General features: G+C 65.1%; 46 protein-coding genes, 1 tRNA gene and 1 pseudogene (2 of these 48 only partly in view). 25 read left to right on the top strand and 23 right to left on the bottom strand.

The window, feature by feature from the left end; genetic code table 11:
- Together WIMU1_RS01085 and phoU are read left to right on the top strand one after the other, a co-directional pair.
- On the top strand, positions 1–516 hold the 3' portion of the coding sequence (locus WIMU1_RS01085; RefSeq protein WP_062794777.1) for a hemerythrin domain-containing protein. The gene continues 195 nt to the left of window position 1, outside the view; the window shows 516 of its 711 coding nt (coding positions 196–711); its start codon lies off the left edge, out of view; the stop codon is at positions 514–516.
- A 30-nt stretch (positions 517–546) separates the two neighbouring features.
- Positions 547–1,206, top strand: coding sequence for a phosphate signaling complex protein PhoU (phoU, locus tag WIMU1_RS01080; protein ID WP_062794776.1), 660 nt, complete (start codon positions 547–549; stop codon positions 1,204–1,206).
- Positions 1,207–1,220: 14 nt separating this feature from the next.
- Here phoU and WIMU1_RS01075 read toward each other — a convergent pair whose 3' ends face one another.
- The 3 genes from WIMU1_RS01075 to WIMU1_RS01065 all read right to left on the bottom strand — a co-directional run bounded on the left by WIMU1_RS01075 (position 1,221) and on the right by WIMU1_RS01065 (position 3,159).
- Positions 1,221–1,943 (bottom strand): GAF and ANTAR domain-containing protein, encoded by a 723-nt coding sequence (locus WIMU1_RS01075; RefSeq protein WP_245969175.1) that lies wholly within the window; start codon positions 1,941–1,943, stop codon positions 1,221–1,223.
- Positions 1,944–2,007: 64 nt separating this feature from the next.
- The gene (locus WIMU1_RS01070; RefSeq protein WP_023954772.1) at positions 2,008–2,442 is read right to left on the bottom strand and encodes an STAS domain-containing protein; all 435 of its coding nucleotides are present in this window, start codon (positions 2,440–2,442) and stop codon (positions 2,008–2,010) included.
- 258 nt (positions 2,443–2,700) lie between these two features.
- Positions 2,701–3,159 (bottom strand): DUF4383 domain-containing protein, encoded by a 459-nt coding sequence (locus WIMU1_RS01065; RefSeq protein ID WP_062794774.1) that lies wholly within the window; start codon positions 3,157–3,159, stop codon positions 2,701–2,703.
- Positions 3,160–3,711: 552 nt separating this feature from the next.
- On the opposite strand from WIMU1_RS01065, the gene WIMU1_RS01060 reads away from it, so the two are divergent.
- Entirely contained in the window at positions 3,712–4,860 is a 1,149-nt protein-coding gene (locus WIMU1_RS01060) for a zinc-dependent alcohol dehydrogenase (protein ID WP_062794773.1), read from the top strand.
- Positions 4,861–4,868: 8 nt separating this feature from the next.
- A complete protein-coding gene (locus tag WIMU1_RS01055; RefSeq protein WP_062794772.1) occupies positions 4,869–5,474 on the top strand; it encodes a hypothetical protein in 606 nt (201 codons plus the stop codon).
- A 19-nt stretch (positions 5,475–5,493) separates the two neighbouring features.
- On the opposite strand, the gene WIMU1_RS01050 is transcribed toward WIMU1_RS01055, so the two are convergent.
- The gene (locus tag WIMU1_RS01050; RefSeq protein WP_245969178.1) at positions 5,494–6,186 is read right to left on the bottom strand and encodes a GAF and ANTAR domain-containing protein; all 693 of its coding nucleotides are present in this window, start codon (positions 6,184–6,186) and stop codon (positions 5,494–5,496) included.
- Between the two features lie 210 nt (positions 6,187–6,396).
- On the opposite strand from WIMU1_RS01050, the gene WIMU1_RS01045 reads away from it, so the two are divergent.
- The 3 genes from WIMU1_RS01045 to WIMU1_RS01035 all read left to right on the top strand — a co-directional run bounded on the left by WIMU1_RS01045 (position 6,397) and on the right by WIMU1_RS01035 (position 8,298).
- Positions 6,397–6,846 (top strand): VOC family protein, encoded by a 450-nt coding sequence (locus tag WIMU1_RS01045; RefSeq protein ID WP_062794771.1) that lies wholly within the window; start codon positions 6,397–6,399, stop codon positions 6,844–6,846.
- Between the two features lie 110 nt (positions 6,847–6,956).
- Positions 6,957–7,391 carry a nitroreductase family deazaflavin-dependent oxidoreductase gene (locus WIMU1_RS01040; protein ID WP_245969179.1) on the top strand — a complete coding sequence of 145 codons (435 nt, stop codon included), beginning with the start codon at positions 6,957–6,959 and terminating at the stop codon, positions 7,389–7,391.
- A 52-nt stretch (positions 7,392–7,443) separates the two neighbouring features.
- Positions 7,444–8,298 carry an RCC1 domain-containing protein gene (locus WIMU1_RS01035; RefSeq protein ID WP_062795652.1) on the top strand — a complete coding sequence of 285 codons (855 nt, stop codon included), beginning with the start codon at positions 7,444–7,446 and terminating at the stop codon, positions 8,296–8,298.
- Positions 8,299–8,356: 58 nt separating this feature from the next.
- Here the strand turns inward: WIMU1_RS01035 and WIMU1_RS01030 are convergent, their stop codons facing one another.
- Positions 8,357–9,313, bottom strand: a complete 957-nt coding sequence (locus tag WIMU1_RS01030; RefSeq protein WP_062794770.1) for a hypothetical protein — start codon at positions 9,311–9,313, stop codon at positions 8,357–8,359.
- A gap of 10 nt (positions 9,314–9,323) precedes the next feature.
- Positions 9,324–10,727 carry a guanine deaminase gene (locus tag WIMU1_RS01025; protein ID WP_023954786.1) on the bottom strand — a complete coding sequence of 468 codons (1,404 nt, stop codon included), beginning with the start codon at positions 10,725–10,727 and terminating at the stop codon, positions 9,324–9,326.
- A gap of 47 nt (positions 10,728–10,774) precedes the next feature.
- Between WIMU1_RS01025 and WIMU1_RS25700 the strand changes: the two are divergent.
- Positions 10,775–11,140: pseudogene (locus WIMU1_RS25700) on the top strand (3-oxoacyl-ACP synthase); the annotation flags it as partial.
- A 7-nt stretch (positions 11,141–11,147) separates the two neighbouring features.
- On the opposite strand, the gene WIMU1_RS01015 reads toward WIMU1_RS25700, so the two are convergent.
- Positions 11,148–11,522, bottom strand: coding sequence for a DUF5997 family protein (locus WIMU1_RS01015; RefSeq protein WP_062795650.1), 375 nt, complete (start codon positions 11,520–11,522; stop codon positions 11,148–11,150).
- Positions 11,523–11,563: 41 nt separating this feature from the next.
- Here WIMU1_RS01015 and WIMU1_RS01010 point away from each other — a divergent pair, with 41 nt between their 5' ends.
- Complete coding sequence (locus tag WIMU1_RS01010; protein ID WP_062794768.1) at positions 11,564–12,301, top strand: LysR substrate-binding domain-containing protein; 738 nt, start codon at positions 11,564–11,566, stop codon at positions 12,299–12,301.
- A 178-nt stretch (positions 12,302–12,479) separates the two neighbouring features.
- Here WIMU1_RS01010 and WIMU1_RS01005 read toward each other — a convergent pair.
- Both WIMU1_RS01005 and WIMU1_RS01000 read right to left on the bottom strand, forming a co-directional pair.
- Positions 12,480–12,564 (bottom strand) — tRNA-Ser (locus WIMU1_RS01005).
- 14 nt (positions 12,565–12,578) lie between these two features.
- Positions 12,579–13,061 carry a MarR family winged helix-turn-helix transcriptional regulator gene (locus WIMU1_RS01000; protein ID WP_030167815.1) on the bottom strand — a complete coding sequence of 161 codons (483 nt, stop codon included), beginning with the start codon at positions 13,059–13,061 and terminating at the stop codon, positions 12,579–12,581.
- 178 nt (positions 13,062–13,239) lie between these two features.
- On the opposite strand from WIMU1_RS01000, the gene WIMU1_RS00995 reads away from it, so the two are divergent.
- Positions 13,240–14,208 carry an NAD(P)H-quinone oxidoreductase gene (locus tag WIMU1_RS00995; protein ID WP_062795649.1) on the top strand — a complete coding sequence of 323 codons (969 nt, stop codon included), beginning with the start codon at positions 13,240–13,242 and terminating at the stop codon, positions 14,206–14,208.
- 90 nt (positions 14,209–14,298) lie between these two features.
- On the opposite strand, the gene WIMU1_RS00990 is transcribed toward WIMU1_RS00995, so the two are convergent.
- Positions 14,299–15,495 carry a cysteine desulfurase-like protein gene (locus WIMU1_RS00990; RefSeq protein ID WP_062794766.1) on the bottom strand — a complete coding sequence of 399 codons (1,197 nt, stop codon included), beginning with the start codon at positions 15,493–15,495 and terminating at the stop codon, positions 14,299–14,301.
- A 90-nt stretch (positions 15,496–15,585) separates the two neighbouring features.
- Between WIMU1_RS00990 and WIMU1_RS00985 the strand changes: the two genes are divergently transcribed.
- The 5 genes from WIMU1_RS00985 to WIMU1_RS00965 all read left to right on the top strand — a co-directional run bounded on the left by WIMU1_RS00985 (position 15,586) and on the right by WIMU1_RS00965 (position 19,828).
- Positions 15,586–16,125 carry a bacterial proteasome activator family protein gene (locus tag WIMU1_RS00985; protein WP_023954800.1) on the top strand — a complete coding sequence of 180 codons (540 nt, stop codon included), beginning with the start codon at positions 15,586–15,588 and terminating at the stop codon, positions 16,123–16,125.
- A 99-nt stretch (positions 16,126–16,224) separates the two neighbouring features.
- Positions 16,225–17,088: a galactan export ABC transporter permease subunit Wzm/RfbD gene (gene wzm, locus WIMU1_RS00980; RefSeq protein WP_030167806.1), complete on the top strand. Its 864-nt coding sequence runs from the start codon at positions 16,225–16,227 to the stop codon at positions 17,086–17,088.
- 4 nt (positions 17,089–17,092) lie between these two features.
- Positions 17,093–17,890, top strand: a complete 798-nt coding sequence (wzt, locus tag WIMU1_RS00975; RefSeq protein ID WP_031331294.1) for a galactan export ABC transporter ATP-binding subunit Wzt/RfbE — start codon at positions 17,093–17,095, stop codon at positions 17,888–17,890.
- The gene (gene glfT1 / locus WIMU1_RS00970) at positions 17,883–18,821 is read left to right on the top strand and encodes a galactofuranosyltransferase GlfT1 (protein WP_062794765.1); all 939 of its coding nucleotides are present in this window, start codon (positions 17,883–17,885) and stop codon (positions 18,819–18,821) included. The genes wzt and glfT1 overlap by 8 nt, the downstream gene beginning before the upstream one ends.
- A 128-nt stretch (positions 18,822–18,949) precedes the next feature.
- Positions 18,950–19,828: an LLM class flavin-dependent oxidoreductase gene (locus tag WIMU1_RS00965; protein WP_062794764.1), complete on the top strand. Its 879-nt coding sequence runs from the start codon at positions 18,950–18,952 to the stop codon at positions 19,826–19,828.
- A 75-nt stretch (positions 19,829–19,903) separates the two neighbouring features.
- Here WIMU1_RS00965 and WIMU1_RS00960 read toward each other — a convergent pair whose 3' ends face one another.
- The 4 genes from WIMU1_RS00960 to WIMU1_RS00945 form a co-directional block, all read right to left on the bottom strand.
- Positions 19,904–20,320 (bottom strand): GtrA family protein, encoded by a 417-nt coding sequence (locus WIMU1_RS00960; RefSeq protein ID WP_062794763.1) that lies wholly within the window; start codon positions 20,318–20,320, stop codon positions 19,904–19,906.
- Between the two features lie 9 nt (positions 20,321–20,329).
- Positions 20,330–21,121: a class I SAM-dependent methyltransferase gene (locus WIMU1_RS00955; protein WP_062794762.1), complete on the bottom strand. Its 792-nt coding sequence runs from the start codon at positions 21,119–21,121 to the stop codon at positions 20,330–20,332.
- Complete coding sequence (locus WIMU1_RS00950) at positions 21,115–22,203, bottom strand: methylenetetrahydrofolate reductase (RefSeq protein ID WP_062794761.1); 1,089 nt, start codon at positions 22,201–22,203, stop codon at positions 21,115–21,117. Before WIMU1_RS00950 ends, WIMU1_RS00955 begins: the two co-directional genes overlap by 7 nt.
- 72 nt (positions 22,204–22,275) lie before the next feature.
- On the bottom strand, positions 22,276–23,673 hold the full coding sequence (locus WIMU1_RS00945) for a WS/DGAT/MGAT family O-acyltransferase (protein WP_023954814.1): 1,398 nt from the start codon (positions 23,671–23,673) through the stop codon (positions 22,276–22,278).
- 160 nt (positions 23,674–23,833) lie between these two features.
- On the opposite strand from WIMU1_RS00945, the gene WIMU1_RS00940 reads away from it, so the two are divergent.
- Positions 23,834–24,775, top strand: a complete 942-nt coding sequence (locus WIMU1_RS00940) for a TIGR03557 family F420-dependent LLM class oxidoreductase (protein ID WP_245969181.1) — start codon at positions 23,834–23,836, stop codon at positions 24,773–24,775.
- Here the strand turns inward: WIMU1_RS00940 and WIMU1_RS00935 are convergent.
- Positions 24,753–25,190, bottom strand: coding sequence for a DUF4259 domain-containing protein (locus WIMU1_RS00935; protein ID WP_084248033.1), 438 nt, complete (start codon positions 25,188–25,190; stop codon positions 24,753–24,755). The two genes, WIMU1_RS00940 and WIMU1_RS00935, sit on opposite strands and share 23 nt — an antisense overlap.
- 249 nt (positions 25,191–25,439) lie before the next feature.
- Here WIMU1_RS00935 and WIMU1_RS00930 point away from each other — a divergent pair, with 249 nt between their 5' ends.
- Positions 25,440–26,984, top strand: coding sequence for a phytoene desaturase family protein (locus tag WIMU1_RS00930; RefSeq protein ID WP_062794758.1), 1,545 nt, complete (start codon positions 25,440–25,442; stop codon positions 26,982–26,984).
- A gap of 85 nt (positions 26,985–27,069) precedes the next feature.
- The gene (locus WIMU1_RS00925) at positions 27,070–28,791 is read left to right on the top strand and encodes a cation:proton antiporter (RefSeq protein WP_062794757.1); all 1,722 of its coding nucleotides are present in this window, start codon (positions 27,070–27,072) and stop codon (positions 28,789–28,791) included.
- 11 nt (positions 28,792–28,802) lie between these two features.
- On the opposite strand, the gene WIMU1_RS00920 is transcribed toward WIMU1_RS00925, so the two are convergent.
- Positions 28,803–29,597: an SDR family oxidoreductase gene (locus tag WIMU1_RS00920; RefSeq protein WP_062794756.1), complete on the bottom strand. Its 795-nt coding sequence runs from the start codon at positions 29,595–29,597 to the stop codon at positions 28,803–28,805.
- A 68-nt stretch (positions 29,598–29,665) separates the two neighbouring features.
- On the opposite strand from WIMU1_RS00920, the gene dprE1 reads away from it, so the two are divergent.
- The 3 genes from dprE1 to WIMU1_RS00905 are packed head-to-tail and all read left to right on the top strand — an operon-like array spanning position 29,666 to position 33,852.
- Positions 29,666–31,087, top strand: coding sequence for a decaprenylphosphoryl-beta-D-ribose oxidase (dprE1, locus tag WIMU1_RS00915; RefSeq protein WP_062794755.1), 1,422 nt, complete (start codon positions 29,666–29,668; stop codon positions 31,085–31,087).
- A gap of 56 nt (positions 31,088–31,143) precedes the next feature.
- Positions 31,144–31,905, top strand: a complete 762-nt coding sequence (gene dprE2, locus WIMU1_RS00910) for a decaprenylphospho-beta-D-erythro-pentofuranosid-2-ulose 2-reductase (RefSeq protein WP_023954826.1) — start codon at positions 31,144–31,146, stop codon at positions 31,903–31,905.
- Positions 31,906–31,908: 3 nt separating this feature from the next.
- The gene (locus tag WIMU1_RS00905) at positions 31,909–33,852 is read left to right on the top strand and encodes a galactan 5-O-arabinofuranosyltransferase (RefSeq protein ID WP_084247927.1); all 1,944 of its coding nucleotides are present in this window, start codon (positions 31,909–31,911) and stop codon (positions 33,850–33,852) included.
- A 28-nt stretch (positions 33,853–33,880) separates the two neighbouring features.
- Here the strand turns inward: WIMU1_RS00905 and WIMU1_RS00900 are convergent, their stop codons facing one another.
- The 3 genes from WIMU1_RS00900 to aroQ all read right to left on the bottom strand — a co-directional run bounded on the left by WIMU1_RS00900 (position 33,881) and on the right by aroQ (position 37,125).
- The gene (locus WIMU1_RS00900) at positions 33,881–35,521 is read right to left on the bottom strand and encodes a hypothetical protein (RefSeq protein WP_243404698.1); all 1,641 of its coding nucleotides are present in this window, start codon (positions 35,519–35,521) and stop codon (positions 33,881–33,883) included.
- A complete protein-coding gene (locus WIMU1_RS00895) occupies positions 35,464–36,342 on the bottom strand; it encodes a phosphatase PAP2 family protein (protein ID WP_062794754.1) in 879 nt (292 codons plus the stop codon). Before WIMU1_RS00895 ends, WIMU1_RS00900 begins: the two co-directional genes overlap by 58 nt.
- Positions 36,343–36,639: 297 nt before the next feature.
- Positions 36,640–37,125 (bottom strand): type II 3-dehydroquinate dehydratase, encoded by a 486-nt coding sequence (gene aroQ, locus WIMU1_RS00890; RefSeq protein WP_062794753.1) that lies wholly within the window; start codon positions 37,123–37,125, stop codon positions 36,640–36,642.
- 71 nt (positions 37,126–37,196) lie between these two features.
- Here aroQ and WIMU1_RS00885 point away from each other — a divergent pair, with 71 nt between their 5' ends.
- From WIMU1_RS00885 to WIMU1_RS00870, 4 genes are all read left to right on the top strand, one after another.
- Positions 37,197–40,517, top strand: coding sequence for an arabinosyltransferase domain-containing protein (locus WIMU1_RS00885; RefSeq protein ID WP_245969183.1), 3,321 nt, complete (start codon positions 37,197–37,199; stop codon positions 40,515–40,517).
- A gap of 91 nt (positions 40,518–40,608) precedes the next feature.
- Complete coding sequence (locus WIMU1_RS00880) at positions 40,609–43,941, top strand: arabinosyltransferase domain-containing protein (RefSeq protein WP_084247925.1); 3,333 nt, start codon at positions 40,609–40,611, stop codon at positions 43,939–43,941.
- Entirely contained in the window at positions 43,934–47,242 is a 3,309-nt protein-coding gene (locus WIMU1_RS00875; RefSeq protein ID WP_084247924.1) for an arabinosyltransferase domain-containing protein, read from the top strand. Before WIMU1_RS00880 ends, WIMU1_RS00875 begins: the two co-directional genes overlap by 8 nt.
- A gap of 258 nt (positions 47,243–47,500) precedes the next feature.
- On the top strand, positions 47,501–48,007 hold the full coding sequence (locus WIMU1_RS00870) for a hypothetical protein (protein WP_147431442.1): 507 nt from the start codon (positions 47,501–47,503) through the stop codon (positions 48,005–48,007).
- Positions 48,008–48,078: 71 nt separating this feature from the next.
- Here the strand turns inward: WIMU1_RS00870 and WIMU1_RS00865 are convergent, their stop codons facing one another.
- The 4 genes from WIMU1_RS00865 to WIMU1_RS00850 form a co-directional block, all read right to left on the bottom strand.
- A complete protein-coding gene (locus tag WIMU1_RS00865) occupies positions 48,079–49,629 on the bottom strand; it encodes an acyl-CoA carboxylase subunit beta (RefSeq protein WP_062794750.1) in 1,551 nt (516 codons plus the stop codon).
- Positions 49,630–49,635: 6 nt separating this feature from the next.
- Positions 49,636–54,966: a polyketide synthase Pks13 gene (pks13, locus tag WIMU1_RS00860; RefSeq protein WP_084247923.1), complete on the bottom strand. Its 5,331-nt coding sequence runs from the start codon at positions 54,964–54,966 to the stop codon at positions 49,636–49,638.
- A gap of 13 nt (positions 54,967–54,979) precedes the next feature.
- Entirely contained in the window at positions 54,980–56,878 is a 1,899-nt protein-coding gene (fadD32, locus tag WIMU1_RS00855) for a long-chain-fatty-acid--AMP ligase FadD32 (protein WP_062794749.1), read from the bottom strand.
- A 318-nt stretch (positions 56,879–57,196) separates the two neighbouring features.
- Positions 57,197–57,671, bottom strand: partial view of an LLM class F420-dependent oxidoreductase gene (locus WIMU1_RS00850; RefSeq protein ID WP_023954845.1) — the 3' end only. Its footprint extends 521 nt past the window's final position; only the last 475 of its 996 coding nucleotides appear in the window; its start codon lies beyond the right edge, outside the window; it ends in the stop codon at positions 57,197–57,199.

Below are 57,671 nucleotides of genomic sequence, written 5' to 3'. Positions count from 1 at the left end.
GTGCTGTGGCCCATCGTCCGCGCCGAACTGCCCGACGGGGAGGCGCTCACCCTCCAGATCGAACGTGAGCATCAGGAGATCAATGAGCTGTTCACCGAGTTGGAAAAGCTCGACCCCGACGCCCCTGAACACCGCGAACTGTTCGACCGCATCGCGGCAGTGCTCCGGGAGGATGTGCGCGACGAGGAAGACGTGTTGTTGCCGAAACTACAAGACAAGGTGTCACCGAAGCAGTTGCGGCAGATCGGCATCCAATGGGAGGTCGTCCGCCGAACCGCGCCCACCCGTCCCCACCCGGTGGTCGCCCGACGCCCGCCGGGCAACGTGCTCGCGGCCCTCCCCCTGACCATCCTCGACCGCGGTCGCGACCAACTCGACCGCGCATCTCTGCGAACCCACGGATCGACGTCGGCACGGCTGCGTACTGTGAGTGGAGCACTGGCCGGTGCTGCCGGCCGCATCGAACACCTACCACTCCTCACCAGGGGAGACCGGGCCGAGACACATCGCGAGTAGAGGCGTCATGAACACGAATCGCTGCGGCTGATGAGGGGCGTATACCTCGCTCAGCTGAGCGCGTTGCACGAGCTGCTCGGCCAGATGTGCGACTTGGCCGGTGAGGCCATGGAGAGATCGACGCATGCACTTTTGCGCGCCGATCTCGCCGTCGCCGAGGAGGTCATCACCGACCACGAGCAGATAGTCCGGATGTCTGCTGATGCCGAGGAGCGCGCGTTCGCGCTGCTCGCTCTACAGGCCCCGGTTGCCGGCGATCTGCGCGCAATCGTCTCTACGTTCCAGATCGTGGCCGACGTCGACCGGATGGGCGCCCTTGCGCTGCACGTCGCCAAAGTCGCCCGACGCCGCCACCCGGACAGGGCCGTGCCCGAAGACGTCCACGGCTACTTCGCCGAGATGGGTCGCCTGGCCGTCAACCTCGCCAACAACGCCAGTGAGGCGCTCAAGAGTCAGAACCCCGAAGACGCAATGCGGCTGCGTGAGGACGACGACGCCATGGACGCACTGCACGAGCATCTCTTCACCGTGCTGCTCGACCGCAACTGGCAACACGGCGTGCCTTGCGCAGTGGACGTGACCCTGCTAGGCCGCTACTACGAACGTTTCGCAGACCACGCCGTACTCATCGGGCAACGGGTGGTGTTCCAGGCGACGGGTAAGTCACCGGCACCGAACAGGAAGTCGTAGTTCGCAAACTCCGGTCAGGCGCTCGAGTCGCGGGCAGGATGATCCGTGTCGACCAACTGACGAGCGATGTCGGCGATCGGGGTGTTGGAATCCTGGCTCAGTTTTCGGAGCAACTCGAAGGCCTGGAGGCTGTCGATGTTGAACCGCTCCATGATCATGCCCTTGGCCTGACCGATCACGTCGCGGCTGGCCAATGCGCTGGTGAAGTGTTCCTTCTCTCTCGCTCGGTACAAAGCGAGGGCAGCGTGCGTGGCATAGACCAGGCCGGTTTCCTCCGCGGCGAGGGAGAATGCGTTGGTCTCGTCCGAGAACAGGTTGAGGGCACCCATCGAGGACTCGTTGCTGTACAGCTCGAACGACAGGCTGGACTTGACCGAAGTCTGCGCCAAAGCCTCGGCGATGAACTTGGGGAACCGTTTTTCGGTGGTGAAGTCATCGAGCCTGAAGGTGGTGTGCTCCCAGGCTGCCTCGAGACAGGGGCCTTCGCCGACATCCATCTGGATGGCATCGAGCTTCTCCACAACCGGATCGCTGGCCGCGACGGATTGCGTCTTCTTCTTCCGCTTTTCCACCAGCAGGATGCCCGCATACATGGTGCCGCCCACGTGCTCGACTGCTCCGGTGGTGATCGACTCCAGGACGGTGTCCACATCGCTTCCGGCCAGCGATGAGTTGTGCAGACCACGTGCGAGATTCGCGATAGCGATGTGGATTTCGTTGCCCTGATTGTCGACCACGCACGGCTCCATCTACTCGGTTCGCACGCGTTGAGCGTGCAGGCGCACCGCGCGCCCGAACTCGCTACGCCGAAGCGCGGCGAGTGGCCGGGGCCAACTCCTCGGTCAGCGCCTGCAGTGCGTCCTCAATGGTCGCATACAGACTGATGGTCTGGTCGAGTCCGACAAGCTTGATGGGACGAGCCGTGGACGAACCCTCGGCGACAACACCGAATCGTCCACCGGACGGAAGAACCGCGTCGTGTGCGTTGACCAGCGCGGCCATACCGACCGACGAAAGGAAATCTGTGTAGGTCAGATCGATGATCAGACCCTCAGGGCGTCCGGCGACTGCTTCATCGACCGCCTCGGTGAGCTGGGGAACCGTCAACAAATCGATGCTGCCCCACACGGTGAGGGCAACGATGCTTCCGTGCGACACAGTCGCGATGGTGAGTGTTCCGCCGGCGAGTTCAGCACTATCGGAAACGAAATCTGAATTAGAAATTTTGTGCGCCACGATCGACCCCTAAAAGTTGTCGGGCTAGAAGCGCTACGGCGAGCTTATTCACCGGTCCACGCAGGGCGGCTCCTCTTCAACCGACTTCTCCATAGTGTCACATCGGGCACCGATGGCAATAGCCCGCCAACCGCAGACAGCTTCCCGACGACCCTGATCAAGGGCGCCGGGAAGCCGAATGTGGTTGTCGGGCAGTATTTATGCGGTCGAGACTCTATCGTGACCGGGGTTCAAACTCCCGCGACCAAATCCCGTTGTTCACACACGAGACGTGTGCCGGTTGCGTCCGAGCAGAACGCCGAGGGCGACCATGCCGACACCGAGGGCGAAGTGCAGCCAGTCATCGGCGGAGTTCACCGGGACGAAGTTGGCGGCCGAGTCCTTGTCGATGACCAGGCCATACAACCAAAGGGCCAGGTAGATGACGCCGCCGACGATCAAGTACGACTTCGCGGTGGCTGCCGCCCTTGCGAGAACGATTCCTGCGACACCAAAGGCCACATGCACCAGGTTGTGCAGAATTGAAACGTTGAAGATCCCGAGCAACTTTGCTTCCGAATGGTGGCCGGCGAAGGACATGGTGTCGTAGTCGGTGGTGATGCCTGGGATGAAGCCCAGAATTCCGACAAGCAAGAACACCGCGCCGACCGCGAGTGCGGCCAGCTGGACCGGGGAACGCTTGGTGGTGCGCGGGGTGCGGGTACTCCGTGTACTCATTGTGCTAACCCTTCACATTGATGAAGATGTTTCTCTGGGCAAACGCCCGTCCGACCTCTGTCGGGTCCCGGCGCGGCCGATCCTCTTGCACCCGCATCCGTCCCGTGTCGGCCGAATACCCGCCCACCTGCTGGTTAAACGCCCGTAACCAGGTTGTATTCATAGTTAAGCCGAAGCTTTACGGCGGACTGCCCCAGCTGGTGCGATAGCCCGTTCCCCTTGTCACCTACTCGGGGCCCGCCTAGGCTTGACCCACGGTTCGTGGCCAGGGGTATTTGCCACTCCCACACCGTTCTGGCCCAAGAAGCGAGCTACCCTATCATTTGCCTGACAAAACGACAGGCCCCGGCGACGCCCACCCTGACCGGCCGGGGTGAATGCCTGATTCGACTGCGCTGCACGAGATCTCCTGCCAGGAATACAGTCCACCGAGTTGACACGGAAACTGTTGTGTCGGAACGTCATTCCTCCAAAGCAAGGCGGATGACCGTTTGCCGACGGCTCATACGGGGTAGACACACACCCAAATCGACGAGACGTGCGGAGGACAGCATGAAGGCAATGGTTTACCGCGGGCCCTACAAGGTGCGCGTGCAGGAGAAGGACATCCCTCCCATCGAGCACCCCAACGACGCCATCGTGCGGGTGACCCGTGCTGCGATCTGCGGGTCAGATCTGCACCTGTACCACGGCATGATGCCCGACACCCGCCCCGGAATGACGTTCGGACACGAGTTCATCGGGGTGGTGGAATCGGTGGGCTCGTCGGTCCAGAACCTGACGCCCGGCGACCGGGTGATGGTGCCGTTCAACATCTACTGCGGCTCCTGTTACTTCTGTGCGCGCGGACTGTATTCCAACTGCCACAACGTCAATCCGAACGCCACCGCGGTCGGGGGCATCTACGGCTACTCCCACACGTGCGGTGGATACGACGGAGGCCAGGCCGAGTTCGTGCGGGTCCCGTTCGCCGACGTCGGGCCCGCGATCATCCCCGACTGGATGGACGACGAAGACGCATTGTTGCTGACCGACGCTCTGGCCACCGGGTACTTCGGCGCACAGCTGGGCAGCATCCGTGAGGGCGACACGGTGGCCGTCTTCGGTGCGGGACCGGTGGGTCTCTACGCCGCCCTCTCGTCCTGGTTCATGGGAGCCGGCCGGGTGATGGTGATCGACCACCTCGAGTACCGACTCGAGAAGGCCCGCACCTTCGCGCACGCCGAAACCCTCAACTTCGCGGAGTACGACGACATCGTGGTCCAGATGAAGAAGTCCACGGACTATCTCGGCGCCGACGTGGCCATCGATGCGGTGGGCGCAGAAGCGGACGGGAACTTTCTGCAGCATGTCGCCGCGGCGAAGTTCAAGTTGCAGGGCGGCTCTCCCATTGCGCTGAACTGGGCCATCGATTCGGTCCGCAAAGGCGGAACCGTGTCGGTGATGGGTGCTTACGGACCGATGTTCAGCGCCGTCAAGTTCGGCGACGCGATGAACAAGGGACTGACCCTCCAGATGAACCAGTGTCCCGTCAAACGGCAATGGCCACGGCTGTTCGAGCACATCAGAAACGGTCACATCAAGCCGAACGACATTGTCACGCACCGTATCCCGCTCGAGCACATCGCCGAGGGCTACCACATCTTCTCGTCGAAGCTGGACGAGTGCATCAAACCGATCATCGTCACCGACGCGGCCTGAGGAGAGTCATGACATCACCAGCCCCGAAGAAACCGACCGACCAGGTGCCCACCTACACCTCGAAGAGGCCCGCGTCCCCGTCGAGCGAAGAGCTGCGGGCGAGGATTCCCGGGTGGGGCGTGGACCTCGACCCGAAAGACCGCCCGGCGGTCCCACAGCAACGGTTCGACCCCGAAGCGACCGGCGCACACTGGGACTTCCCCGAACGGCAGCCCGAGAAATGGCCGAGGGAGAGATCCATCGAACATCGGTTCCTCACGCCTGTCTTCGGTACGTCGACGCCTCCGTCCGGGTTGTCGGGCGTGATCCGCAAGGTCGCCTATCGGTACAGCGAAGGTCGCGCGGCGCATTGGCTGCTCCTACTCGGTGCCGACCGCGTGAACGCCGCAGAGGCCCATCTCGCGTCCTTCCTCACGATGCGGCCGGACAACCCGATCACCCAGACCGGAATCCGAAGCGAGTTCACCCACCACGGCCTCGCGTCGCGCACCGGAACCAAACGCGTGGACAAGAACCACGCATGGATCGATCCGATCCTTGTCGGCGGACCATGGATCGCCGCAGGTGCAGCCATCGGATACGCGGCTCGAGCAGCAGCGACGAGGAGGTGCTGAGGCGTTCCCTCAGGTCGGGTCAGCTCGGATCTGATCCGGCCTCCACGACCTGCCTGGCGATCTCGGCGACCTTGGTGTTCGACTCCTGGGACAGCCTTGCCAACAGCGCGAACGCCTCATCGGCGCCGATGCCGTAGCGCTCCATCACCATCCCCTTCGCCTGACCGATGAGGTCGCGGCTGGTGAGGGCGACAGACAGGTTCTCGCGCTCGCGGAGTACCGAGAACGCAACGGCGGTGTGCGCGGCGAACACCTCGCCGAGCGTCCGAGCGCGTTCATCGAACGCCTTCTTGGTCGAACTGTAGAGATTGAGGGTCCCCAGGTCGTCCTTGCCGGAGAACAGCCGGAAGCTCGCCATCGAGGCGATTCCCAACTCCTGGGCGCGCGCGGCAAACCGTGGCCATCGGTCCTCTGAGTCGAAATCGTCGATCCACACGGTGGAGCGATCGGTTTTGGGGCGCACGGCCGGGCCCTCCCGTAGCTCGTGCTGCAGCTGGTCCGCCTGGCTTGCCAGGCCGTTACCCGCCACCGGCTCGCCGTGCGGGCCCAGGCACGCGATGACACCTGCGCACTCGGTGCCAGGGATGCAGTCCACCGCCGTCTTGGTGACGGCCTGCGCAAGTGTGTCGACGCCGTTGCTGTTCGACCGCAGTGTGCCCGCCACGGCAACCATCCGGGCCGTCAGGTCGAGTTCGATGTGGGGGTCTTCCACGACGCTCCTCAAAATCCATGTGCTGTTCACTGGGTCTTGATGCAATTCGGTGCAGGACACGGGGGTGGATGGGCCTGACCCGCAATTCGGTGTGTTTCGCATGCCGACTCCGGCAGCGCCGATGTCGAGAACGCGAGATCAGAACCGTCTTCCGGTTGGGACTGACCTCGGGGAGCCGCCCCCCCGAACCAACAAGAAGGAGACCCACTGATGACCATCAAGCTGGAAAACGTCGGCATCGCCGTACGCGACATCGAAGCCACGATCCGTTTTTTCACCGATCTCGGCCTCACGCTCCTCGGCCGCGACACGGTCAGCGGTGAGTGGGCCGACACCGCTGTCGGCCTTGACGGAAACCACGCGAAGATCGCCGTTCTACAGACTCCGGACGGACACGGACAGATCGAACTGTTCGAGTACATCCACCCCGAGGCGATCGATACGCCGCCCACGCTGCCCAACGAGATCGGCATGCACCGCATCGCCTTCTCCGTCGACGACATCGACGACGCCCTCGCGATCGCAGCACGGCACGGCCACCACCCGCTCCGCGGCGTCGCCGATTATCAGGGGATCTACAAGCTCACCTACGTGCGCGGGCCGAGCGGGATTCTTGTCATGTTCGCCCAGGCGCTCACATCCGCGGGCTCCGACGAATAGCATCGCGGAATCGGACCCACGGCCGGGTTCAGGGTTCTCCCCGATGTGCTTCCCGCGCGATCGTCCTACCGTGTTCGTGACAGAGCGGGTATTCATCCGGGGGGTCTTACTTGAATGCAACAGCTGAATTGGCGGGATTCGCAGCACGTTTGGCGTCGGCGATCGGCACGTCCGGCATGCGCGCGTTGGCGCGGTTCAACAAGCACGTCACTAACCACGCTGTTCGACTTTGGGCCGGACGCGTGCCCCATATGGCCGTGATCGAACACATCGGCCGCCGGAGTGGCCGAACGTTCAAGACACCGGTGATGGTGTTCAGATCCGGCCAGTCCGTGTCGGTCGTGCTCAACTACGGGGTGCACTCGGACTGGGTACAAAACGTCCTCGAAGCCGGCCAGGCACGGGTCGAGCACCGCGGCCGGCACTATCGACTCCACAATCCAGAACTGGTCGCCGGAGACGATGACGAATCGCCGCTGCAGTCCGGAAGTCGTTCGGCAACAATTCTCAGAGCATCGATCGATACCGAAGAAGCTCCGATCTGACCGAGTGGAGTGCAGGACCTTCGGGTCTCTGTTGCCGACTAAGGTCCTGCTGATGAGTAAGTTCGTCGCTGCCGGACGGCGCCATTCGGTCGGTGTGATGGCCGATGGCTCGGTGGTTGCCGCCGGCGACCTGCTGGCTCCAGAAACCTGGGTGGGCGATTGGCGGGGCATAGCTGCGGTCGCGGCCGGGAATGTGCACACGGCGTCCAATACGGGTCGATCGCACACTGTCGGATTGCGCGCGGACGGTACCGTCGTCGCCACCGGGTGGAACGACGATGGGCAGTGCGAGGTCGCCGACTGGGTGAGCGTGGCGGACATTGCTGCTGGTTGGCGGCGTACGGTGGCTGTCTTCGCGGACGGATCAGCAAGCGCGCGAGGACGTCACCGCGAGGGTGCCTGTGATGTCGACGAATGGAGCGAGATGGTCGCTGTGGCCGCCGGGGACTGGCACACGGTGGGGGTCCGGGCGGACGCCACCGTGGCTGCGGTGGGCAACAACCGTAGAGCTCAATGCGAGGTCACAGGATGGCGCCGGGTGAGGGCAGTCGCGGCGGGCTATTTGCACACCGTCGCGCTCGATGCCGATGGACGGGTGTTCGCCGTCGGTGACCGCGGTGCCGGGATCGCGGACGCGTGCAGATGGCGTGACGTCGTGGCGGTCTGCGCCGGCAGTCATCACACCGTCGGGATCGACGCAGGAGGTCGAGTCCGCGCCGCAGGCAACAACACCCGTGGACAATGCGACGTCGGATCGTGGCGGGATATCGTCGCCGTCGCGGCCGGCTCGACGCACACCCTCGGTTTACGAGCCGACGGTTCGGTCATGGCCACGGGGAACAACGACGACGGCCAGTGCGGTGTCGGGCGATGGCGCATCGACCCCGACGGTCGTTGCCGGCCCTAGTCGGCATTCGCAGGAGGGCCGAAGAAGGCCGGCAAGACGTCCTCGGGCTACGGGAGGCTCAGGCGTAGTCCCAGAACTGCAACCACCGCACCGAGGCGAACACGGTGAGCGTCAGCGCATAGAGCAGACACACGGCAACTGCACCGGCCACAGACACTCTCACCGTCGAGCCCCGGGCGGGGTCGAGCCAGAAGCCGAAAGCCCACGTGGCCAACGGCATCAGCGCATAAGTGAGCAGCGACACCGACAGGATCTGACTGAGCCACATCGACAGCCAGGGGTCGGCGCCCCATCCGTCGAGCACCGGTCCGACAAATCGGGACAGGGTCATCACGGTCGGATAGAGCACCAACAGCACCATCATCGCGACCTTCCATTCGGGCGTGACGGTGGGCTTTCCGTCGGTGACCCGCATGATGGATCCAAAGGTGTTGTGTTCGAACGACGCCGAGTACTCCTCAGAAAGATGCGACCGCAGCTGAGTCAAGGCATCGGCACGGTCGGGTGAGTCAACCCAGGCGGCGAGCGACTCGTCGTTGCGGAACTTGAGAACAGCGATCCATTCGTCGGTGCCGTCAGCCAGCTCCCTGGGGCCGAACAGCACCGCGAACTCATAGCCGGGTGCGGCGGCGTTCAGATCCATCAAGGTGCGCTGGGCGTCGATGAACCCGGCGACGTTTTCTTGATCGACCTTGTGACGGAACAACGCCACCCCGGTGGGAGGCACCTGGCCTTCGACGATCACGAGGTCGCTGAACTCCCGCCGGATACCGTTCTCGGCAGCCATCTTCAACGCGTCGGCCCACTCTGCCGAATCCAGCCAGCGGTGCAACGACTCCTCGGTGTCGAACGTCAGGGCCACAGCCCGTCGCGCGTGTTCCGCCGACAGGGTGTGCCGATGACCGGGCGCCGATTGGATACGGGCGGCGAGTTCCTCGAACCACGACTCGAACTGGGCATCCGGTACATCGTGGAACGGAACGAGTACCGTTGCCTCAGTCGATCTTTCGGTCACAACAGCGGAGTCAGACGTCGTCGATCTTGCGACCCTTGACGTAAACGGCGCTGATCGCCGGCTCTCGGAGCTGCATCAGCAATGCAAACAGCATCTGGTCACGTGCCATCTTCTCGTCATCGGCGCGGGCGCCGTTGTCGATGGCGTTGGCCAGCGACGGCCAACGCTCGGGATCGATCACCAGGAAATCAGCCTCTTTGCCGGTGTCGAAGTTGCCGAAGCGATTCTCCATGTCCAAGGCCCGGGCCCCGCCGAGGGTCGCGACGAACAACATCTCGGCCGGATGCATGGACACACCGGCATCGCCGGGCTCGGTGATGTGAACCTTGAAGGCGTCGTTGGCAACTCGCGAGATCAGCCATTCGTCGCCGCCACCGTGGTCGGTGCCGAGTGAGATGTTGACGCCTGATTCCACTGTCCGCAGCCACGGCATCGTGCCCGACCCCAGGAACAACTGGGACACCGGGCAATGGGAGATGGAGGTGCCGGTCTCGGCCATCCGGGCGAGCTCACCGTCTTGACAGTGCACCGAGTGGGCCATGATGGTCCGCGGTCCGAGCAGGGATTCGCCACCGACCTTCGAGCCGGGCAGGAACTTGCCGTCGTAGGTGTCGAGGTACGAGTTCACCTGGTAGTCGGCCTTGGTGGCGTCCACCTCACCGGTGCCGGGACGGTTGTTCTCGTTGAGGTGGGTGTGGACGTAGACACCCTTCGACCGCAGGTCGGTGTAGAGCTCACCCAGCGCTGCCATCGTCGTCGGGGTCACCGACAGCGAGAACCTCGGCACCAGTGCCACATGCAGCAGCGCGGTCGCGACGTCTCCGGTGTCGGCGGCGTGCCACTTGTCCACCTCTGCAGCGGTCAGTTCGATGGCCTTCTCCTCGCTGGTGATCAGCGGGCCGGCCGAGTCGGGTCCTCTTGTCTGGATGCCGCGACCACTCACGATTCGCAGTCCACGGCGCTGCGTCTCCTCGAACAGCGCATCCTGCGCGTCAGGGAATGCCGAGCCGAACACCATCGCCGCGGTGGTACCCGCCCGCACCCGCTGATTGGTGAACTCCACTGCCGCGGCCCGCCCGAAGTCGCGGTCACCGAACTTGGACTCGGAGGGGAAGATGCACCTCTCGAGCCACTCGAGAAGTTGTCCGCCGCCGTAGGAGTCACCGGCGTAGGTCTGCGGGAAGTGGATATGGGTGTCGACGAACCCCGGCAGGATGAAACCGGGCCGGTAGTCGACGATCGCGGCGTGCTCGTGCTCGGTGGGTAGGTCGGCGAATTCGCCGCACCACTCGATGCTGCCCTCGCTGTCCACCACCAATGCCCCGTCGGCGACGAAGACCAGTGCTTCTTCAGCCGTGGTGACCTTCGCCGAGCCGGCGACATGGAAGATTTGACCGCGATAGACATGTTTCACGCGTCAAGCAAAGCACTCAACGGACCGGTTCGTGTGACGAAAACCAAATCGTCCAACAGACACGATGCAACACCGCTTTCATCTTCGGCGACGGGGCCGGCGCCGTGGTCGTCGGACCGAGCGAGGACAACGGCATCTCCCCCACCGTGTGGGGCAGCGACGGTGAGAACAGCCATGCGATCTCCCCGAACTACGACATCCCCGAGTACATGGACCGCGCCGAGGAGTTCCAGTCGAAAGACCCGGAGACCGACCCGGTCGGGCGCATGGTCGTCGCCATGCAGGGCACCCGCGTGTTCCGTTGGGCCGCAATCACTCTGCCCAAGGCGCTGTCGAGTGTCATCGAACGGTCAGGTGTGGCCCTCGAGGACATCGAGGTCTTTGTGCCCCATCAGGCCAATGCCCGGATCAACACCGCGTTTATCGCCGCTTGCGTGAACGTGGCCGGTCGGCAGGAGGCATCGACTTTGGTGCGGCCGCTTCGGCGCGAACCTCGACCTGCGTGGCGCGCTCGGCTTCGAGCCAATCGGGCATCTCGGACAGGAGTTCGTTGATCTGCTCGGTGGTCAGCGCCTCGGTGATCTCGTGGCGCACCAGCGCGCCCTTCGAAACGCCGAGTTTCATCGCCACCAGGTTCTTCGGGTGGGGTCCCTTGATGCGCAGATCACGAAGCCAACTCGGCGGGTCCGCCTGCAGGGCTTCGAGTTCGGCACGGGTGATGGCGCTCTGTTGGAACTCGGCGGGCGTCGCCGGCAGGTACACGTCCAACTTCTTGGCGGCGGTGGCCGGCTTCATCGACTGCGAACTCATGAACCGAGACTATCGGCCGGTAGCCTGTGGGCGTGACCGCGCCAGGTAATGCCTTCTCATTTCAGCTGGCGTTTGTGCCCGGCGTGACGCCCGGCAAATGGGCACGGACCTGGAGTGAACGCCTACCGCAGGTGCGACTCGAACTCGTCCCGATCGACGTCGCCGCATGCGCCGATGCCATCCGCGACGGGCGGATACAGATGGCGATAACCCGGCTGCCTGATGCCCTGGATCACCACGACCCGGGGCCGCACCACACCATCGAGCTCTACCAGGAAACGACCGTCGTGGTCGTGCCGAAAGACCACGTCTTCACCGCAGTCGATGAGATCGGCATCGACGATCTGGCGGACGAACAACTCCTGTGGCCACTCGACGAACCGCTGGTGGTCGGGCAACGGCCGGGAACGGCAGTGGAACATCGACCGCAAACCACCAGCGACGCAATCGAACTCGTCGCGGCGGGCACCGGACTCTTGCTGGTCCCGCAGTCGCTGGCCCGGCTGCACCATCGCAAAGACCTTGCCTATCGCCCGGTGACCGACGCGCCAACCGGATCGGTGGGCCTACTGTGGCCGGCACCGACATCTGAGAACGCCGAGGAGTTCATCGGCATCGTGCGCGGACGTAAGGCGACGTCGTCGCGGAGTCAGTCCGAACCTGCCCCGAAACGGTCGGCCAAAGAGAAGGCCGCTGCCAAGCGCGCTTCCAGAGAAGCCGCCGGAAAGACCCCCGGGAAGGGCCCACGTAAACCGAGGCGGTGACGAGCCCGCCCTCCGGAAATGGGTCGTTTTGGCGAACGAAAGCCCAGGTGGGCTCCGCCAAAACGACCCATTTCCGGGGGTGCGATTACTTCAGTAAGGGTGTGGAGCGCGGTGATCCGGATAAAAGGAGGAACCTCGGTGTCAGAGGCGGTTTATTGAAACCGCCCCTGACGTGCAGCGGAAGCGGAGGGATTTGAACCCCCGGTGGTTTTACCCACGCTCGCTTTCAAGGCGAGTGCATTCGGCCGCTCTGCCACGCTTCCTTCGGTCAGTGAGCCTACTTGACGCGGAGTCGTTCGTTCTCACGGAGCCAGGTATCGACCTTTGCGAAGGTGGTGGCCATCGCGTCGCGCTCGTGGTCGTCGAGGTGGTCGAGCAGGTAGGTGCGCACCGCGAGCACATGACCCTTGGCCGCCTCGTGCAATTTCTCGCGACCCAGGTCGGTGATGCGGCATTCCCGGTTGCGCAGGTCCCGGTCTTGGTCTTTGGCCATCCGCTCGATGAATCCGGCCTCCACCAGCCTGTCCACTCGGCGGGAGATGGTGCTCTTGGTGGCAAGCGCGCCGTCTGCGAGGTCACTCATCCGCATGTGGTCGTGTTCGGACAGAAGGACCAGGATGCGGTAATCGGCAAAGGTGAGACCCGATGCGGTGACCAGGGCATCGTTGATGGCGTCGAACAGACGTTGGGTGCCGTCCATGAACGAACGCCACGCCATCTGTTCGGCCTCGTCAAGCCACGGCACATCGTCCTCTGTCATGGTCCATTCCCGGTCACCGATCAGCAATGTGAAGCACAGGTTACCCCGCACCAATACGGTGATCCGCCGAACGTTTTCGCTCGTCAAGACGCGGTCACCATAGAAGTGACGCACCAGCCGGCCTTCCGGTTCCGCACATCGACGGCAGGACTGGGGTATTGGTTGAGACATGAGCAACATGCGCGCAGTGACCGTCACCGAGTTCGGACCGCCGGAGAACCTGGTGATCAGCGACGTCGAACGACCGTCCCCCGCCGCAGGTGAGGTTCTGGTGAAAGTGGCCGCCGCCGGCGTGAACCGCGCCGACCTGCTGCAACGCCAAGGAAACTACCCGCCGCCACCGGGCGCGAGCGACATTATCGGGATGGAGGTCTCGGGCACCGTCGCCGAACTGGGCACCGAGGTCACGGGATGGGAAATCGGACAACAGGTGTGCGCGTTGATCGCCGGCGGCGGTTACGCCGAATACGTGACCGTGGCCGCCGAGCACTTGTTGCCCGTACCCGACTCGATTGACTTGATCGCGGCCGCCGCCCTTCCCGAGGTTGCCTGCACTGTGCTGTCCAACCTCAAACGAACCGCTCATCTGCAGCGAGGTGAACTGCTGCTGCTCCATGGTGGGGCAAGCGGCATCGGCACCCACGGCATCCAGTGGGCGAAGGCTCTCGGAGCCACGGTTGCCGTGACCGCCGGGTCAGCCGAAAAGCTGGAACTGTGCCGCGATCTCGGCGCCGACATCACCATCAACTACCACGACGACGACTTCGTCGAGGTGCTCAAGACCCACGGCGGCGCCGACGTCATCCTCGACATCATCGGGGCAAAGTACTTGAGCCGCAACGTATCTGCGTTGGCTGCGGACGGAAGGCTCGTGGTGATCGGCATGCAGGGCGGCGTCAAGGCCGAACTCAACCTGGGTGCCTTGCTGTCGAAACGCGGCACCATTCATGCGACCGCCTTGCGTGGTCGTGAGCAGTCGGACAAAGCGGCGATCGTTGCTGACACCATCGCGACCACCTGGCCGATGATCACCGACGGGCGCGTCAAACCTGTTGTCGGAGAAACATTTTCACTGGACAAGGCGGGTGAGGCACACGCCTTGCTCGAATCAGGGAAAGTCACCGGCAAGGTGTTGCTCACCGTCTGATCCCGGGTTCTCCACCAACATCGGCCCCCTGGGCGGGCACCGAGGGAATCATGCCCTCGGAGGCGCCTCAGCGGGACGATTGTGGTGGCGTCAGCCGAGTGAACCGAGAGTGCGAACGAGCTGGTCGACCTCATACGGCGTGGTGTACGGCCCGAGCCCGATGGTGACGGCACCGCCCACATCGTTGACACCGATCCCGGACAACACGCGACTGTTCACATCGGCCAGCGCGCTGATGCCGTTGTCGGCCAGCCGCCGGACCACCTTGTCCGCAGTGACCCCGGAGACAGTGAAGCTGACCGCAGGGATCTGTACCGGCGCATCGCCGATCACGTTCACGAAGTTCAGCTGCCGCAGCGAGTTGAGTAGGTAGCGCAGCAATCGTTGCGAGTACTCCGCCAGGCCCGTCATCGACTGGACCAACCGCTCGCGCCGGGTTCCGGTGGCCGATTCATCAAGAGCCGCAAGGTGTTCGATCGAGGCGACCAGGCCGGCGAGCAACGCGTGTTGATGTCCGTCGACCTCGAGCCGCTCCGGCCCCTGTGCATCCGGGTTCAGCGACATCGACCGCACGCGGGTGAGCATCTCCGGGTCACGGAACACCAGCGCTGCGGTGGACGGCCCGCCCCAGCGCTTCGCACTGACCACGAGTACGTCCGCGCCCAGCACCTCGATGTCCAGCGGCATGTACGGCGCTGCGCTGGTGGCGTCCACGACCAGCAGGCCGTCGATCGCGTGAACGGTGACCGCCGCGGCCGCCACGTCGACCACCGTGCCCAGCGTCGACGACGCCAGAGGCATCGCGACCACACTCGTGGATCGACTGACCAGACCTTCGTATTGCCAGACGGGCAGGTCGCCGTTCTCGATGTCCACCTCGGCCCAGCGAACCTTGGCGCCGAACCGATCGGCAGCGCGCACCCACGGCACCACATTGGCCTCGTCGTCGAGGCGGCTCACCACCACTTCCGAACCGAGCCACACCCGGGTGTTGAGGCATTCGGCCAGAACGCTGAGCAACTGCCCACGCGACGGACCGAGCACCACTCCCCGCGGATCACCGTTGACCAGATCCGCGACGGCCTGCCGTGCCGCGTCGATGACGCCGGCCGTCTTCTTCGCCGCGGGATAGATGCCGCCGGGTTCGGAGACCAGGCCACGGAACGCCTTGGACACCGTGGTCGCCACCGAGTCCGGGATCTGCATCCCGGCCTGGGGATCGAGATGGATCCATCCGTCTCCAAGCGACGGGAACAATCCCCGTACGCGTGCGACGTCATAAGCCATGGCAGTCACCATAGACCGTCCTTCCGACGCTGCCACCTGAGTTGTGGGCCTGCTGCGAACACGAGATCGGGACATCTGGACAATGGGGACATGGCCGAAGACATTTTCAACCAGGGACCCCCGTCCGACAGCGACGACGGCATCGTTGTGGTGCCGTCGGCGAACTCCGACCAGGGTAAAGGTGACGAACAGCAGGGTGTCGCCGACATGGTCGAGCAGCCGGCGAAGGTGATGCGGATCGGCACGATGATCAAGCAACTCCTCGAAGAAGTGCGGGCGGCACCTCTCGACGATGCCAGCCGGGTTCGGCTGCGCGAGATCCACCAGTCGTCGATTCGCGAACTGGAAGACGGTTTGGCCCCTGAGCTGCGCGAAGAGCTCGAACGACTGGCCCTGCCGTTCACCGACGACAACACGCCGTCCGACGCGGAATTGCGGATCGCCCAGGCGCAGCTGGTCGGCTGGCTCGAAGGACTGTTCCACGGCATCCAGACCGCGCTGTTCGCCCAGCAGATGGCCGCGCGGGCGCAGCTCGAGCAGATGCGTCAGGGGCAATTGCCGCCGTCGGGTCCGATGGGTGGCCCCGGCGGGCCGCCTCACGGGGTCGCGGGCACCGGTCAGTACCTCTGATCTGACGCCTGCCGCCGGCGAGCCTGCGACGCCCGGTTTGCCGAGATCGACAACTGCGGCGTCCGGGGCGGGCCGGCGTTGACGGTAGGCTCGTCTCTCGTGTCAACAGCAGTCGATCGCGAGCCGGTGCGCCCGCCCTCAGCGGAGTCCGATTCCCGGTCCTTCCGCCGGGCATTCGGCGACCTCGCAGCCGGCTTCCGCCAGTCGGAGCTGTGGTTGCTCCTCGGCTGGCAGGACATCAAGCAGAGATACCGCCGCTCCCTCCTCGGCCCCCTGTGGATCACCATCGCCACAGCGGTGACGGCGGTGGCCATGGGACTCCTCTACTCGCAGCTGTTCGGCAACGAGATCGACACCTTCCTGCCGTACGTCATGCTCGGGTTCATCTTCTGGGGTTTCATCTCCGGATCGATCCTCGAAGGTGCCGAGCTCTTCACCACCAACGAGGGGCTCATCAAACAGATCCCTGCCCCGCTGAGCGTGCACGTGTACCGCCTCACCTGGCGGCAGCTGATCATCTTCGCGCACAACATCCCGCTGTATGCGGTGTTGCTGATCATCTTCCCGCAGCCGGTGAACTGGACCGTGGTGTTTGTCATCCCCGGCATCGCACTGCTCGTACTCAACGCCGTGTGGGTGTCCATCGTGTTCGGCATTCTGTCCACCAGGTTCCGCGACATCGGCCAATTGCTGGCCACCGCAGTGCAACTGGTCTTCTTCATGACGCCGATCATCTGGAGTGCCACCGATCTCGAGAAGAATGTCGGGGCCGATTCCAGCCGCGTCAAGCTGGTCCAGATCAATCCGATGTACCACTACCTCGAGATCACCCGCGGTCCGCTGCTGGGCGAGTCGGTGGCGCTCTACCACTGGCTGATCGTCATCGCCTGCACGATCGGCGGCTGGGCTGTGGCGTTGATGGTGCTGCGTAATTACCGTGCTCGCGTTGCGTATTGGGTGTGAGGTCATGAGTTCAGTTCGAGTCGATACCTGGGACGCCTGCGTCGATTTCCCGATCTTCGACGCCAAGACCCGGTCCATCAAGAAGTCGGTGCTCGGCCGCGCCGGAGGCGTGATCGGCGCCAACGACTCCAACGTCGTCGTGGTCGAGGCACTCAAGCAGATCAATCTGCACCTCGAACACGGCGATCGCATCGGACTCGTCGGGCACAACGGTGCCGGCAAATCCACCCTGCTCCGCCTGCTGTCGGGGATCTACGAACCCACTCGCGGTGCATGCAGCATCAAGGGTCGGGTGGCGCCCGTGTTCGACCTCGGCGTCGGAATGGACCCCGAGATCTCCGGCTACGAGAACATCGTCATCCGGGGCATGTTCCTCGGCATGAGCCGCCGCGAGATGCTCCGGAAGATGGACGACATAGCCGAGTTCACCGAACTGGGTGACTACCTGTCGATGCCGCTGCGCACCTACTCCACCGGTATGCGCGTGCGCGTGGCGCTCGGGGTGGTCACCTCGATCGATCCCGAGATCCTCATCCTCGACGAAGGTATCGGTGCCGTCGACGCGGAATTCATGAAAAAGGCACGTATCCGCCTGCAGGAGCTGGTCGCACGGTCCGGCATCCTGGTGTTCGCGAGCCACTCCAACGAGTTCCTCGCGCAACTCTGCGACCGCGCACTCTGGATCGACCACGGCGCGATCCGGATGGACGGCGGGATCGAGGAAGTGGTGCACGCCTACGAAGGACCTGAGGCCGCGCGCCACGTGCGTGAAGTCCTGGCCGAGGTCGAAAAGGATGGCTGAGCCCGTCGCGGCCCCCTCGGGTGGCGCGCAGACCGCGGACCGCGTGATCGGCGTGGTGGTCACCCACCGTCGCCTCGAGCTGCTGCGGCAATCGCTTGAAGTGCTGACCAACCAGAGTCGGCCCGTCGACCACCTCATCGTCGTCGACAACGCTGACGAAGCGGCGGTCGCCGAATTGGTTGCCGCGCAGACCATTCCCACCACCTACATCGGGTCGAAGCACAACCTCGGCGGCGCCGGCGGGTTTGCTCTCGGCATGCTGCACGCGCTGTCACTGGGCGCCGACTGGGTGTGGTGCGCGGACGACGACGGCAGGCCCGAAGGCAGCGACGTTCTCGGCACGCTGCTCGAATGCGCTGTCACACATCAGCTTTCCGAGGTATCGCCGGTGGTGTGCAACATCAACGACCCAGACACGCTGGCCTTCCCGCTGCGGCGCGGACTGGTGTGGCGCCGCAAGCGATCCGAGCTGTTCGCCGGAGACGAGACCTCAGACCTTCTGCCCGGCATCGCCTCACTGATGAACGGCGCCCTGTTCTCCGCATCGGCCATCGAGGCCGTCGGTGTCCCCGACCTGCGCCTGTTCGTCCGCGGCGACGAGGTGGAGATGCACCGCCGACTGGTGCGGTCGGGTCTGGACTTCGGCACCTGCCTCACCACGGCATATCTCCACCCGGACGGCACGGACGAGTTCCGGCCGATCATGGGCGGGCGGATGCACACCCAGTACCCTGACAACGACACCAAGCGGTTCTTCACCTACCGCAATCGCGGCTATCTGATGAGCAGGCCCGGTATGCGCAAGCTGCTGGTGCAGGAATACGCCCGCTTCGGTTGGTATTTCCTTGTGCAGCAACGGGATCTGGCCGGCTTCCGGGAGTGGCTGCGTCTGCAGTCGCTGGGCCGTCGGGAACGGTTCTCGCGACCCTGATCCGGGCGGTGCCGATACGAACGGCCACCGACTGCTGCCGAATCGTTCCCAAGCCAAACTAGAACGTGTTCTACTGAATTGAGACGGGTCTGGCTCGACCAGACCCAGGGAACACATCTAGGAGGATCATGCGGTTCACATTCGCCGAGGCGATGACAGATCCGAGCTACTACCTGCCGCTGGCTCAAGCGGCCGAGGCTGCCGGGTACGAGGGGTTCACCATCCCCGACTCCATCGCCTACCCGGAGGAGTCGGACTCGACGTATCCGTACACCGAGGACGGCAGTCGGGAGTTCCTCGAGGGCAAGGCCTTCATCGAGACCTTCGTGATGGCGGCAGCCATGGGCGCGGTCACCGAGAAGATCCGATTCAACCCGTTTGTGCTGAAACTGCCGATCCGTCCCCCCGCGCTGGTCGCGAAGCAGGCAATGTCGGTGGCCGTACTCACGAACAACCGGTTCTCTCTGGGTGTCGGTACCAGCCCGTGGGCCGAGGACTACGACATCATGGGCGTGGACTACAAGCGTCGTGGCAAACGGATGAACGAGTGCATGGACATCATCCGCGGGCTCAGCACCGGCGAGTACTTCGAGTTCCACGGGGAGTTCTACGACATCCCCAAGATCAAGATGAACCCGGCGCCCACCAAACCGATCCCACTGCTCGTCGGCGGTCACGCAGATCTGGCACTCAAGCGCGCCGTGATCCGCGGCGACGGCTGGATGCACGGCGGCGGCCCGCCCGAGGAACTCGACGCCCTGCTCGACAAGATCCACGACATCCGCAAGGCCGAAGGAAAGCTGAACGACCCCTTCGAGATCCACGTCATCTCCTACGACGCCTACACACCGGACGGCTGTAAACGCCTCGAGGACAAAGGCATCACCGATGTCATCGTCGGCTTCCGGATTCCTTACATCACCGGCGACGACACCGAACCGCTCCAGAAGAAGATCGACAACCTCAACATGTTCGCCGACTCGGTGATCAGCAAGGTCAACGGCTGACCCAGCTTCCCGATCTTGGTGGGTTTGGGCGAGCATAAGCCCAGGTGGACCTCACCATTTCCCACCAAGATCGGGTCAGCGGATCTTGAAAATGACCGTTCGTTGCACAACGAAGTTGATGACGGTTGCGGTGCCCTGAGCGACCACGAAGGCAGCGAGGCTGTAGACAAAGGTCTCCTCCCACACCCTCGACAGCCCCGTGTAGATGCCGACCTGGACCACGAAGGTCACCAGATAGAGAACCGCGACGGCGACAAAGCGAAGCGCGCTGGGCTCGGCGGCGAAGGTCCACCGACGGTTGATCAGGTACGCCGTGGTGGTGCCGCAGATGAAGCCGACGGCTTTCGCGAACCACTCGGGCATGCCGAACCCGTATTGGAGCAACAGTGTGAGTCCGAAGTCGAGGACGCCTGAGCCGGCCCCGGTGATCACAAACCGGACCAATTGGGTCTTCAGGTCGACCCCGACGCGTGGTGCTAGCTCCTCAGACACCCCAACACACTAAACGGCAGCCGCCGACTTCCCCGATTCGGTCGGTCCCAGGATCAGGATCGTGCCGATCACCAGTTCGTCCCGGATCAATCCGGTGATGATCGCTTCCTGCTCCGATGCACTGTCCCAGCGACTGTCGTGGCGGTGGCGCTCGGCGACGAGGTCGTCGCATTCGGTGACCCGCTGCTGCCACCAGTCGGGGGCTGAAGCGAAGTCGGCCAGATCTGCGCGATCGACGATGCGCATCCCGGCGTCCTCCACGAGCCGGTCCAAACCAGCGCGCGTCGGAAAGTTGTTGCCCTCGGGCTGGTTCGGCAGGTCGTCGACCGTCTTGATGTAGACGAGCACACCGACTCTCCCATCGGCGTGGACGACACGTCGGAGTTCGCGCAGCATCTTGGGCTGATCGCTGCTCGTGCACAGGACTCCGAGCGACCACGCCTTGTCGAATGCCCCGGCCGGGAACGGGAGATTCTCGCCGGCGGCCGCGACGGTGGCCCGGCCGAACAACCGTTGCGCGGCCTGGCACGCGCCCATCATCGGCTCGACCAGCACCACTTCGGGTCCGAACTCCCGCGCGACGAACTCGGCTGCCCCACCCATGCCCGCCCCGACGTCGACGAGTCTGGTCTCAGTGTCGAGAGCGAGCTTGCCCGCCAGCCAGCGAAGTGCTTCGGGGCTGCCGCTGCCGCGACATGCGGCGGGTATGGCGTACTCGCGACCAAGCGTCTCGACGGCCCGGACGGTCCACGACGGAACCGTGTCGAACTCGTCCTTCATCGCCTCTGCATCGACTACCACTGTGCCGCCTTCACCGACTGTGCCCCATCGGCCAGGCGCTCACGTAGCCGCCGTCCGATCTCTGCCTTGACCTTCGCGGCCGGAACCTCACCGGCCGCCGACGCCAACCCCGAGAGGTTGACGCCCACCACACCCGGGATGTCGAGGAGCGCAACTGCTTCGTCTACCGCGGTCTCGATGCCCGCCTCGACCGAGTCGTCAGCGGCCAGCACCCTGGTGATCTGCGAGTGGTCGAGGTGGAGACCGGGAAAAGCCGCCAGCACTTGAGCGGACCGCTCGTCGGTGTACACGGCTACGCCCGCGATGACCGGCATCGTGACGCCCTGCTCCCGCGCTGCGGACATGAACGCCCTCAGCGATTCCGGTGTACTGACATGGTTCAGTACCGCCAACTGGGCGCCGGCCCTCTGCTTCTCGAGCAGACGCGCCGGGCGGATGCCGGTGGGCACGGCTTCGGGAGCCTCCGGCACACCCACGGCAAGGTCAGCCTGTGCCGCCAGCGCCGCGAGCCGGGTTCCGTCCAGATCGAAAACCTGTGTCACATCTTGTCGAACACCCTGTGCCCGGCCGTCACCGGTGACGCAGAAGACGCCGTCGGCCCCGGCCTGGCCCAGACCCATCAGTTCCTGCTCGAGTACCACCCGGTTGCGGTCGCGACAGGTCAGCGTCACCCACGGGCATCCACCCACACCGCGGATGATCTGCGCCATCACGGTCGGCGGGTAGTCGGGCCGGTTCTGGTGTTCTCCGACGAGGACGGCATCGCTGCTCTCACCCAGAATGGATGCCACCTGTTCGAGGACGCCCCGGTCGAAGGCCGGCACCGACAAGTCGGACAGCACCACCGGGCGGGTACGAGAGGCGTTGATCAACTCACTCGGCGACGCCGGACTGGTCAACGGCTGTGGCCACGGAATGGGTTCGGTGAGAACGGCAAACGGACAGATGTGGGCGTCCATCTCACACGTGCTGTCGTCGCGCACACCACCGCATGGTCCGAACACCATGCGCTTGGGGCATTCCCGCGACCGCGTTCCCCGATACTCGGTGAAGGCGTCGGGCCCATCGGTCGTGGTGTCCATGACGAACCGCTTACCCCGCTGACTAAAGCGGCAATCATCGTGAGGCGAACCTGCGAACGGTCCGCCAGACGATTATCGGGCTATGTCACAGAGTTTTTCGAGCTCCTCGAGTGCTGTGTCGAGATGGGTCAACAGTCGCTGCAGGCTCGGGATCGTCGCGCGTGCACCGGTCAGACCGAAATTGATGTTGTCGCCGTTGGACGCCACGGTGATGTTCAATGCCTGTCCATCCATGGCGATCGACGCCGGGTAGACCCCGTCGAGCCGCGCACCGTTCCAGTACAGATCCTGTTTCGGGCCCGGCACATTGGAGATGATGATGTTGAACGGTGGCGGGGTGTACCGCACGAACCCGGGCACCGTAGAAAAGGCCAACGGCGCCATCACCGCTGCTCCGTAGCCCAGCGCCATCAGCGGGCTGAGGTCGCGGATGACGTTCTTGCTCGACCGAGTCGACTCCACGAGGGTGGCCAGCCGGCGTTCCGGATCAGGTTGATCGGTGGCGAGATTCGCCAGGATGGCGGTCACCGCGTTGCCCTCGGAGGTGTCGCTGCCTGCGGCGTGCATCGACACCGGCATCATCGCGATCAGCGGCTGTTCGGGCAGCTCGTTCTGGTCGATCAGGTACGACCTGAGCGCTCCGGCGCACATCGCCATGACCACGTCGTTGATCGTGATGTCGAGGCCCGCCGCCACCTCGCGCAACCGGGTGGCCGACCATTGATCGGCCGCGAATCGCCGTGCGCCACCGATCGGCACGTTGAACATCGTGCGGGGCGCCTGCATCGGCAGGATCAGGTTGCGGTCACGAACCGCCCGAAGCCCCAGACGGGCACCGGCGGGAGCCAGCCCGGCGAGTTCACCGGCGATCTTGGCCCCGCCGCTGAGTACTTGCCCGACCACGTGCTGTGAACCCGAATCCTCCACCGGCTCCTTGGGTTTGCGCGCGAACAGTGCCGGGTCCCAGGGGGCGCGCCCGTTCCGTGCCTCGGGGTCCGTGTCGAGCGTCTTCTCAAGCAACTTGAGCGCGCTCACTCCGTCCACCAGCGAATGGTGGATCTTGGTGTACATCGCGACCCGGCCATCGGCCAGTCCCTCGATCAGGTGCACCTCCCACATCGGCCGGTAACGGTCGAGGAGCGCGCCGTGGTTCGCCGAGACGTACTTGAGGAGTTCGCGGATTCGGCCCGGCCGCGGCAAAACCGTTCGGCGAACGTGGTATTCGAGATCGATCTCTTTGTCGTACGTCCACCGGACCGTACCCATCAGCGCCACGGGTGATGCGGGCCGTTTCCGGAAGAGCCGGTAGACGTCGGTCTGCGCCTGCAGCGTCTCGAACATCTGCTCACCGAGTTCTTCGGCTGAACTGCCCTCGGCCGGCTCGAAGAGCTGAAGACCACCGACGTGCATCGGATGCTCGCGCGATTCGGCCAGCAGGAACATCGATTCGGTGATCGGCATGTACGGCATGTGTGCTCCTGGACTGTCGGTTCCGTGTGTGTTCGAGAGACTCGAAGTCCACCAATGTGAAACAGGTTACAAGCTCGCACGGTCGCGCACCCGCCGTACTCGGGGGTTTATCGCTCGACTCTGAGGGAACTCAAGCGTCATGCGCTTTGGATACACGTTGATGACCGAACAGAGTGGACCGAAGGACCTGGTGCGCTACGCCGTGTCAGCCGAGAACGCAGGCTTCGACTTCGAGGTCTCCAGCGATCACTACTCTCCCTGGCTCGTATCCCAGGGACATGCGCCTTATGCGTGGAGTGTGTTGGGCGCGGTCGCCCACGCCACCGAGCGGGTCGAACTGGCGACCTACGTCACGGCGCCGACCATGCGATACCACCCGGCCGTGGTGGCGCAAAAGGCCGCGACCATGCAGTTGCTGGCAGACGGGCGATTCATCCTCGGCCTCGGATCAGGCGAGAGCCTCAACGAGCACACGGTCGGTCAGGGTTGGCCCGGCGTCGAGCAGCGACAAGAGATGCTGGTCGAGGCCGTGAAGATCATCCGCGAACTCCACGCGGGCGAACTCGTCACCTACGACGGCAAGTACTTCCGCGTCGACTCCTCACGCATCTGGGACCTGCCCGACGGCGGTGTCCCGATCGGTCTCGCTGTCTCCGGCGACAGGTCGATCGAGCATCTCGCGCCGCTCGGTGACCACATGATCTCCACCGAGCCGTCCGGCGATCTGGTGAAGTCGTGGGATCAGCACCACCCCGAGCAGTCGCGGAAAATCGGGCAGATCCCGATCTGCTGGGATCCCGACAAAGACGCAGCTGTCGCCCGCGCGCACGACCAATTCCGCTGGTTCGCGGGCGGCTGGTCGGTGAATGCCGATTTGCCGACAACTGCCTCGTTCAGCGGCGCCACTCAATTCGTGAGGCCAGAGGATGTTGCGTCATCAATTGCCTGCGGTCCGGACCTGGATGAATTGGCCGAGAGTGTGAAACCGTTCATCGAGGCCGGTTATACAGACGTGGCACTTGTTCAAATAGGCGGCGACAGTCAAGACCAGTTCTTGGCGGAGGCGGCGGAGCCTTTGCTCACGAAGCTTCGCGCACTCTGACAGTCTGCGCAGTTCGCTCTTCCAACTCCTCGATCACCGCTTCGACAACTGCGACTGCGTCGTCGAGCATCACTGCACGCGTCCACAGACGTGTCCATTCGGTGTGCACAGACATGCACTGCTCGAGCGTTTCCACTGCCGCCGCAGCCAACTCGGCTGAGGGATGAAATTGGTTGTCGGTCACTGACTTCGGGCCGGTTTTCTCGGCGAGGAGCAGGCCGCCGGGCAATGCTGCCGCCACTGTGGTCGCTGCTCCCAGAGCTACCAACCACGCGCGCTGATCGTCGGCACGCACTGCGGTTGCCAGCGCCGACCGGACCAATGCAGGGCGTCCGACGGCCGCTGTACGGTCGAATTGATCAGCCCATTCGACCGCAGGCGCGTTGTCGAAAACACCGGTTCCCCAAATGTGCATCGTCGACACCTCTCCACCGCGACTCGGACGCTTGGTCTCAAGTATTTGTCGCATACGTGCTGCGAGTTGTTACCCCATTGTCCCCCGCGTGTTCGAGGTCTCGTCCTGAACAATACGTGAATTGACCGACTCAATTTTTCGCATCGGGTGTTTTGTTCAAATCAAAAAATCATCGGCGCCTAGACGATCGGCGACTCGTGTGAGAGACCGTCGTGGCTCGCGTGGCCGGCGATGCGGGCCGGGAGCATCATGACGGGCATGCAGATCTACGACGACATCGTCATCGGCGCCGGCCACAACGGCCTCACCGCGGCCGCCTACCTGGCCCGCGCGGGCCGCAAGGTGCTCGTGCTCGAACGCGCCCCGCACGTCGGCGGCGCAACCGTCTCCGCCCGGCCGTTCCCCGGCATAGATGCGCGATTGTCCCGCTACTCGTACCTGGTGTCGCTGCTGCCACGGCGGATCATCGCCGATCTCGGACTCGACATCACCCTCGTCCGGCGCAGGTATTCCTCGTACACACCGCTGCCCGCCGACCCGTCCAGGGGCATTCTCGTGGACACAGCCGATGAAGCAGCGACAGCGGCATCGTTCCGAGCCGTCACGGGATCTGACGCGGACTTTCGTGCGTGGAAACGGTTCTATGCCGCGATGTCGACGATCGCCGAGGGTGTTTTCCCGACCATGCTGCAACCGCTCGTCAGCGCCGATGAGATGGCGATGATCGCGGGGGGCGATCTCGCCGCCATGGACATGTGGGAACGCCTCACCACCGAACCGGCCGGCGCCATCATCACCGACACGTTCGGCGACGACCTGGTCCGGGGCATCGTCGCAACCGACGGGCTCATCGGCACGTTTGCCGATCTCGACGATCCCTCACTGGCCCAGAACATCTGCCTGCTCTACCACCTCATCGGCGGTGGCACCGGCGACTGGGACGTCCCGGTGGGTGGCATGGGCGCGGTCTCCGGCGCCCTCGCCACCGCAGCCGTCGATGCCGGCGCCGACATCCGCACCGGGGCCGAGGTGACCGCTGTCGACTCGGGCGACGGCACCGTGGAATGGGGCCAGGGCACGGCCAGGGCCGAGTTCATCCACGCCGCCTGCGCCCCTTTTGTTCTCGATCGACTTGTCGGGAATGATGGTGCGTTCCAACCGAAGCCACGTGGCGCCCAATTCAAGATCAACGTGCTGCTGCGGCGGCTGCCGAAGCTGCGGGATACCGATGTCCCGGTGGGCGCGGCGTTTTCGGGCACCTTCCACATCCACGAGGGCTTCGACGCGTTGGCGCGATCACATCGTGAGGTCGCGGCCGGCCGGATCCCGACGACTCCGCCGAGTGAGATCTACTGCCACACCCTGTCCGACCCGAGCATCCTCGGCCCCGATCTCACCGGTATGCACACGCTGACGCTGTTCGGACTGCACATGACGCCGGAGTTGTTCACCCGGCCAGGGGCGAAAGACGAAGCCGTGGCCGCCACCTTGGCCGCCCTGGACTCGGTGCTCGACGAACCCATCGCCGACGTCATCGCCACCGACAGCACCGGTGCGCCCTGCATCGAAGCAAAGACCCCGCCGGAACTCGAAGCGGCGGTAGGACTGCCCGGCGGCCACATCTTCCACCGGCCGCTGCAATGGCCTTGGGCGGAATCACCTACAGAAGTCGGCACATGGGGTGTGGAAACCGGCCATCGGCGGGTGCTGCTCGCCGGGGCCGGCGCTCGGCGCGGCGGCGGTGTCAGCGGCATCCCGGGCCACAACGCTGCGGCGCTTGTTCTGCGTTCCTGACACTTTTCGGCAGCGCCATCCGTTCGGTCAACGACCAGATGGAGCACCATGAACGGCTGAACAGTCACCCGGATGAGGAGATGATGTGACCCTGACACTGGCGGGTGTGGTGGCGGTGCTCGCCATCGTGGCGGTGTCGCTGTTCTCCGCCCGCCTCGGGGTGGCCGCACCGCTGTTGCTGGTGGCCGTCGGAACCGGCTTGAGCTTCATCCCGAGCTTTCCCCGGCTCGAGTTCGCCCCCGAGCTGATCCTCGCCGGAGTGCTTCCGCCCCTTCTGTATTCGGCCGCCGTGAACATGCCGGCGCAGGACTTCCGGCGAAACTTCAAACCGATCACCGCGCTGGCGGTCCTTCTCGTGGTGGTCACCACGGTGGGAACGGCATGGTTCTTCCATGCCCTGATCCCGGACCTCGGCTGGCCTGCGGCATTTGCCCTCGGCGCCGTCATCAGCCCCACTGACGCAGTTGCCGCGACATCGGTGGGCAAGAAACTGGGATTGCCCGGACGGGTGGTCGCAGTGCTCGAGGGTGAGGGTCTGGTCAACGACGCCTCGGCCCTGGTCCTCCTGCGGTCGGCGGTGGCGGCTCTCGCCGGAACCGTGTCGATCTGGGGCGTCCTCGGCGACTTCGCCTTCGCGGTTGCCGCTGCGGTGGTTGTCGGGTCGGTGGTCGGGTACGTCAACATCCGCATCCGTGGGTGGCTGAACGACCCCGTGCTGACCACGGCCATCTCCTTCGTGGTGCCGTTTGTCGCGTATCTCCCAGCCGAGGAGATCGGCGCCTCGGGAGTGCTCTCAGTGGTGGTCGCGGGCTTGATCACCGGGCATCAGGGATCGCGGTATCTGCGCGCCCAAGACCGGATCGCGGAGACGATCAACTGGCGGACCCTGGCCTTCCTGCTCGAGGGCGCGGTGTTCCTCTTCATGGGGATGAAACTCAAGAAGTCGATCGAGCAGGTGGAAGAGAGCCAGTTCAGCACCATCACCGCCATCGCGATCGGATTGGTGGCCTCAGCCATCGTGATCGTGTTGCGCATCGCGTTCGTGGGCCCCCTCGTGGCCTTGCTCCGCCGCGACACCCGGCGCGCCCACGAGGCGGTCTCGAAGATCGGCGAGATACAGGCGCAGTTGCACGCCCACCAAACCCAAGGGCACCTCACCGAGCGACGTCTCCAATTCGCGCAGACGCGGATCACCCGGGTGTCGGCGGACCTCGCCTTCCACCTCAACGAGACCCTCGGCTGGCGCGGTGGGGTGGTGCTCGGCTGGGCCGGGATGCGTGGAGCGATCACCGTGGCCGCAGCTCAGACCCTGCCGCAGACCACGCCGCATCGCCCGCAGCTCATCCTGATCGCGTTTGTGGTCGCGGCGACAACCCTGCTGCTCCAGGGACTCACCCTGCCTGCCGTCATCAGGACCGCCAAGGTGACGTCAGATGATCCCGACAGGCTCCGTGAGGAGTACGGGAAGCTCATCGAGGATCTGCAGCGAGCAGCGACCGCCACCCTCGCAGACCCCGCCGCGGCGGACGTACCCGACGACGAGGTGACCGCAGCCGTGGTCGAGATGGTGCGGTCCGACAGCATCATCGGGCGCGTGCAGTCCACCGGCGACCCGAACCAGAACCCGGAGGGACGCAGGCGCTACTTCCGGCTGCGGTTCGCCGTCCTCGCAGCCGAACGCCAGGCACTGCTGCACGCCAGGAAGCTGGGTCTCTACAGCTCACAATCACTGACCCATGCGCAGGAGCTGCTCGACCTCGAGGAAGCCCGCCTCGAACAGCTAAACGACGACAACAAATCGGAGTGAGCTGAGCCCGCTCAGGAGTGGGCGAGCTTCTTGTTCACCACCCGGGTCAGCCATGCCGGCGAGAAGCGCGCACCGAGCGACAGCGCCTTGGTCTGGAGCCCCACGGCGTAGTGCACCCGGTGGATGAGCTTGCTGGTCTTGGGTTCCTCGACGGCAGCGAGGATGGCATCGGCGACGTCCTGGGGTCCGAGGCGGATCCCCAGCGAGTCGGTGGTGCCCGTACGGACGCCCTTGGTCATCGCGGTCTGGACGTAGAGCGGCCACATGGCGATGGCGCGGATGCCGTGCTTGCCCCACTCGATGTCCAGCGCCTCGGTGAGACCGCGGACGTACATCTTGGTGGCGCTGTAGCTGGCCAGCTCGGCCTGGCCGTAAATCGCCGACGCCGACGCGATGTTGACCAGCACCGACCCCGGAGTGGCCTTCAGATGCCGGAACCCGGCATGGCTCCCGTTGGTCACGCCCTTGACGTTGATGTCGATCTGCTTGTGCTGGGTGGCGAGCGGGATCTCCTCGAACGGACCCGCCAGCAAGATTCCCGCGTTGTTGATCAGCACGTCGAGCCGACCACCGTTGCTCTCGGCGAACTCGTCGAGACGGGTGGCGAACTCATCGGCGTCGGTGACGTCGAGGTGGCCCGTGACCGCGCGACTTCCCGCGGCCTTCACCTCGTCGACCAGACTGGCCAATCCCGCCTCGTCGATGTCGTACGCACCGATGAGGTATCCCTTGCGTGCAAACGTGAGCGCAGTGTGACGTCCGATTCCGGCTGCAGCACCGGTGATGAAGACCGATCGTGTAGGCATACGGGATTCTTACACCGCGCATTGTCGAATGGCTAGTTCCGATGACACGCCCGGTAGGCTCTGCTCCGATGTCTACCGCTGAATTGCCCATTGAAACCCGCAAGCTCGTCGGCTGGAGCCGTACGACGCCGATCGAGGGTCACGTGCTGGCGACACCCGATGTCGAGGTGATCGCCAAGGCTGTCGCGCAGGTTGCCGATGCAAACGCCGACAAGCCGTCCTACCTGCGTCGCGGCGTGATCGCCCGCGGACTGGGACGTTCCTACAACGAATCCGCGCAGAACGTCGGTGGCCTGACCGTCGACATGACGCAGCTCAAGCGCGTCCACTCGATCGATGACTCCACCGGGATCGTCGACCTCGATGCCGGCGTCTCGCTCGACGAGCTGATGACCGTGGCCCTCCCGTTCGGTCTGTGGGTCCCGGTGTTGCCGGGCACCAGGCAGGTCACCATCGGTGGAGCCATCGCGCACGACATCCACGGCAAGAACCATCACAGCGCCGGAACCTTCGGCCAGCACGTTGTCGAGATCACGCTGCTGGTGGCCGATGGACGCATCCTCACCCTGACCCCCGCCGGCAGCCCCGACGACCCCCAGGGCGAGCTGTTCTGGGCGACGATCGCGGGAATCGGCCTGACCGGCATCATCCTGCGGGCCAAGGTCCAGCTCAAGCGGACCGAGAGTGCGTACTTCATCGCAGACACCGCCACCACCAGCAGTCTCGACGAGACCATCGCGCTCCATCTCGAAGACGGATTCGAAGACGGCTACGAGTACGCGTCGGGCTGGTTCGACTCGATCAGCAAGCCGCCGAAGCTCGGCCGCGGGTCATTCAGTCGCGGCAATCTCGCCAGACTCGACGAGCTGCCGCCCAAGTTGCAGAAGGATCCGCTGAAGTTCAACGGCAAACCGCTGGTGACCTTCCCCGACATCTTCCCGAATGGGCTGGCCAACAAGTTCGACTTCTCCATCGTCGGCGAGGCCTACTACCGGATGGGGTCGAACAAAAAAGGCCAGGTCAAGAATTTGGCGCAGTTCTACCACATCCTCGACATCTTCGGAGAGTGGAATCGGGCCTACGGACGTACCGGCGGATTCACCCAGTACCAGTTCATCGTGCCCACCGGCAACGAGGACGAGTTCAAGCGGATCATCGCCGACATCCAGTCCTCCGGACACGTGAGCTTCCTCAACGTGATCAAGCTCTTCGGCGACGGAAACCAAGCGCCCCTGAGCTTTCCGTTCCGTGGCTGGAACGTTTGCCTCGACTTCCCGATCAAACGAGGACTCGGCGAATACCTCAACGAACTCGATCGTCGCGTGATGGCCATGGGCGGACGCCTGTACACGGCCAAGGACTCGCGCACCTCCGCGCAGAATTTCCACGCCATGTACCCCGAGATCGACTCGTGGATCGCCACCCGCCGAAAGATCGACCCGACCGGGGTGTTCATGTCCGACATGGCCCGCCGCCTCGAACTCGCCTGAGCAACAACTCGTTCGAGCCTGCACTCCCCCGATCTGCCGACTAGACAGGAACATTCATGATCAACGCCGTAGGCGTCCCACAGTCCGTCCTGGTACTCGGTGGCAGCTCCGAGATCGGACTGGCCATCACCGCCGAATACCTCAAGAAGGGGCCGATGCGTGTGGTCCTGGCGACCATGCCCGGCGACCCAGCCGGTGAGGCCGCAGTCGAGAAGATGAAAGCCGCCGGCGCGTCGTCGGTGGAGCGCATCGACTTCGACGCCCTCACTCCCGACAGCCATCCCGCGGTGATCGACCAGGCGTTCGCCGGGGGCGACATCGACGTGGCCATCGTCGCGTTCGGTGTCCAGGGTGTGGACGAAGAGGTCTGGCAGGACCAGCGAAAAGCAGTCTTCACCGCCAACATCAACTACACCGCCGCGGTATCGGTGGGCGTTCTCCTCGGCGAGAAGATGCGCGCACAGGGCCACGGCCAGATCATCGCGATGAGCTCCGTCGCCGGAGAACGTGTGCGGCGCAGCAACTTCGTCTACGGATCCACCAAGGCCGGCCTCGACGGGTTCTACCTCGGTCTCGGTGAGGCGTTGCGCGAACACAACATCCGCGTACTCGTCATCCGCCCGGGCATGGTGCGTACCCGCTTGTCGGCGCACGTGAAGGAAGCACCGCTGACGGTCGAGAAGGAAGACGTCGCCAAGCTGGCGGTGTCGGCAGCGGACAAGGGCAAGGAACTCGTCTGGGCGCCCCCGCCATTCCGTTTCGTGATGATGGTGCTTCGCCACATCCCCCGTCCGATCTTCCGCAAACTTCCCATCTGATCCATGCGCCGACACCTGTGGTCGAGGGCCGACGATGGGCATCGCGTCGCGGACGGTGCAAGCGCGAGTAGACACCTGCTGTCGGTTGCAGACCTGATCGGCGCGGCCGTCGTCGCCCTTGTGGTGTCGAGCATTGCGCTGGCGGCGATCGGTCGCGTGGACTGGCCGGCGTTCAACTCGTCCAACGTCGAGACCGCCCTCACCACCACCGGTCAGGTCCTCGCGGTCGTCCTGCTGATCGTCGCCGTCATGCTGTCGCGGACCGGCAAGGCGACGTGGGCGATCAAACCCCTGTCGTGGCTGGGTATCTCGGCCCTGGCAGCGGTCACGCTGGCGATGCCACTGGGAGCCACCAAGCTCTATCTGTTCGGCATCTCGGTGGATCAGCAGTTCCGCACCGAGTACCTCACCAGGCTGACGAACAGCCCCGCCCTTGCTGACATGACCTACGCCGATCTGCCGCCGTACTACCCGGCCGGGTGGTTCTGGCTGGGCGGACGTTACGCCTCCCTCACCGGTCAGCCCGGCTGGGAAGCGTACAAACCGTGGGCGATCATCTCGATATCCATCGCTGCCGCGTTGGCGATGGCCTTGTGGCAGCGGATGATCCGCACCGATCTGGCGATCGCGGCAACACTGGCCTCCACCGTGCTCACCCTGATGTACGTGAGCCCCGAGCCCTACGCGGCGGTGCTGGTTCTCCTCGGCGCTCCGATGCTCGTGGCGATTCTGCACGGTTTGCGGTCGGGCAGCGTGCCCGCGATCGTGGCCGGCGGACTGTTCCTCGGTTTGAGCGCCACCTTCTACACGCTCTACACCGGACTGTTCGCCATGACGGCTGTGCTGATGGCCCTCTACCTCGCCGCAGTCGCGTGGTTTGGTTTGGACAACAAGGCGGTCAACAAGTCTCGAATCCGTACCGAGCGGGTACGCGCCGTGTTGCACCTGGCGTTGCGACTGTCCGGTATGGCCGCGGTGGCCATCCTCGTGGCGCTCATCGTCTGGGCGCCATACCTTTACGACAGGCTTCGCAACGAGCCCGCCTCGGGCGGTACGGCCGAGCACTACCTGCCGGGATCGGGCGCCGTGCTCCCGACACCGATGCTGCACTGGTCGTTGATCGGCGCGCTGACCATGGTCGGTCTGGTCTGGATCATCCTCCGGTTCCGCACCAGGACCGCAGCTTTGACCTTCGGCGTCACGGTCGTCTCGATCTATCTGTTCTGCCTGCTGTCGATGGCGGTCACGGCCACCGGGACCACCCTGCTCTCGTTCCGCATGGAGCCGTTGCTCATCGTGGTCCTCGGTGTTGCCGGCGTGTACGGCTTCGCGGAGTTGGCGTCGGTGGCGGTCCGCCGATTCGGTGACGTGCGCACCTTGGTGGCGGTACTCGCCACCGGTGCAGCCATCGCTGTGGCACAGAGCATCCCAGGTCACCTCGCCACCGAGATCACCGTCGCCTACACCGACACGGACGGCAACGGTGTGCGCGCAGATCAGCGGCCGCCGGGAGCGGGGGCCTACTTCCCCGAGATCGACGCGGCCATCACCACCCAGACGGGCCGGCCACGCGACGACACCGTGGTGCTCACCGCCGACTACGGATTCCTCTCGGTGTACCCGTACTACGGATTCCAGGGACTCACGTCGCACTACGCGAACCCGTTGGCGGAGTTCGACAAACGCGCCGCTGCCATCGAACAGTGGTCGACGGCCGAAACCGCGGACAGCCTCGTCGAGCAACTCGACGCCTCACCGTGGCGACCACCGACGGTGTTCCTGTTCCGTTACAGCGCAGAAGGTTACGATCTGCGCCTGGCCGAAGACGTCTACCCCAACGACCCCAACGTCCGTCGGTACACGGTCACCTTCAACCGGTCGGTGTTCGAAGATCCCCGATTCACGGTGACCAACATCGGACCCTTCGTCCTGGTGGTCCGCAACTAGCGCTCTACAGGTCAGGGCCCCTAGTTCTCTATCGGTCAGGGCCACAGTCGAGCGGCTGCGCGCCCACGACTCCCCGGACCGACAGCAGGCCCTCGAGGATGTACTGACCCGGAAGGGTGGCCTGCAAGGTGACCCAGCTGTCCGGCGTCTCGGTGATGCAGGCGTAGAGGTTCTCGTCCACACTGCTGCGCGCGACAAGATACTTGTTGTAGCGCACCTGAATTGCGTGCGCCTGCGTGTCGGGTACGTCCAGGACGAGCTTCGCCGGCGACGACTCGACAACTGCCAGCGGCGCCGGGACGATCGGGGCGGGGTCATCGACCTTGTAGAGGTCCCACTTGTCGTTGCCCCAGACCCGTTCGAGATAGGGCAGGCCCGACTGCACCAGTGCGGCTTCGTTTTTCATCTGACGCAGCGGATCGGCGGAGACCGCAACAAAAGCGACCGCGTTCTCCGACAGCCACTGCCTGTACGACTGCGGCGTTAGCGCATTCTCTTCGTAGAAGATCGGGTTGAACCGCGAGTCCGACTGGTTCTCCCAGCCGCGCGCCAGTTTGATGGTCATCCCGAGTTTGTGTGCGCCCGCATGGGTTTGGGCATCCACCAGCTCCACGCGGTGGTTGTTGATCTCCGGCCGGTCGACCAGCTGTGAGCGCAGGGGGATGTAGTCGCGGTTGCTGTCACCGGAGTCGGCTCCGACCACCTGGTCTGCGGTTGCCACGAACGTCGCGTAGATGAGGGCCGGGGCCAGCGCAATCGCCAGGAACTTGAGCGACCGCTTCGAGTAGAAGAGACACAGGCACGGCAGCACCAGACAGAAGAACCGGCTGAGGTTGGAGCCCACGCCCGTCGGCACGAGGAACATGACGATGGCCGCGGCGCTCGCCAGCGGCACGATCCACCGGGCCGGTGGGATGGTGAGCGCGGCGGCGCCGCCCGCGGCGATCAGTGCGACCCAGAACAGAGTGGTGGCGGGGAACCCCTGGGCGCCGGGGCTGCCGAACATCAAGAACGGGACGCCCACTCCGAGTGCGGACCCACCCAGCACCCACCAGGTGGTCCGGGCCTGCTCGTCACGACCGAACGCAAATGGCACCGCAGCCAGGCCGACAAACGCCGGGGCCAGCGGACTCGCTAGCCCGGCGACCAGCAGGCCGATGACCCCCAGCGCCAGATACCCGCGGCGCACGACGACGATGGCCCCGAGGGCGATGGCCGCTCCCACGGCGAACGCCACCCGGCCCGAGAGCATGTTCAGTACGGCGGCGATGGTGATGGCCCAGACCAGCACGGTCTGGTGCGTGGCACCTTTGGCCAGCGGGACGGCCAGCAGCGCGATGGCTGCGGTGGCAAGGCACAGCAGGAGCAGGGAACCGGTGAGTGTCGACAGGGCCGGGACGATCAGCGAGTAGCTGCCGGGCGAGACCCCGCCGTACCAGCCGAACCAGTAACCGAGGCCGACGCCGGATCGAGCAGCTTCCTCACGCGCGATGGCCGCTTGCAGATCCCCGACCGTCGGGTGCGCCACCCACAGGCCCACGATGGCGATCAGCGCCACCAGGAGTGGGAGGAGCGGCCGCCGGCCAAGTGCCGGCAAGGCCACCGGGAAGCTCATCCGATCGACACCCCTGCGCTCTCCGGCCTGCGGGCCGCTCGGTTGCGCCACCATCGGGTCAACGTCGGCGCGTAGATGATCAGCGCCGCCACCGCCAGGAGCCAAACGCCCGCGATGACATCAAGAATGTAGTGGTTTCCCGAACCCATGACCACAAAATATGTGGTGAACGGGTAGATGAGGCCGAGGATGCGCAGCCACTTCCACTTGGCCAGGAAGAACAGCGTCACACCGCACCAGGTGGCCCATGCGCAGTGCAGCGAAGGCATGGCGGCGAACTGGTTGGAGATGGCGTCGCTGCCGGGCGCACCCGACTCAGGCCACCAGCCCCATGAGGCGGTCTGCGCCATGACGTCGACAAATCCCTCGCCTTTGAGCAGGCGCGGCGGCGCGGTGGGCAGCCAGTAGAAACCGATCAGGGCCAAGCCTGTCGTCAGCACCAGCACGCCGCTGACCTGGCGGTAATACTGTTTGCGCCGGAACAGCAGCCAGATCAGCACCACGGGGGTGACGATGAAGTGCAGGGTGGCGTACTGGAGGGCAACCAGGTTGGCGAGCCATGTGGTGGTGTGCACCAGTTCGTTGAGTGGCCGCTCGAGGGCGAAGTTCCAGCTGTCTTCGATCCTCAGGATCTCGTCGGCGTTGCGGTAAGCCGCCGCGGCGACGTCGCCCACGCTGTTGCGGATGGCCGAGTAGATGGCGTACAGCGCCCCGAGCATGAGGATCTCGACCCACCATCGAGGGCGGGCGAGGTATCGATTGACCCGGGTGACGGCGGCACGGAAGCCGGTCTCCCGCAGTTCGGATTCGTAGGCATCGAACGCAGCCGAGTCGAGTTCCGGGGCGGTGGTCGATCGGGCATCACGGGTTGCCATAAATCAACTCCCGCATATAACCCTCCAACTACCTACTTCGAGCTCGTACCGCCTGACCCGAGTTTGCGGATCGAACGCGAAACTACCGCGTACAAGTCACAGGTCCGACACATCTCGTTACGATGGCTGACCGGAGAGGGCGCAATGGTTCTGCAGGATCATAACCGAGGAAGGGCTTCCAACCTTCCCACACGCGGCCCGTGAACGCTCTGAGCTGGCGAAAGTCAGTGTCATTTGCCCGTCGTTGGGCTTCTATTCAACAATTTACGGTGCTTCGAATGTGATGCTCGTCACAGCTCACATCCGATCGACACCGGTCGACGCCATCACCAGCTCGACGAGTCGGCGCACCGCGAACTCGTAACCGCGGATGCCGAACCCCGCTATGACACCTTCCGCGACGCCGGACACATAGGAACGGTGACGGAACTCTTCACGGGCGTGCACGTTGCTGACATGCACCTCGAAGATCGGCACCTCGGGGATGACCAGCGCGTCCCGCAGCGCCACCGAGGTATGCGTCCATCCGCCGGGATTGATGACGATTCCGCACGCATGACCACGTGCCCCGTGGATCCACTCGAGCATCTCGCCCTCGTGGTTGGTCTGGCGAGCTTGCACGGTGAAACCGGATTCCGCCGCGGCCGAGGTGGCAATCGCCACCGCGTCCTCGAGGGTGTCGGCGCCGTAGACATCAGGCTGCCGGGTGCCGAGCGCGTTCAGGTTGGGCCCGTTCAGCAAGAGGATGGGCGCACGGTCACCGGATTCGCGGCTGTCGATCATGGGGCAACTGTATGGCTCGGCGCGGCACCGCAAGAGAATCCGACACGCCCAGGCGGTTACCATCTGCGTTTGTGCCTGCTGACGCCCCGACCGTGAAACCGACCCACGACCGGGCGCGGATCGCCAAGCTCGCTGCGATCGTCACCGGTCTGCTCGGCGTCTTCCTTGCCCTGGCCACGCCGCTGCTGCCCGTCAATCAGACCACCGCCGAGGTGAACTGGCCGCAGCAGGACAAATTGCAGTCGGTGCTGGCACCACTCGTCTCCTATGTACCGATCGACCTCGACATCACGGTGCCGTGCAGCGCCGTCGACCAGCTCACCGGGCCCGGCCAGACCGTGCTCGTCTCGACCACCCCGAAACAAGCCGAAAAGGCAGTTGCCCGAGGTCTTTTCATTCGCAAGTCCGGCCAGGCGACGGACGCACTGGATCGGCAGTCCGTCGAGGTGGTGGTCCGCAACACCCCCGTGGCCTTCGCGACGCTCGCGGACATCCGGTCGCAGGGTTGCGAGAGCATCAAGGTGACCGCGACCGCTGAATCGGTGAAGGCCGAGTTCGTCGGGATGACCGACGCCGAAGGTGAACCCCTCGTCGGCGAGACGACCGACGGCGACCAGCGCCCCCAGATGACCGGCATCTACACAGACCTGACCGGCGCTGCGACGTCGCTGCCCGGCCTGACGGCGCACGCCACCATCGACGATCGGTACAGCACCGCCCCCACTGTCCTCAAGTGGCTCGCGATCGCGGTCGGGGTGCTCTGCACGTTGATCTCTCTCGGTGCGTTGGCCGTGCTCGACTCCACCGATGGCCGTAAGCACCGCCGGTTCCTGCCCGCGCGATGGTGGACGTTCAACGCCCGCGACGGCGTGGTGATCGGCGCGCTGGTCATCTGGCACATCGTCGGCGCGAACACATCGGACGACGGATACATCCTGACGATGTCGCGGGTTGCCGAGCACGCCGGCTACACCGCCAACTACTACCGCTGGTACGGCGCGCCGGAGGCCCCATTCGGCTGGTACTACCAGGTGTTCGGATGGCTGGCGCACGTCACCACCGCCAGCCCGTGGATGCGCCTGCCTGCGCTGGTCTGCGGAATCCTGGTGTGGCTGATCCTGTCCCACGAGGTGCTCCCTCGCCTCGGCCGCGCGGCGACCACCAACCGGATCGTGCCGTGGACCGCCGCCTTCGTGTTCCTCGCGTCGTGGTTCCCGTTCAACAACGGACTCCGACCCGAGCCGATCATCTGCCTGGGCGCGCTGCTCACGTGGTGCTCGGTGGAACGTGCGATCGCGACCGGCAGGATCCTTCCTGCGGCAGTGGCCTGCACGATCGGAGCATTCAGCCTCGCGGCCGGACCCACAGGTCTGATGGCGGTCGCGGCGTTGATCGCCGGTGCCCGTCCCATGGTGATGGCCCTGATCAAACGGGCCAAGGCCATCGGCGGAGACCTCAAGAGTTATCTGGCGATGGTGGCTCCGGTCGCCGCAGCCGGGGTGTTCGTGATGTTTGTCGTCTTCTCCGATCTGACCCTCGCCGCATTCACACAGTCGACGAGCATGAAGACAGCACTGGGCCCCTCACTGCACTGGTACAACGAGATCGACCGGTACTCGGCGTTGTTCGAGTTCTCGGCGAACGGCTCGGTGTCCCGGCGGTTCGCGGTGCTGGCGATGCTCGTCGGGCTGGTGGTCTCCGGCGCGATGCTCATCCGCAAGAGCCGCATACCCGGTACGGCGCTCGGCCCGTCCCGCCGCATCGTCGGGATCACCTTCGCCTCGCTCATCTTCCTGATGTTCACCCCGACAAAATGGACCCACCAATTCGGTGTGTTCGCCGGACTGGCGGCGGCACTGGCCGCCATCGCGGCCATCGCGGTGAGTGCCGAGGCGATGCATGCCCGGCGCAACCGGATGCTCTTCATCGCACTCGTGCTGTTCATCACCGGCCTGTCGTTCACCGCACCGAACGCCTTCTTCTATTACTCGAACTGGGGCATGCCGTGGGGCGCACTTCCCGTTCGTTTCGGGGTCGCTCTGGGCAGCGTGATGCTGTACCTCTGTGCAGCCGCCTTGCTCGTGGCGTTCTGGTTCCACTTCCGCGAACCGTTCGATCGGCGCAAGGACGCCGCCGCGGCCGGCTCACGGGTGTCGGGCACCCGTCCTCGCCGGTGGTACAGCACACTCGCCGCGGCACCCCTGGCCGTCGCGGGTGCGTTCCTCGTGGTCTTCCAGATCGGCACCGGTGTCGCCTCGGGCGTGAAGCAAAGTGGATCGTTCTCCATTCCGTCGTCGAACGTGGATGCCCTGCGTGGGGACATCTGCGCGATGGCCGAGAAGGTCCTGGTGGAACCCGATCCCTCAGGCGACCTCCTCGAGCCGGTGGACGGCAACGTCGCACTCGGCCTGAACGGCTCGTCCGAACCGGTCGAAGGGGCGCCTGCCAACGCGGGTTTCACCGCAAACGGTCTGCCGCTGACACTGGACTCGACCGCAAGCGCGGGCAGCCTCGGCGTACTCGGAGGCAACGTCGCCATCTCGCCAGATGTGCTCAATTCGAACGCGGGCGGGACCGGCGGCGGCGAGACCGATCAGGCAGGCGTCAACGGCAGTACGGCAAAGCTGCCGTTCGGGCTGGATCCGGCCGTCACACCCGTGCTCGGCAGCTATTCGCAGAACGACCAGTTCCCCTCGTACCTCACCTCGTCCTGGTATCGGCTTCCCGCACGGAACGCCGACACCCCGCTGATCACCATGGCGGTCGCCGGTCAGTTCGACATCGAGAACATCAAGATGGAGTACTCGACCGGGTCCGGCGACTCGAACCAGGACTTCCAGGTGGCGGGCGAGGTCGATCTGATCGACCCGGGTCCACGACCCTCCTGGCGGGACCTGCGCACCTATCGCAGTTCTTTCCCCAACGACACCACGGCGATCCGCATCGTCGCCAAGGACGAGAACCTCGCACAGGACAGCTTCATCGCCCTGACGCCTCCCCGATCACCGCGTCTGCAGACATTGCAGACGATGGTCGGCAGCACCGATCCTGTCCAGCTCGACTGGACCAGCGGACTCGCGTTCCCGTGCCAGCGCCCGTTCGACCATCGCGACGGGGTCGCCGAGATCCCGCAGTGGCGGATCGCGCCCGGTGCCGATCTGTCCGCCGCGGTCGGCGCCTGGCAGGACGCCTTCGGTGGTGGACCACTGGGCTGGATCGAGGTGGCCCTGGACAAGACCACGGTGCCCTCCTATCTCGAGGGCGACATCGGTCGCGACTGGGGTTCGCTGGTCCGCTACGAGCCCTACGGTGAGCCGGCGGATCTTGCCGAACTGAAGCTGGGCGAGACCACGCGGTCCGGACTGTGGAGTCCTGCGCCCATCCGGTACTGACTGTGCCGTAGGTCACCGCAGCGGGCACAGGACCGATCCCCCGCTCGGGGGAGGTTCGGGCTCTCAGGTCAGTGCAATACCATCGTTGCTCGTGCCTGTGTCCTCTCACATCCCCAGTGCGGGGACTGTCCGTTGGACCGCAATCGTGGCGGGACTGGTCGGGATCGTGCTGTGTGCGATCACCCCTCTGCTGCCGGTCAACAAATCCACCTCGAAGATCGATTGGCCCGCAGGTCAGCCGCTTTCCAGCGCGACCGCTTCGGTCACCGCACCGCTGATCGCGCAGACGCCACAGACCCTCGATGCGACCATTCCGTGCTCCCTGATCGACAGCCTCGGAACCGACGGGGGCCTGGTGCTGGCAACGATGCCGCCGAGCGCCCAGCAGTTCAATCAGAAGGCCCTGGTGGTCTCCGCCTCCGCGTCGTCGGTGTCGGTGGTGTTCCGTAACGAGCTGGCTGCCACGGCGCCCCGCGACGCCGTCGGATCGCCGCAGTGCCGCGATCTGCGGATCTGGTCGAACCCGGGAGGGGTGGGTGCACAGTTCGTCGGTCTCGGTCCGGTCGGCACCCTGGGCATCGACCAACGACCACAGTTCGACGGCGTCTTCACCGACATCCCCACCGACGACGTGAAAGCCGCCCAGGCGCAGGGGCTTTCGGTCACCACAGTGGTGGACACGCGCTTCTCCTCGACGCCGACCCTGATCAAGCAACTCGCGTTGATCGTCGGGATCATCGCGATCGCCGTCTCGTTGATCTGCCTCGGCAGGCTCGACTGGCTCGCCGGTTACCACCGGCGGATCGGCACCCCCGCATGGGGCAAGGTACTGCGACCGCGTCTCACCGACCTGGCCGTCACCACCGTGCTGCTCATCTGGCACTTCCTCGGCGCCGGCTCACCCGACGACGGCTACATCCTCAACATGGGCCGCGCGTCGGAGGGTGCCGGTTATCTCGCCAACTACTACCGCTTCTACGGCATCGCCGAGGCGCCGTTCGACTGGTACTACTCGTTCCTGGCCCTCTGGTCGGAGGTGTCGGCCTCGGGACTGTGGATGCGCATCCCTTCGCTGGCCGCAGGCCTCGGGTCGTGGTTCATCCTGTCCCGGGTGCTGCTGCCCCGGCTCGGTGCCGGAGTCCGCCGCAGCGCCTGGGCCATCTGGGCGGCTGCGGCCGTCTTCACCGCGTTCTGGCTGCCGTTCGCCAGCGGTCTGCGCAGCGAATCGATCATCATCCTGGGGTCCCTGCTGACCTGGTGGGCCGTCGAGCACGCCATCGCGACGCGCCGATTGCTACCGGCCGCCCTGGCTGCGATGTGCGCCGGGCTCACTCTCGCCCTGGCGCCGCAGGGTGTCATCGCGGTCGCCGTGCTGATCGTGGGCGCCCGGCCCATGCTGCGGGTGCTGCTCGAACGCGGCCGCGATCCCGAACGCGGAAACCGCGTGCGGGTGCTCAACCTCGCCGCTGTGATGGCACCGTCCATCGCGGCTGCCTCGCTGGTCGTGCTCGTGGTCTTCCGCGATCAGACCTTGGCATCGGTGTTCGATGCCGTGCGCACGCGCTACATCGTCGGACCGACCATCTCGTGGTGGCAGGAGTACCTGCGGTACTACTTCATCACCGTCACCACCCCCGACGGCGCCCTGACCCGTCGGGTGCCGCTCCTGCTGTTGCTGTCGTCGGTGTTCGCGACACTCGCGGTGATGTTGCGACGCAAGAAGATTCGTGCGGTCGATCCGGGGCCGGCCTGGCGACTGCTCGGCGCCACGCTGATCACGTTGCTGCTGATGATGTTCACACCCACCAAGTGGACCATCCACTACGGCGTGTTCGCCGGTTTCGCCGCTGCGCTGGCCGCCACGGCCACCATCGCTGTCGCCCAGTCGGCGGCGCGGTCGGTGCGCAACCTGTCGGTCTTCGTCGCGGGACTGCTCTTCGCCCTCGCCGCGGCGATGGCCGGCGAGAACGCCTGGCCCTTCGCCTACAACTTCGGCATCTCGTGGTTCGACAAGGCACCGGTACTCGCCGGTCGCGAAGTGTCCACCATCTTCCTTGTTCTCGCCGTGGTGGCAGGCGCCGTCGCGGTGTGGCAGCACCTGCGCCTCGACTACGTCGCCAACAAGGGGCTTGCCCACGGACCCGACGCGTCGGCCGCCGAGGCGCGGTCCGACCGCCGCCGCCTGTTCATCGCCTCCTCCCCCATCGCCCTGATCGCCGGTTTCATGGTGATCTGCATGCTGGCGGTCTTCGCCAAGGCCGCGTTGTCGCGGTATCCCGCCTACACGGTGCTCGGTGCGAACTTCGATGCTCTTCGCGGGAACAGCTGCGCGATGGCGGATGCGGTGCTGGTCGAGGAAGACCCGAACCGCGGCATGCTGACCCCTGCCGACGGTGCATCGGCGCCCGACGCCCTCGCCGGCGACGATGCGGTCGGTTTCACCCCGAACGGCGTTGCCGGCGACCTGACACCCGAGGCGGGCTCCGCCCGCCCCGGCCAGATGAACGTGTCGGCCAGCTTCAACAAACCCTTTGTGGTCTCGGGGGCCGGTGCCGGTATCACCGGCGGAACCGGGCCGGAAACGGTCAACGGTTCCACCGTGGCGCTGCCGTTCGGGCTCGACCCGGCCACCACGCCGGTGCTCGGCAGCTACGGGTACGACTCGGGAGAGGCGTCACTGACCACCGGCTGGTACAACCTCCCCGCCCGTGACGCGTCGCCGCTACTCGTGTTCAGCGCCGCCGGACCGGTGTTCACGTTCAACGAGGAGGGTGTGGCTACCTTCGGGCAGCAGCTGAAGGTGCAGTTCGGCGTCCCGAACCCCGATGGGTCGTTCACCGACCTCGGCCCGCAGATCGTGCCCATCGACCCCGGGCCCGACAAGCCGAACCGGCCGTGGCGCAACCTGCGCGTCCCGATGGCGCAGGTCCCCCGGGATGCCACCGCCATGCGGATCGTGGCCAAGGACAACAACGTCAACCCCAAGCAGTGGCTCGCGGTCACCCCACCCCGCGCACCGCAGCTCAAGACCCTGCAAGAGGTCGTCGGATCGGACTCCCCCACGCTGATCGACCTGAGCGCGGCGTCTCAGTTCCCTTGCCAGCAACCGTTTTCCATCACCGATGGAGTCGCCGACATCCCGCAGTGGCGCATCCTGCCGGACAGGGTGACCGCCGCCTCCCAATCCAAGACGTGGCAGGCCGCGGACGACGGCGGTGTGCTGGCCGTGCCCGAGGCGCTGGCGCGGGCGAACACCGTGGCGACCTACCTCGACGACGACTGGTATCGAGACTGGGGGTCGCTGGAGAAGTACACCCCCTTGGTGCCCGATGCTCCGGCAGCCGAGATCACCACGGGGACAGAGAAGAACTGGGGATGGTCACGCACCGGCTCACTGAGGGTGGTGCCGCAGGAAAATGAGTGAAAAGGCGAGCACCATCAACACAGAACCGCCCACGGGAAAGCGGAGCCTGAGCCGCTACGTCGGCCCTGGCTACCGCAACGTCAAGATCGTGGCGGTTGTCTCCGGCCTCATCGGGTTCCTGCTCGCCTGCCTGAGCCCGCTCATGCCGGTGAATCAGACCACGGCGCAACTCAACTGGCCACAGGACAACCAGGTGGTCAACGTGGCGGCGCCGCTGGTGTCGTTTGTCCCCACCGACATGCGGGTCTCCGTTCCCTGCTCCACCGCTGCCGACCTCCCCGCCGACGGTGGGGTTCTGCTCTCGACGATCCCCGCCGGCGGGCAGGAGGCCACGTCCAAGGGCCTGTTCATCCGGGCCACGTCCGACAGCATCACGGTGACCGGCCGCGACGTGGTGTTGCTGACCGCGGATCGGGCTGTCGCGCAGGCGGATCCGAACTGCCGCATCATCGTCGAGGCCGACGGTGAAGGTACGGCCGGGCGCATCGAGAACGGCGGCTCCGAAGGCCAGTTGTCCTTCGACGTCCGCGATCCCAATCTCCGACCACAGATCGTCGGCGTCTTCACCGAACTCCCCCAAGGCACCTCACCCGAGGGGTTGGAGTTCAGCGCGACAATCGACACCCGATTCGTCACCACCCCCACCAACCTGAAGTTCGCCGCCCTCGTCATCGGTGTGGCAATGACTGTGGTGTCGCTGATCGCGCTCGCGCTCCTCGACTCCCGCGACGGTCGCAGACATCGGCGCATCCTGCCCACCCACTGGTGGACCATCCGGTTCTCCGACGTCGTGGTGTTCGCGGTGCTCGGTTTCTGGTGGCTGATGGGGTCGAACACCTCCGACGACGGCTACAACTTCACCGTCGGGCGCATCGCCGGAGAAGCCGGGTACGTCGACAACTACTACCGCTACTACGGAGTGCCCCAGGATCCATTCGGCTGGCATTACCAGGTGATCTCGGCGATGACCGAGGTCAGCCTGTCGGCGCCGTGGATGCGTCTGCCAGCGTTCTTGCTGGGCCTTCTCGGATGGTGGCTGATCTCGCGTGAGGTGATCCCGCGCCTCGGCCGAACGGTCCGCCACTCCACCCCGGCTCTGTGGTCGGCAGCGTTTGTGTTCCTGGCCATCTGGATGCCGTTCAACAACGGCCTGCGCCCCGAACCCGCACTCGCCATCGGCGCACTGCTCACCTGGTGTTGCGTCGACCGCGCCATCGCCACCGGTCGGTTGCTGCCGCTGGCGATCGGTTCGGCTGTTGCCGCCTTTACCCTCGCGCTCGCACCAGGTGGCCTGATGGCCGTCGCGCTGCTGCTCGCCGGAATCCGCCCACTGCTGAGACGAGTGGTCGCACGCAGGCACCGCGACGGGCTGCTACCGCTGCTGATGCCCATCCTCGCCGCGGGAACATCGGTGCTGTACAACATCTTTGCCGATCAGACCCTCTCGACGATCCTGACGTCGTCGCAGGTCGCCTCCGAGGTGGGGCCGACGCTCGAATGGTGGCAGGAACCCGTTCGGTACTACTACCTGATGTTGCCCACAGCCGACGGCACGTTGTCGAGGCGATTCGGCATCCTGATGGCGTTCCTGTGCCTGATGGTGGTGCTGCTCATGTTGCTGCGCCGCCGCCAGCCGATGGGCATCGCGAAGGGGCCCACCTGGCGCCTGGTCGCCGGTGTCTTCGGCTTCATGTTCTTCTTGGCCTTCACCCCCACCAAGTGGACCCACCACCTCGGTGTCTACGCCGGTATCGGCGCGGCGCTGGCCGCCGCGGCGGGTGCGATGATGGCGCCTGCTCTGTTGCGACGCAGGCGTAATCGCACTTTCTTCGCCGCTGCGGTGCTGTACGTGGTCGCGTTGTCGTTCGCCGGCACCAACGGCTGGTGGTTCGTGGCGAGCTACGGCATCCCCTGGTGGGATCAGCCGCCTGCCATCGGCGGGATCCGGGTCACCTGGATCGTGCTGGTGATCGCTGTCGCCACCACGCTTGTCGGCCTCTACCAGCACTTCCGGGACGACTACGTGGACGCCGAACGGCGGGCGTCCGGGTCGAAAGCACTGCACAGACTGGCCTTTTCACCCATGCCGGTGTTGGCCGGCCTGGTGGTCCTGTTCATGCTGCTCTCGTTTGTCAAGGCTGCGTACGAGCAGCGGGACAGCTGGTCGTGGCTGAACTCCAACGTCGACGCACTGAAGGGCAACATCTGCGCCCTCGCCAATGACGTTCTGGTGGAACCGGATCCGAACCGCGGACTGCTGGCACCGGCAACGGTGGCCGGGCAGGCCGATCTGTCGCCCGGCGACGCGTTGGCCGGCACGGGCATGGCGGGATTCACCCCCAACGGTGTGCCGAACGATCTGTCGGTGGATGCCACCGAGACCAGCGACACCACCACGGCGCAGAACACCGCCCAGACCGGGGCCGGGTCGGGCGACACGACAGAGGCAGACGAGGCCGGTACCGGTGGCGGACAGGGCGCCCTCGGCGTCAACGGGTCCACCGTGCGGTTGCCGTTCGGACTCGACCCTGCCGAGACCCCCGTCCTGGGCAGCTACGGTTCGCAGAACGCATCGCTCACCTCGGCCTGGTACCAGATGCCGCAACGACAGGCCGATGCGCCGTTGCTGACCCTGTCGGCTGCCGGCCGTATCGCCGCGGTGGACGGCGAGGGCATCGCCCAGCCCGGACAGCAACTGGTGGTCGAGTTCGGCAGGCCCGGACCGGGGAACACGGTCATCCCGATGGGACAGATGAGCCCGATCGACATCGGCGATCCACCCATCTGGCGCAACCTCCGCTTCCCGCTCTCCGACGCCCCCACGGGTGCCTCGGTGGTCCGGGTGATGGCCAAGGACAACGCAGGCGCACCGGATCAGTGGCTTGCGGTGACGCCGCCGCGCATCACCACGATGCGCACGCTCAACGACCTGGTGGGCAAGGACGATCCGGTCTTGATCGACTGGCTGCCGGCGCTGGTGTTCCCGTGCCAGAAGCCGATGGCGGTGAAGTACGGCGTCGTCGAGGTTCCGCAGTGGCGCATCCTCCCCGACGCGCAGGCAACTCGCCAGAACAGCCAGACGTGGATGTCCGCCGATGCCGGTGGTCCGTTGGGAGTCACCCAATCGATGTTGCGCGCCACCATCATTCCGTCTTATCTGCGGAACGACTGGGGTCGCGATTGGGGTTCGCTGCAACAGTTCAGCGAGATCGCACCCGCGAAGCCCGCCGAACTGACGATCGGATCGAGCACGCACTCGGGTCTGTGGTCGCCTGCGCCGATGCGAGCGGCCCGGTACTGAGCCCTCGGTTCCGCCTGTTTCCTCCGACTTCAGTCACACCCTCCGACTGCAACCGGAGGAACAGGCACGAGTCGGAGGAACTGGCAAGCAGGCGTCCACCAAAGCCCCGTTCCCCGCCGATTCCCTCCGACTTCAGTCACACCCTCCGACTGCAACCGGAGGAACAGGCACGAGTCGGAGGAACTGGCGAGCCGGAGGAAGTGACTGCAGCGGGAGGATCTGCGGCGTCGCGGGGCGGCTGTGTGCAACGGTATGAGGATGGGAACGGTCCGGTCCACGCCAGCTGTACTACGCCTGTGGCGCACAACGTGGTTGCGTGCCGCCGTCATCGGTCTGGGCTTCGGGTTCGTCGCGGTCCTCGGCTGGTACTTCATCACTCCCGGGATCACGGAGTCGTCGACCAAGGTGCACGTGCCGTCCGGCCGCGACCTCGCCCTCCACGTGCCGGGCTGGGTCTGGCTGATCCCGGCCGCCTTCGCGATCTGCGCGGGTCTGCTCGGCTGGGCCACCGAGCGCTTCACCGCGCGGCTCGGTCCGAGCGCCCGAAGTGAGGTGCTCAGTCTGACGACGGTCGCGGGCTGCACGCTCGGTGGCGCAGCCATCCTGGCGACGATACGGCTGGTCCCCCACAAGGCCGTACTCGTCTCGGGTGACGGTCAGCTGCCCGACATCGGCTTCGGGTGGGCGTATGCGTTCCCCGTGGCCGGATTTGCCATCGGCGTGATGCTCGCGGGTGGCATCAGGCATCCCGACGACGACAGCTGAAACCCCCACACCCTCCGACTGCAGCCACATCCTCCGGTTGCAACCGGAGGATGTCACCACACGCGGAGGATCTAGATCGGCATCAGGAAGTGCTTACGCGGCGACCGCAGGATGTGCTTGTCCTTCAGCTGCGCCAACGCTTTTCGCAGCTGCAACCGAGTACTCGACGGATCGATCACGGCGTCGATGTAGCCCCGCTCGGCGGCGAGGTACGGAGTCGCCATCATGGTGTTGTAGAAGTCGACGAAGTCCTTGCGGATCTTCGAAGCCTCCTCCGGCGTCGCGTTCTCGGTCTGCCGCCGGGTCAGGATGGTGGCCGCGGACTCCGCACCCATCACCGCGATCTTGGCTGTGGGCCACGCGAAGTTGATGTCGGCGCCGAGCTGCTTGCAACCCATCACCGCGTAGGCGCCGCCATATGCCTTGCGCAGCACAACGGTGATTTTCGGGACGTCGGCCTCCACGTAGGCGAACAGGAACTTGCCCGAGCGCCGGATGGTGCCCTTCTTCTCCTCCTCGACGCCCGGGAGGATGCCCGGGGTGTCGACCAGGAAGATCAGGGGGATGTTGTACGCGTTGCAGATTCGGACGAAGCGAGTGGCCTTCTCCGACGAGTCGGTGTCGAGCACACCGGCCATCACGTTCGGCTGATTGGCCACCACACCCACCGAGATACCGTCCACCCGCGCGTAGCCGGTGATGATGTTGGGCGCGAACAACTCGGCGACCTCATGGAACGCACCATCGTCGAACACGCGCAGGATGATGTCGCGCATGTCGTAGCCGGTGTTGTCGTTGTTCGGCATGAAGGTGTCGAGTGAGAGGTCGCTCGGGGTGATCTCCGGTTCGAGCCCTGGATTGATCACCGGCGCCTTCTCGTGGCAAGAGGACGGCATGTACTCGAGATAGTCACGCACCCATTCGAATGCGCTCTTCTCGTCATCGGCCAGGTGGTGGATGTTGCCCCACTTGGACTGGTTGTACGAGCCACCGAGTTCCTCGGCCGAGACGTCTTCGCCGTTGACCTCACGGAGGATGTCCGGCCCGGTGACGAACATGTAGCTCTCGTCCTTGACGCCGACGAGGATGTCGGTGTTCGCGGGGGTGTACACCGCGCCCCCTGCACACTTGCCGAGGATGATCGAGACCTGCGGCGCCAGCCCCGACAACAAGTCGTTGCGACGGCCCATCTCCGCGTACCAGGCCAGCGATGTGACCGCGTCCTGGATACGGGCGCCGGCGGAGTCGTTGATGCCGACCATCGGGCAGCCGATCTTGCCTGCCCACTCCATGATGGCCGAGACCTTGCGGCCGAACATCTCACCGACCGTGCCGCCGAACACCGTCTGGTCGTGCGAGAACGCCGCGACCGGACGGCCGTTGACCAGGCCGTGCCCGGTCACCACACCATCGCCGTAGCCGCTGTCCGCGGCGCCGGGCATCTTGGCGAGTCGGCCGAACTCGACAAAGGTGCCGGGGTCGAACAACATGTCCAGTCGTTCGCGAGGCGAGGCGATGCCTTTGGCAGCCCTCTTCGCGACCGCCCGCTCGCCGCCGGGTTCTTTTGCCGCCTCGAGCTTCTCGCGAAGTTCCTTGAGCTTGCCGGCGGTGGTGTCAGTCAATCTGGGTCACTTTCTTGCGAGCTCTTCCAACCGTGCGGTCAGATCGGCACCGATTTTTCCGATGTAGGGTTCGTCGATGATCGCCAGGTGATCGCCTCCGACATGGATGATCTCGAGATCGTCGACCACCTCTCCCCATCTTCCGTCTTCATCGATCTTTGCCCACTGCGGTTCGAGTTCGATTGCGCCATCATGCATCTTGTCGGCCCGGTAGAGGACCACCTTGCCGTCGTAGCGCGAGGGCTCCACCGTCGACAGCGCGCGGTTGTCGAGGAAGCTGGTGCGCTGATGTTCGATGATGCCACCAGGGATCTTGGCGTCACTCATCGCCAGCATCTCCATGATGATCTTGAACTGGCCGTCGTCGTCGGCTTCCACCAGGCGGTCCATCGGGATCGGCACATCGTCGAGACCGTAGGTGCGCTTGGCGAAGTCGAGGTACCGCTCGAGGCGGGCCCGCTTGGTCTCCGGGGTGTCCTCGACCGGTTCGGCCGGGCGCACCACATCGATCAGGCCGACAAACGAGACCTCTTCGCCGGCTTCGACGAGTACCTGCGCGCATCCGTATGCCAGGGCGCCGCCGAGAGACCAGCCGACCAGCACGTACGGGCCGCTTGGTTGGATCTCGCGCAGCTTCGGGTAGTACTGGCGGACCCGTTCTTCGATGGTCCCCTCGACGCGGTCGAATCCGATGACCGGGACGTCCTCGGGCAGTCGCTTGAGCAGCGGCTCGTACGCGGCGGTGGAGCCACCGGCCGGGTGGAACACCAGCACCGGTGTGCGGTCTGAGTTCTCGGGGGTCCGGAGGTAGCGGACGAAGCCGTCCACCAACCCACCCTCGAGATGCTCACGCACGTAGTTCGACATAGTCTCGATGTTGTCGGCGTCGATGACGTCCTCGATGTCGAGTTCGCCGCCCGCACGTTCGGACAACCGCGCCGTCAACTTCTCCGCGGTCTCGTCGTCGAGCACCGGGAGGGGGTTGAAGATGCCGCCGGCAGACTTTCCGGTCACCACGGCCCACACGCCGAAGGTCAGACGCTCGGCGGCATCTCGCGGTGGGACGTCCGCACCGGCCGCAGCAGCGACCGCGGCCGCGTTCTGCAGGTTGGCCTTCGGCTTGTCGGCCTGGGCTTGTGCCGGTGCCGGCTGAGCCGGGGCAGGCGCCGAATGCGCTTCGGCGACAACCTCTTCGGGTGCGGATGTTTCGAGAGGCGCTTCGGCCTGGGGCTCGACGGGCTGGGACTCGTCGGTCTTGGTTCCTTCGGAGTTGATCAGTTCGGCCAAAGCGGCGGTGTCCAATTCACCCTTGCCCGCTGCATCGGCGGCCAGCGCCTCCACCTCGTCGCGGTGCTCCACGGCGTAGGTGACGAACTTGACCACGTCTTGGAGGTTGGCGTCGCGCATCGCCTGCAGCTGCAGCTGCGGGATGTCGAACTCCCACTCCGCACGGTTCTTGATGCGCATGGCCATCAACGAATCCAGACCCAGCTCGATCAGCGGGATCTCACGAGGGAGATCCTCGGCCTCGTAACCCATCGACTCTGCGACGATCTGTGCCAGCCGGTCGTCGACGGTCTCGCCGGAGGCCGGATCCCACCGGGCGCCGATCTCATCGCTGATCTCCGGTTCGGTCACCAGCGTGTTGTCGACGAACCCGGACTGCTCGGCCGTCACAGGCGCGGTGGCGGGGGCCGCCTGGACGGCGGCCGCAGCCGGTCCACCGGAGACCACCACGGCGTCAAGCAGCAACCGGAACGAGGTGCCCTCGGCAGCATGCACTTGCAGCGCGCCACCGCCCGGGTGAGGTGCCAAGGTGGTGGTCAGCGTCGAGGCGCCCACCGGCTCACCGTGCGGGAGCACCGCAGTCACCGCTACATCGGAAAGCACTTGCGACGCAGCAACTCTGACGAGTTCGGTGAGGTCGGATGCCGCCGATGCCGACACCTGCCAGACGTGGCGACCGTCGGGAAGGGCCACGTGCGATCCCGGGATCCGGGAATCGCCCGACCCGGCCGAGATGTTCGCGGTCAGCCAGTACGGCTTGCGTTCGAACCGGGTCCGCGGGATCTCGGCGAAATCGCCCTTACCGAACAATGATCCGACGTCGACGGCATGACCGTGGACGTAGAGCTTCATCAGCGCGTTGATCACGCCGTGACTCTCGTCTTCCTTGCGGCGCAACGTCTCGATCAGTTCGGCGTTGTGGATGCCGACCGAGAAGGTCACGGCGGCAACGGAAATCAACACCGCGGGGTTCGGCGACAGCTCGAGGAACGTGGTGTGCCCGTTCTCGACGGCCTTGGCGACGGCCTGCGAGAACCACACGCTGTGCCGCAGGCCCTTGGTCCAGTACTCCACGGCGTGCACCGGCTCGCTGCCCGGCCGGTAGAAGGTCTCGCGGTCGACCGAGCTGTAGAAGCCGATCTTGGGCGAACGCGGCTCGATGCCGGTGAGCTCGTAGGCGAGTTCACCGAGCAACGGGTCGGTCTGGGACGTGTGGCTGGCACCCTTCGTGGCGAGTTTTCGCCCGAGTTTGCCCTCGCTCTCAGCCCGCGCCACGATGGCGTCGACCTGCGGTTCAGGACCGCCGATGACGGTGTGGGTGGGTGCTGCGTACACGCAGATCTCGAGATCGGGATAGTCGGCGAGCACACCGGTGATGTCATCGGCGCTGTACTCCACCAGAGCCATCAGCCGGATGTCGTCGCCGGTCAGCTGCGCCTCGGCCTCGCCCATCAGCCGCGACCGCTGGCAGATGACCCGGACGGCGTCCTCGAGGGACAGACCACCGGTGATGTAGGCGCCTGCTGCCTCACCCATCGAATGTCCGACAACCACACCGGCATCCGCACCATGGTGGCGGAGCAACTCGGCCAGGCCGATCTGGATGGTGAAGATCCCGATCTGCGACGTCTCGATCTCGTAGGCCACCGAATCGTCGAGGAACTGCTCGACGATCGAGTAGCCGAGCTCATCGACGATCAGCTTGTCGACCTTGTCGACCGCTGCGGCGAACACCGGATTCTCGGTGTAGAGCTGCTTGCCCATCTTGCGGTGTTGCGAACCGAAGCCGGACAACAGCCACACGGGCGACGCCGAATCCGGTGAGTCACAAGTGAAGACGAGCGGGCTGTTCTTGTTGTCAGCGACCGCCCGCATGCCCTTGAGCGCGTCCTCGTGCGTGCGGGCCATCACCACCGATCGGGTACGTCCGTGGTTGCGGTGTGCCAGGGCCCGCCCGATGTCGACGAGCGGCGTGTTCTTCGCAGCGTCGGTCTCGAGCCAGTCGGCGAGGTCGGCGGCGGTCTTGCGGCGACGCGACGGAAGGAACCCCGAGACCACCAGCGGGACAACCGAACCCTCGGCCCGGCACGGCGCGAATCCTTCTGCCGGGTCCTCCTTGGCTTGCGGCTCTTCGGTTTTCGCCGGTGTGGCCGCGAGCTGGCCCAACGCGGCGCGTTCGGCGTCGGTGAGGAACTCGTCGAGGTCGTCGTCCTCATCGAGGAAGTCGGCGACCGTGGCCTGGGCGGCAACCGGCTCGTCGATGACCTCTGCGGCGGGTTCCCTCAGGTCTTCTGGCGTCACCTCTCGGACCACCACGTGTGCGTTGGTGCCGCCGAACCCGAATCCAGAGACACCCGCGATGGCGCGGCCGGAGTACCTGGGCCAATCAGCCGGCTCGGTGACAACACTGAGCCGCAGCGCGTCGAACTGGATGTACGGATTGGGGCCGGCGTAATGCAGCGACGGCGGGAGCTTGTCCTCTTGGAGGGCAAGGATCAGCTTGATCAGGCCTGCGGAACCTGCACCGGCTTCGAGATGGCCGAAGTTGGTCTTCGCCGAGCCGAGCAGCGTCGGCTTGGCCGCATCGCGCCCCTTGCCGAGCACACGACCGAGTGCGTCCGCCTCGATGGGGTCGCCGAGAATGGTTCCCGTGCCGTGCGCCTCGATGTAGTCGACGTCGCGCGGATTGATGGCAGCGTCGATGTAGGCGCTGCGCAGCACCTGAACCTGAGCTTCGGGATTGGGGGCGGGCAGTCCGTTGGAGCGCCCGTCGGAGTTGACGGCCGATCCCGCGACCACCGCGAGCACGTTGTCACCGTCGCGGCGGGCATCGGAAAGTCGTTTCAGCACGACGAGTCCGCCACCCTCGGCGCGGATCATGCCATCGGCGTCGGACGAGAACGCCTTGATGTAACCGTCTTTGGACTGCACACCCACCGAGTCGAACCCCAGCGTCGCGGCCGGGGTGATCAGCATGTTGACACCGCCGGCGAGAGCGACATCGGACTCGCCGCTGCGCAGGCTGCGCACTGCCTGGTGCACCGCGACCAGCGACGAGGAGCAAGCGGTGTCGAGTGCGATGGACGGCCCGCGGAAATCGAAGTAGTACGAAACCCGTCCCGCCACAATGGAAGTGGAGGTACCCGTCAGCGCATACGCGGCCGTTTCGCCGGCGCCTTCGGGATCGGAGACCGCCAGCATCTGGTAGTCGTTGGTGGAACTGCCGATGAACACACCGACCTGGCCGCCCTTGAGGTCGCTGGCCGGGATGTGCGCGTGTTCTAGTGCCTCCCAGGTCAATTCGAGTGCGAGGCGTTGCTGCGGGTCCACCATCTCGACCTCGCGCGGCGACATCTGGAAGAAGTCGGCGTCGAAGCCCTTGACGTCGTCGAGGTAGCCGCCCTTGAGGTTGGCCTCGTCGAGCACCTTGGCGATCCGCGGATCCGACTTGAACTCGGTCCAGCGGTCCTCGGGCAGGTCACTGATGCCGTCGCCGCCGTTGATCAGCAGATCCCAGGTGGATTCCGGGGTGTGGCCCGCCTTCGGGAAACGTGTTGCCACACCGACGATCGCGATGTCGTCGTTCGGGCCTCGCGTGCGGTTGTACAGATCGTCGTCGTCATCGTCCTCGCGGCCCGCATCCGGGTCGCCCTCGATGATGCGCTTGGCCAGCGACGCGATCGTCGGATGCTGGTACGCGACGGTGGCGGTGAGGATGATGCCGGTCTTGTCCTCGATGTCGCCCGACAACGCAACCGCGTCACGCGAGGACAAGCCGAACTCTTCCATCGGCCGATCGTCGGAGACCTGGTCGACCGGCAGTCCGGTCGTGTCGGAGACCCACTGCCGCAGCCACTCCCGAAGCTCCGAGACCGTCAGGTCACCGGCCTTCTCGTCGTTCTGCCGTTCTTCGCCTGAATCGGTCGACGCACCCACCGGCGACACATCCAACTCACCGTCGCCACTACTGTCACCCGGACCAAAACTCGACCCCGGCAGCTTGTCCTCGGAGTTCAGGGGCTCATTCGTCGAACTGTTCAGTTCAGGCATCGGGTAGTCCAGACTATTGATTCTCGTGTGGCGCATCGGGGAACGCCGTCTGCTGGTAACCACCGCGCAGAGTTCCGTCGATGTACGCCGCCTTACATGCCCGCCGGGCGATCTTGCCGCTGGAGGTACGTGGGATCGAGCCCGCCGGAACCATCAGCACGTCGCGTGCCATCACACCGTGTCGCTGGGCGATCGTGGCGCGCACGGTGTCGGCCACCTCTTGTGGGTCGACCTTCTTGCCCGGTCCGCGCTCCGCGACGATCACCAGCTGCTCGGATGCGTCGTCCGCGTCGAACTTGAGTCCGCTGGCGGAGTTCTGGAACACCACCTCGGGCAGTTCGTTGGCAGGCACGGCGAACGCGGCAACAAAGCCGGGACGCAGAGCCTGGCTGGCTTCCTGCGCCGAGAACTCCAGGTCCTGCGGGTAGTGATTGCGGCCGTCGACGATCACCAGGTCCTTGACGCGTCCGGTGATGTACAGCTCGTCCTCGAACCACACGCCGTAGTCGCCGGTCTTCATCCACTTGGCGCCCTGGGGAGAGCCGATGCTCCGGCTGCCCTCGGGCAGTGGGGCGGTGAGGGTGTTGTTGAACGTCTCCTCGGTCTCCTCCGGGCGACCCCAGTATCCGTGGCCGATGTTCATCCCGTGCAGCCAGATCTCACCCACGTGGCCGTCGGGACGCTCAGTACCGGTCTCGGAATCGACGATCACGGCCCACTGGCTCACCGAGACCTGTCCACACGACACCTGGGCCACCGCACCCGGCGCATCCTGGTCGACCAGCTTGAATTGTCCCGCGTTGAGGGCAGTGCGATCGACGTAGATGACCTTCGCCTCGTTCTCGCGCTTGGTCGACGACACGAACAGCGTGGCTTCTGCCATCCCGTACGAGGGCTTGATGGCGGTCTTCGGGAGTCCATACGGACCGAAGGCCTCGTTGAACTTCTTCATCGAGCTGACGGTGACCGGCTCGCTGCCGTTGATCAGGCCGATGACGTTGCTCAGGTCGAGCTTTTCGCCGGGCTTCGGGACGCCACGCACCGCGGCGTGCTCGAACGCGAAGTTGGGCGCGGCGGCGAACGTGTCGGCACCATCGGCGATGGCGGCCAGTTCCTTGATCCACCGGCCGGGCCGCCGCACGAACGCCTGCGGGCTCATGATGGTGATGTATTTGCCGCCCAGCGCGGGCAGGATGACCGTGAGCAGGCCCATGTCGTGGAACATCGGCAGCCACGTGACGCCGCGCGAGTTGTGGTCGAACTCGATCGCATCGATCATCTGCAGTGCATTGGCGGCAACCGACTCATAGGTGATGACCACGCCGGCGGGAACCCGGGTGGAACCCGAGGTGTACTGCAGATATGCCGCATCGTGCAGGGCCGGTTTCGGCTTGACCCACGTGTCGCCGACCGAATCGGGAACCGCATCGACGGCGATGACACGGGGGCGTTCCTTGGCGGGCAACGGCTTGAAGAAGTCACGGACGGCCTCGGCCGATTTGGTTGCCGTGAGGATCACACTCGGCTTGCAGTCGGCGAGCACAGCGGTGAGCCGGTCGGTGTGACCCGGCTCGTCCGGCGAGAACAGCGGAACCGCGATGTTGCCCGCGAACAGCGACCCGAAGAAGCCGATCACGTACTCCAGCGACTGCGGGGCCAGGATCGCCACCCGGTCGCCCGGCTGCGTGACCTGCTGCAGCCGCGCGGCGATGGCGCGAAGCCGTTTGCCGAACTCGGCCCAGGTCAGGTCGATCGGCTCGCCATCGCGTTCACGGCTGTAGTCCATGAAGCGGTACGCGAGTGTCTCGGCCTGCTCGATGACATTGCGTTCCACGTAGTCGACCAGCGTCACGTCGTCGTCGAAGAACAGATTTCCGTTCTCGTCCAAGAACTGGTCAAACTCGTTGTTCATTCGTACTCCTGATCGCGACCTCGACGCCCCTGACACAAATCTGGTCACCAGCCCTGCGTGACAGTGCGTCCGCGGGGTGATCCACCTTGTGTTCGGCTTGCGTCACCTGTGAACGGTCGAGCTCAGCGCGCGGCACCATGTGCTTCATCGATGCCACACGCCTCGTCTCCAACAGCGTTCCCTACTTTTCTTGTCAAGCCAAATAGGACTCGCGGTCGCCGCCGACCCGAGCCAAACCTTCCACATCTTACCGGCCAGTACCACTCGCCTTGGGTACGGGTCGTGAGACAACCTACGCTTCCGCGACCACGAATGTGGCTACTCGCCCTTGAGTATCGGAATGATCGGTGCGAAGGCATCCATCTGCGTCGGGAACACCCCGACATACGACATGGACGTTCGCCTGCGCACCTCGCGGATCTGGTCGGCGATCTGCTCGAACGACCCGAAAGCAAGGTACGGCGAGGCCAGGATGTCGTCGACCGACAACTTGACGTCCATGGCGATGTTCGGCGGATAGCCCTGGTCGAGTGCGGCCAGCGCCATCTCCGCGGTCGCCTCGCGATCGTCGGTGATCACGATCGTGGCGATTGTCCAGTTGAGTTCGATCTCGTCGAACCTGTCGCCGGCTGCCTGCCGGATGCGGTCCACACGCTCGATGGTCTTCTCCATCGTCATGTCGGACAGCCGCAGCCGGCCGTCGGGCGTGGTGCCCGTCGCGACCGAGATGATGTCGGCGTGCTTGGCGGCAAGCGCGAGCATCTTCGGCCCACCGCCGCCGACCGCGATCGGA

This window comes from Williamsia muralis NBRC 105860 (assembly GCF_001598915.1).
In the GTDB taxonomy this organism is placed as follows: Bacteria; Actinomycetota; Actinomycetes; order Mycobacteriales; family Mycobacteriaceae; genus Williamsia; species Williamsia muralis.
The sequence above is the reverse complement of the archived record's forward strand: the minus strand, read 5'-3'. Positions and strand labels throughout refer to the sequence as shown.

Coding starts and splice junctions, on each gene's coding strand:
- phoU (WP_062794776.1), top strand. CDS start 547: ATGAGGGGCGTATACCTCGCTCAGCTGAGCGCGTTGCACGAGCTGCTC.
- WIMU1_RS01065 (WP_062794774.1), bottom strand. CDS start 3,159: ATGAGTACACGGAGTACCCGCACCCCGCGCACCACCAAGCGTTCCCCG.
- WIMU1_RS01060 (WP_062794773.1), top strand. CDS start 3,712: ATGAAGGCAATGGTTTACCGCGGGCCCTACAAGGTGCGCGTGCAGGAG.
- WIMU1_RS01055 (WP_062794772.1), top strand. CDS start 4,869: ATGACATCACCAGCCCCGAAGAAACCGACCGACCAGGTGCCCACCTAC.
- WIMU1_RS01045 (WP_062794771.1), top strand. CDS start 6,397: ATGACCATCAAGCTGGAAAACGTCGGCATCGCCGTACGCGACATCGAA.
- WIMU1_RS01035 (WP_062795652.1), top strand. CDS start 7,444: ATGAGTAAGTTCGTCGCTGCCGGACGGCGCCATTCGGTCGGTGTGATG.
- WIMU1_RS01015 (WP_062795650.1), bottom strand. CDS start 11,522: ATGAAGCCGGCCACCGCCGCCAAGAAGTTGGACGTGTACCTGCCGGCG.
- WIMU1_RS01000 (WP_030167815.1), bottom strand. CDS start 13,061: ATGACAGAGGACGATGTGCCGTGGCTTGACGAGGCCGAACAGATGGCG.
- WIMU1_RS00995 (WP_062795649.1), top strand. CDS start 13,240: ATGCGCGCAGTGACCGTCACCGAGTTCGGACCGCCGGAGAACCTGGTG.
- WIMU1_RS00990 (WP_062794766.1), bottom strand. CDS start 15,495: ATGGCTTATGACGTCGCACGCGTACGGGGATTGTTCCCGTCGCTTGGA.
- WIMU1_RS00985 (WP_023954800.1), top strand. CDS start 15,586: ATGGCCGAAGACATTTTCAACCAGGGACCCCCGTCCGACAGCGACGAC.
- wzt (WP_031331294.1), top strand. CDS start 17,093: ATGAGTTCAGTTCGAGTCGATACCTGGGACGCCTGCGTCGATTTCCCG.
- glfT1 (WP_062794765.1), top strand. CDS start 17,883: ATGGCTGAGCCCGTCGCGGCCCCCTCGGGTGGCGCGCAGACCGCGGAC.
- WIMU1_RS00965 (WP_062794764.1), top strand. CDS start 18,950: ATGCGGTTCACATTCGCCGAGGCGATGACAGATCCGAGCTACTACCTG.
- WIMU1_RS00950 (WP_062794761.1), bottom strand. CDS start 22,203: ATGGACACCACGACCGATGGGCCCGACGCCTTCACCGAGTATCGGGGA.
- WIMU1_RS00945 (WP_023954814.1), bottom strand. CDS start 23,673: ATGCCGTACATGCCGATCACCGAATCGATGTTCCTGCTGGCCGAATCG.
- WIMU1_RS00940 (WP_245969181.1), top strand. CDS start 23,834: ATGACCGAACAGAGTGGACCGAAGGACCTGGTGCGCTACGCCGTGTCA.
- WIMU1_RS00935 (WP_084248033.1), bottom strand. CDS start 25,190: ATGCACATTTGGGGAACCGGTGTTTTCGACAACGCGCCTGCGGTCGAA.
- WIMU1_RS00930 (WP_062794758.1), top strand. CDS start 25,440: ATGACGGGCATGCAGATCTACGACGACATCGTCATCGGCGCCGGCCAC.
- WIMU1_RS00920 (WP_062794756.1), bottom strand. CDS start 29,597: ATGCCTACACGATCGGTCTTCATCACCGGTGCTGCAGCCGGAATCGGA.
- dprE1 (WP_062794755.1), top strand. CDS start 29,666: ATGTCTACCGCTGAATTGCCCATTGAAACCCGCAAGCTCGTCGGCTGG.
- dprE2 (WP_023954826.1), top strand. CDS start 31,144: ATGATCAACGCCGTAGGCGTCCCACAGTCCGTCCTGGTACTCGGTGGC.
- WIMU1_RS00905 (WP_084247927.1), top strand. CDS start 31,909: ATGCGCCGACACCTGTGGTCGAGGGCCGACGATGGGCATCGCGTCGCG.
- WIMU1_RS00900 (WP_243404698.1), bottom strand. CDS start 35,521: ATGGTGGCGCAACCGAGCGGCCCGCAGGCCGGAGAGCGCAGGGGTGTC.
- WIMU1_RS00895 (WP_062794754.1), bottom strand. CDS start 36,342: ATGGCAACCCGTGATGCCCGATCGACCACCGCCCCGGAACTCGACTCG.
- aroQ (WP_062794753.1), bottom strand. CDS start 37,125: ATGATCGACAGCCGCGAATCCGGTGACCGTGCGCCCATCCTCTTGCTG.
- WIMU1_RS00875 (WP_084247924.1), top strand. CDS start 43,934: ATGAGTGAAAAGGCGAGCACCATCAACACAGAACCGCCCACGGGAAAG.
- WIMU1_RS00870 (WP_147431442.1), top strand. CDS start 47,501: ATGGGAACGGTCCGGTCCACGCCAGCTGTACTACGCCTGTGGCGCACA.
- pks13 (WP_084247923.1), bottom strand. CDS start 54,966: ATGCCTGAACTGAACAGTTCGACGAATGAGCCCCTGAACTCCGAGGAC.
- fadD32 (WP_062794749.1), bottom strand. CDS start 56,878: ATGAACAACGAGTTTGACCAGTTCTTGGACGAGAACGGAAATCTGTTC.